The following is a 57,671-nucleotide window of genomic DNA, read 5'->3' as shown; positions in this document are numbered from 1 at the left end:
ATGATTATCAATGAATGTTAATAGAATAAGTCATAACTTGGAGAGGGAGATTGACTATGGTATCACTTCAGACCTCACATCTAAATATCGCTTATGAGGACCGCTTAATTGTAGAGGATTTGAACATTGCGATCCCTGATGGGCAGATCACGGCTCTGGTTGGAGCCAACGGATCAGGTAAATCAACGATTCTTAAGACGATGGCCCGGATCATGCAGCCCAAGGGTGGCAGCGTAATTCTGAATGGTAAATCCATTCATAAACAATCCACCCGTGAAGTGGCCAAACAGCTGGCCATTCTGCCACAGAACCCGACTGCACCTGATGGACTGACAGTTTATGAGCTGGTTTCTTACGGCCGCTTTCCTTATCAGAAGGGGTTCGGAAGCCTTAGAAACGAGGACAAGAGGGTCATTGAATGGGCCATTGAAGCAACAGGTATGGGCCAATTTGCTGACCGGGCGATTGAGCAGCTGTCCGGCGGACAACGTCAGCGGGCGTGGATTGCTATGGCACTGGCACAGGAGACTGATATCCTATTCCTCGACGAGCCAACGACCTTCCTGGATATGGCTCATCAACTGGAAGTGCTGCATCTGCTTGAGCATTTGAATGCAGAAGCGAACCGGACGATTGTCATGGTGGTCCATGATCTCAACCATGCAGCGCGTTATGCCCACCATGTCATTGCCATTAAGCAGGGTCGTGCTGTGGCGGCAGGCTCTCCGGAGGAAGTGGTTACTCAGGATGTGCTGCGTGAGGTATTCGGTATCGAAGCGGATATTGTTACCGATCCTCGCAGCGGTGTTCCGCTCTGTCTTCCGTATGATCTGGCTTCCCGTTCTTCAGCGGATAACCGCCGCATGAATCAGAAGGTGGCGGCTCAGCCTGAGAAGATGATGCTTGCCGCATCTTCCAGATAGAAGCCGTATTCCTTGTTGAAGAGAGGATGGAGTGACGTGAAGCTTGATGCTGATTGGCTTGAGCAGTATGTTCATATTGTGGGCGGGGAGCCGGACGGTGTTATCACGCGTGTATCCGCCTCCGCTTTTCTAGAGGACGACATGGCTGTATCTTTCCTGCGGGAATTTCAGAAGGAGATCACCGGGCATGATCTTCAGGTGGCCACCACCTACTTCATCTCCTCGTGGCGAGCGCTGTGTGCCTTGCAGCAGTATATCGTCACACTGTCGGATACCTGGCTGGACTTCTCCTTGTCCAATATGGAGTTGCTGCTGTGCCGGAAGAATGGGTATCCGGCCATCATGTTTAAGCTGAGCGAGCCTGCTGAGCAGCCTTGGCCTGACCCGCTGCCGCATGAGCGCTTTAGAGAGGATATGATCGCCCGGTTTTACAGCGAGACTCTAAGGCCGCTTGCCAAGGTGCTTGCGCGTGTCTCGGGCCTGCCCGCAGCCCAAATTTGGGGACAGCTGCCATTGGGAGTGTCTTACTATGTCAACCTGATCAGTGGCAGATTGGAACAGGAGCCGGATCGCGTTCGGCTCCAGGAAGAATATGAACGTTTGACAGGGGAGCTTCAGCCCTCTGTGTTTGGACTTAGCCTTAACCCTTACCGGATAAAGAAGAAAATGATCGATGACCCTTACCATCCTGGCGGGCAGATGACGATGAAGCCGACCTGCTGTCTGGCGTACCGGACAGATTCGGGCAGTGGTTATTGTTATTCCTGCCCAAAGCTAACCCGGCAGCAGCGGGAGGAGAAGGCAGCCGCCATCCTGGCTGCTTCCGCATCGAAATAGAAGATCGTTACAGCGCCTGTCGTGCTGTAACGGTCTTTTTTGTGCTGCGTTATCAATTGCACGTGTTGACTCTTTGTTTTATCATGGGGGGTGAGAGCGTAAAAACACAGCCCGGTTGGTAGTCCGGGCGTCCTGCGGATTAGATCGAGTCATCCGTATTCTGTCCGTAATGGATCAGTAACCTTCCCCCCCTCGGGATGTCCATCGCTTTCGTATCTTAGAGGGGGTAGTGAGTATGAAGTTAACTGTGTATTATGAAAGTCCGTATTGGGTCGGTGTGATTCAGGAAGAAGACAAAGGCAGGGTAAAGGCAGCCAGGTATATATTCGGCTCCGAGCCGGCCGATGCTGAAGTGCTTGAGTTTATAACCGGGCAGCTTGCCGCGCTGATGGACTCGATGACAGCCGAAGTGAAGGGCAAGGACTCCATACCGGGGAAAGTGAACCCCAAGCGGATGCAGAGAATGGCGGCTCGCGAGAGCAGGTCTCATGGCGTGTGTACCTATGCTGAGCAGGCCATTAAGCTTCAGATGGAAGAACGGAAGCGGACCCGGCGTATCGCCAGCAAGGCGGAGCGTGAGGAGCTGAAAGAACGGAAACGTGAAATCGCCAGGCAAAAGGCTAAAGACAAGCACAGGGGCCATTAATGGGCCCCCTGTGCATGCAGGCCGATCGGTGGGATGCGTTGAAGCAGGCATTTGTGGTTTCGGGATCATTGGATTCAATCCTAAGCCGAGCAGCAGCAGCTATCTATTCCACTCCATAAGTTGAACTTGAGAATTACCAATAGTCAAAAGCTGAAATAATTCTGGAGAGGCGAGGTGTTCTGTTCGCCTTTGTGACCGGACTTCAATCTTATAGATTGGGATAGTCCGGGGGAACAGCGGCCTTAAAGACTAGCTTACACGGCCGAATTTCTAGTAATCCATAGTTGTTCTAGAATATTGCGATAAGGCTTTATGTACAAAACAAGCCGTCTTCCCAGGGAAGATCGGCTTGTTTTTGTTATTTAGCAGCTGTGCGGAGAGACTGAAGCGCCTCCTCCAGAGGGGTCTCGCCCTCTACAAGCTCGAATTCACACCGCTCTGTCTGGGGGAGTGCCAGAGCAAGCACAGCCGCTTTAGCGACATCATCACGGGAGATTCGGCCTGATCCGGAAAACCCGACGGCTGCGGTCACCCGCCCTGTAGGCGGATCATTAGTAAGGCCGCCTGGCCGGATAATCGTATGGTTCAGCTTGCTTTCCTCCAGCACCCGCTCCGCCCGTCGTTTAGCCATAAGGTAAGGCTTCAGCAGACTTGGCATTTTGTGGGGAGCGAGCGTCCCAAGAGAGCTGATCAGAATGAACCGTTCAATTCCATCCAACATGGATTGCTCAATTAGCCGGACCGTGCCTAGATGATCAACCTCTTCAGGATTGCCTGATGCACCTGCTCCGACCGCACATATTACGGCATCCACGCCTTTCATGCCCTCCGAGAACACCCCGTTCAAATCCCCGATAAAAGGAACGGCTCCCAATTCCTCAATCGCAGCTGCCTGTTCCTCACTCCTCACCAGTCCATGCACCTTGTATCCAGCCTGTACAAGCTCACGCACGATCCGCCGCCCGGTTCCCCCGTGCGCTCCGGCAACAAAAATAGTGCTGTTCTTCATGCCCCGTCCTCCTATTAATGAGATTCACGCGCCCAGATTGATATCAGTATCTCCCTGTATGGTGTATGCAATCCATTACCCGTATAATCCTCCTTTTAAAAGAAATTCAGCCAGGCATAGAGCAGCGGCGGGCCGGGGATGATACAAGTACATCGCATCGAGCTGGTTTTATTCCGTACTAGAAGTGCCTATATAGAAGCCCGGTATGATCAGGGGTGTTTCAGGTGCTGCAGTGACTTTTTTTACAACCGGGCGAGTCGGAGAACTGCACATAAGAGGACTGCAAGTACCTGCGAGAACAGGGTTTATAGCTGCAAAGTGAAGATTTTTTTAAAAAAGCCAATGCATCATAATTGTGAACATTGTGAGAAAATGCACACAACCTATTGTAATGTGAAAAAAATCACACTATAATAGCGTCATAAGGTGATTTAATTCACAAACAGTATTGAATCAAAAGTGATTGTTTTCACAAGGTTGGAGAATTGGCTTTCTAGATTATAAATAAATGGAGACAAATGGAGGAGGAAGAAATCATGAAAGTTGTAGTTATTGGATGTACCCATGCAGGAACCGCTGCTATTGTTAACACTGCCAAGTTGTACCCAGAGGCTGAAATTACGGTGTACGAGCGCAATGATAATATTTCGTTCTTGTCTTGCGGCATTGCCTTATATGTTGGAGGCATGGTTAAAGATCCTCAAGGCCTGTTTTACTCGTCGCCACAACAGCTTGCTGAACTTGGGGTCCATACCAAGATGCTGCATGAAGTAGTGAGTGTGGATACAGAGAATGGTAAGCTTGTAGCACGCAATCTCCGCACCGGAGAGGAATTTGAAGACACATATGATAAGCTTATTATGACTACAGGTTCATGGCCGATCGTTCCTAAGTTTGAGGGCGGGGAGCTGAACAACATTGTTCTCTCGAAGAACTGGAACCATTCCAACGCAATCATTGAGAAAGCTGAGAAAGCCCGTAATATTGTAGTTGTCGGAGCAGGGTATATCGGGGTGGAGCTTGTTGAAGCGTTCCAGCTGAACGGGAAGCAGGTTACACTGATCGATGCGGAAGACCGCATCCTCAGCAAGTACCTTGATCCTGAGTTCACGGATGCTACTGAGAAGAATCTTCAGGATCACGGTATCCGGTTGGCTTTGAGTGAGAAGGTAACCCGGTTCGAAGGGGAAAATGGCAATGTAAGCCGGGTTGTTACGACCAAGGGTGAGTATGACGCTGATTTGGTTATCCTATGCATCGGCTTCCGTCCGAATACTGATCTGCTTAAAGATCAAGTGGATATGCTGGAGAACGGTGCGATCATTGTGGATGAGTACATGCGGACCAGCAAGGACAATGTCTACGCGGCCGGCGACAGCTGTGCGGTATTCTACAATCCGACAGGACAGCATGCCTACATTCCTCTGGCAACCAATGCCGTACGCATGGGTACCCTCGTTGCCCGCAACCTGGTTGAGCCAACCGTTAAATATATGGGAACCCAAGGAACCTCAGGCATCAAAATCTATGAGGATAACATCGCTGGAACCGGGTTGACTGAAATTGCCGCCAAGGAAGCTGGACTTGATGTAGAGGCCGTGGTAATCAATGAGAACTATCGCCCTGAGTTTATGCCAACCCACGAGCCGGTGAAGCTGAAGGTGGTTTATGAGAAGGAGACCCGCCGCATACTGGGTGCCCAGCTCATGTCTAAAGCGGATTTGACCCAGTCGATCAATACCATTTCGGTCTGCATTCAGAATCATATGAAGATGGAGGAGCTGGCGTTTATCGATTTCTTCTTCCAGCCTCATTACAACAAGCCGTGGAATTTCCTAAACACCGCAGGTCTTCAAGCGCTGCCGCCTGTACCGTCGAGACAGCCTGCACATGTGTAATCAGCACTGTATCTGAATTGTCAATACTAGTGTCATGTAGTATTATGGGTATAATAACAAGTGTCAAATAGAACGAAATAAGGGACCGGTGGCCGCCGATCCCCTGTACAACAGCTTGAGTGAGGATACTCCTCCGCTTAAAAAGTTACACAGAAGAAGTGACCTGCACGGTTTGCCGACCTAGAGCAGGTCACTTCTTTTTTCGTTCGATGTATGTCAGCAGCGCAATAACAAATGCAGCAAATCCGATAACATCCGCAAAAGAGAAGTTCATACGCCTCACCTCCCTTCTGGAGGAAGAGGCACCCACTCAAGGTGTGTTGTACAAGCCTATTATATCAAACCGTTCCTTAATATGGGACGGTCTTATTTCTATTCCAAGAACTTATGTGAAAAATTTCACTAAATGTGATTTACATTACATTTAGCCGGGAGACCCACACCCTACAATAGATTTAGAGAGAAAACTCACATAAGGATAAGGAGGCTGATCAATATGGCTTACAATAAACCTGATCAAATTGCGGCAGTTACGGTTCAGAATGGTACACACAAAGCAAACAATCCTCTGCTTACGATGATTATCCTCGGGTTCCTGGCGGGAGCCTTCATCGCAATTGGATTCCTGCTCGATATTCGGGTTATTGCCAGCATGCCCAAGGAATGGGGCAGCTTTGCGAACTTCATCGGCGCTTCGGTGTTCCCTGTTGGCTTGATTCTCGTGCTGCTCGCGGGTGGTGAACTGGTGACTGGGAACATGATGGCGGTATCTCTGGCGGGAATGGCCAGACGAATCACACCCCGGCAGTGGGTGGTGAATATCGCTGTAATTACAATCAGCAATTTCATAGGAGCCTTGTTCGTGGCGTATTTCTTCGGACATGTGGCTGGACTGACAGAGAGCGGGCCATACCTGGCTAAGACGGTGGAAATGGCAGGACATAAACTGGATGCAAGCTTTGTTCAAGCTTTTGTGTCCGGCATCGGATGCAACTGGCTGGTCGCTATTGCGGTATGGATGTGTTACGGGGCAGACAATATGAGCGGCAAAATAATCGGTATTTGGTTCCCAACCATGAGCTTTGTAGCAATTGGTTTTCAGCACATCGTGGCGAACATGTTCCTGATTCCGGCTGCCATCTTCGCAGGCCATTATAGCTGGGCGCAATACTTCGGCAATTTTGTACCTGTATGGCTTGGTAATCTGGTTGGCGGCGTAGTTTTTGTGGCTGGCGCTTACTATATGGCCTATCTGCGCAAACCCGGCGAGGCGGCTCCTGCCAAACAGGAGGGTGTCACCGGGGAGGTTCTGCACAAGAGTGCCGTGTGACCGGCCTAAAGTAAGCTGGTTGAACTGGGTGAGCGGGACACAAAAAAATTCAGCATACAGCGGGGTTAGGGGGAGTAACCTTGCTTTATGCTGAATTCAGGAGTGTTCTTGAAACAGAGAGATCTGATCAAGAACAGATGCACTTAAGTATCATTACCTCTCGCAGCCCGGGTTGAAACGGGCTGCTTATTATTTTTTTTGCAGTCTGCCGTCTCTCCTTATATGATAGAATGGACCAAGTTGCAATAGGGGAGAGATGAGCTTGATCGAACAGAAGAATGGAATATTCCCCGCTGTGTGTCCGCTGGATTGCCCGGACACCTGCGGGTTATTGTTACATAAAGAGGACGGACGGATTGTCAAAGTAACCGGAAACCCCGAGCATCCAATTACTCAAGGGGCTATTTGTAATAAGGTGCGGAATATGACGGAGAGGATTTATCATCCTGAGCGGGTTCTGTATCCCTTGAAGCGGGTTGGAGCCAAGGGCGAGGGCAAATTTAAGCGGATTAGCTGGGAGGAGGCTGTCAGCGAGATAGCTGCCAGGTATAAGCAGCTTATTGCGGACCATGGGTCGGAGTCTATCTTGCCTTACAGCTTCTATGGCAACATGGGGATTCTAAGCGTTGACGGTATGGACCGCCGATTCTTCAACCGGCTTGGTGCAGCCCAGCTGCAGCAGGGAATCTGCAACGCGGCGGGAAACACCGGATTCAAGTTCACCATGGGCTTTGGTGGAGGAACCGTTCCAGAGGATGCGGCTGAGGCTGATCTGTTCATCGTATGGGGCGGGAATATCGTCAGCACGAACATGCATATGGTGCCGATTATCGAGAAGGCCCGCAAGCGCGGGGCGAAGCTCGTGGTCATCGATGTCCACAAGAACCGTACAGGGGACTGCGCCGACTGGTTCCTTCCGCTGTATCCGGGAACCGATGCGGCGCTTGCGCTAGGCATGATGCATGTATTGTTTGACCGCGGTCTTGTGAATGAAGAGTTCATGATGAAATACACGCTGGGTCACGAGCAGCTTCGTGAGCACGTAAAGGAATATACTCCAAAGCTGGTATCGTCGATTACCGGTGTGCCCGAGGAGGATATTGTGAAGCTTGCCTTAATGTATGGGCAGACTCCCCGGGCTTATATCCACATCGGGAACGGGCTTCAGCATCATGATAACGGCGGCATGACCGTCCGAACCATCACTTGTCTTCCTGCTTTAACCGGGGGCTGGCTTGTTAAGGGAAGCGGCGCGTTCAAGACAAATGGCCCTTATGGCAAGGTGAACAGTGCTGCGCTGGAGAGACCGGATTTGCGGCCAAATCCGGATGCGAGAACCGTAAGCATGAACCAGCTTGGGGATGTGCTGCTTCGTCTGGACCCGCCGATTCATGCATTGTTCGTCTACTGCTCTAACCCAGCCGTGGTGGCACCCGAGACCGGGAAGGTGGAGCAGGGTCTGATGCGGGAGGATTTATTTACGGTGGTACATGACCTGTTCATGACGGATACGGCAAAATATGCCGATATCGTGCTGCCGGCAACGTCGTCTTTTGAGAATACAGATTTGTATACTTCTTATTGGCATACGTATGTGCAGCTCCAAGAGCCGGTGATCCCGGCCGTGGGCGAGAGCAAGAGCAATGTGGAGACCTTCCGGCTGCTCGCGGAAGCGATGGGCTTTGAAGAGGAGGCGTTCCGCGAGACCGAGGAGGATATGATCCGGGCCGCTCTGGATTTCGGCAGCAACCCATACCTTAAGGGAGTTACATATGAAGCCCTCCAGGACAAGCGGTTTGTCCAGCTGAATATGGAAGAGAGGGAGCATTATTTGGAGCGCCTAAGCACTCCATCTGGCAGGATTGAACTGTATTCGGGCAGGCTTGCCGAGGCAGGTCTCCCGCCGCTTCCAACTTATGTGCCTCTGCATGAGGGTTATGACGGGTTGAACAGACCTGGGGACACAGCGGCATATCCGCTTATGTTTATTTCTCCTCCGAACCACAGCTTCCTGAATTCGTCTTTTGGGAACGTGCAGAAGCTGGCTGCCCTGGAGAAGGGTCCTTCCCTGCAAATCCATCCTGTGGATGCCCAGTCCCGGGGGATTGAGGATGGAGATAAGGTAACTGTATGGAATGACCGCGGCAGCTACATTGTCCGGGCTGTCGTTACGGACCGGATGCTTCCGGGTACGGTAGTCAGTCAAGGCTTATGGTGGGAGGCCGAGGGCGGGCGCCAGCGGGCCAATGCCCTTACACCGGACAGACTTGCCGATATGGGGGGCGGGGCCACCTTCTTCTCGACGGTCGTGGAGGTAAGACGCAGCCAAGACTGATCTTCTAGATGTTTGGATCACCTCATTAAAGCGGCAATCGCCCTGCTTGCCAAGCCAGCGGAATATAGGGGATACTGGTATTCTGGGCGAAGAATGAGGCAGCTGATTTCATGCGCACTTTTAAACTAAGCTTAAGCTAGGGCCCTTCGGGGCTTTTTTTATATGAATAACCGGGAAGATAGGGGCAGCAGACATGATGAGATGGTTACAGAATTACCCGAAGGAAGTGAAAGTCTTCCTCTTGGCGAGTCTGGTGAACGCCGCTGGAAGTGCGCTTATGTGGCCTTTGATTACGATGTATATTTTCAAAGAGCTTGGAAGGAGCATGACGGACGCAGGGCTGGTAATCCTGGTGCAGTCCTTGGGAGGAATTGCCGGGCAGGTATTTGGTGGAGCACTGTATTACCGGGTCGGGGTTAAACAGCTAATCGTGGGTTCTCTTGTGCTGAATGCGGCGGCATTGGTTCTTCTGCCGTTCACAAGCCAGAACTTTACCTTGTTCATGTTTCTAATGCTCATGGTTGGTTTCTGCAACGCGCTGTCTATGCCAGCGATTCAGGCCTTTGTCGGCTTCAGGTTTGCGGACCGGCGGGGAGAGCTATTCAACATTATCTATGTGGCCAACAATATTGGTGTTGCCCTGGGCACATCGCTGAGCGGGGTGCTGGCACAAATCTCCTATAATCTGAGCTTTGTTATGAATGGGCTGACTTCGCTTGTTTTTGCCGGATTCTTCTATGCTTATTTAAGTAAGATTCAGAAGGCGCCGGGCGGGCTTCATCTGGAGAAACGCAGCACTTCCCACACGGATCAAGGGACGGGAGACCTGATCCGGCGCTATTCCGTGTACTTTTTCATGGGCATGGGCTCCCTGTTCATATGGCTTGGAAACAGCATCTGGAACAATGGAGTTGCCCCGTTTACGATTTCCAAGGGAATGCCAGAATGGAATTACAGTATTCTATGGACCCTTAACGGCATTCTAATCTTCGCGGGTCAACCGTTCATAAGTTGGCTGAAAAAGACACTAGCCGGCACACCGCAGGCCCAGATGACGGCAAGCGCCGTCTTTTACATGCTGGGTTATGCCAGCATTCTCAGCCTTCAGACTTATCCAGTACTGGTGCTGGCCATGGTGCTGACCACCTTTGGTGAAATGCTCATCTCCCCGGCTATTCCGGCCTTCATCTCGGATCATACCGGAAAGGCAGCACCCTTCTATCTAGGCTTGGTAGGTGGAATGGGCGTGGCTGGCAGGGTCATCGGCCCATACGCTATGGGGGTGCTTTACGATGAAGGAGGGCTTGGCCCGGTCGCCTGGCTGTCTGTGATCATAGCCGCACTTTCGGTAGGTTCCTTCGCTGTTCATGCCGCACTTAACCGGGAAGAGAGGCGCGGGGATATCCGGCCTGGGTTCTAGGTGGCAAAAGGCACAATTATACCAATGTCAGTCTAAAGTGGAGGCACATTATGATGAGTTTAAAGCAAACGGTGGTCCGTATCTCTGAACTGCGTGATGCGGCCCAGCTGATTGAAATCGACAAGCTGGTATGGAATCCTAAGACAACGCCAGCGGTCATTCATCCTGTGTCCAGGGAGGATTTCCTTCAGAATAATCCGCCAGGATCACAGCTTGTTGCAGTGATGGGAGATGCCATATGCGGATACCTGGGCTTCTCCTGCCCGACACCTTTGGAGAGTAACCGGCATGTGTACGAAATTAACATCGCGGTTCATCCTTCCTACCAACGGCTCGGGGTTGGCCGGGCACTGATGGAGGGGATGAAGAGATATGCAGCGGAGCAGGGCAAGCGCAAGCTTTGTCTGCGGGTTTTGGCAACCAATGAGAACGCGCTGGAGTTCTACCGGAGCTGCGGGTTTATAGAACAAGGGAGACTGGTGGAAGAGTTTTATTTAGACGGGCGTTATGTGGACGATATTTTGCTCTGGCTTCCGGTTCAAGGGGACAAGCAGTGAACGCGGAACTGGAAATAAGGGACATCCCAGCAGGTCATAATTGGCCTCAGGGGGTGTCCCTTTGTTGTAGTCGTTATATTCGTTTGTTGGTGGTTCAGCCGAGATTGTGCTGCTTTTTGATATGTTCGAGCAGAGATGCAAGCCCCTTGCTCAGCAGGTCATAGGTTTCCTCGAAGTCTCCGGTGTAATAAGGGTCCGGAACATCCTTCTTGGCCAGATCTTCTCTGAAGTCCAGCAGACGGAACGTCTTCTCGGCCCCTTGGCCGCCTGAGACAGCCAGAATATTGCTGATGTTGCTCTCATCCATCCCGATGATGTAGTCGAAGGACTCTATATCCCCGCTTGTTATTTGTCTGCCCAGGAGCCCATCGGAGCTAATCCGGTACTTGTCCAGAATACTCAAGGTGCCTTTATGCGGTGGCTTGCCAATGTGCCAATCTCCTGTTGCAGCACTATCAATCTCAAACTTCGCCTCCAAGCCTTCCTTCTTGACCAGATCCCTGAACATGGCTTCTGCCATGGGGGATCTGCAAATATTACCGAGGCACACGAAAAGAACCTTAATCATATTTCCCATCCTCTTTGTCTAAAGTAATCAATCTATTCGCACGGGATATCACCCACGGGCGGTATACACAACACTATACCAGAGTTCTAATTTAATGTGGAACATAGTGATGCGGCATTTTCTGCTCATGAGAAAGTCCGGGAGGGTAACTGTTAAAGCAATCAGAGGAAGTGGAGAAATCAACTGCTGCTACAGGTTTCCCTGCAGCGGCCTCTGCTGCTCCGGGATGAAGAGAATGCACGAAGCAGCGACAGTGGGCATGGCTTGCGATGTCCATGTCGCAAATCTCCTCCACGAAGGTATCCGTGAAGAATGCGGATGCCTTCTTTTGCCTATAAGGGGGTGTTTAAGCATTGATCTATTGTGAACTTATCGGTATATTTATAAGAAGAAAAAAATGGGGAACCTAATGAGTATCAAGGCTTTAGACAGAGATGAACCCAGACGGAAAGGTGGAGATACTGTGTCCCACAATGCGAGCACACCTCCGAATTTTATAAAGAACATTATCACCGAAGATTTGGAAAGCGGAAAGGTAAAAGAAGTGGTGACCCGCTTTCCTCCAGAGCCGAATGGCTACCTGCATATCGGACATGCGAAAGCGATCTGGATTAACTTCACCCTGGCAGACGAGTTCGGCGGACGGACAAATCTCCGCTTTGACGATACGAATCCGGCTAAGGAAGATGTCGAATACGTCAATTCCATCAAGGAAGATGTGAAGTGGCTCGGTTTTGACTGGGAGGAGCTCCGTTTCGCGTCGGATTATTTCGAAGAAATGTACGAGCGTGCGGTCCTTCTGATTAAGAAGGGCAAAGCCTATGTGGATGACCTTAGTGCAGACGAGATTCGCGAGAGACGGGGTACACTTACAGAACCTGGTACAGACAGCCCTTACCGCAACCGTACGGTAGAGGAGAATCTTGATCTCTTCACCCGCATGCGGGCAGGTGAATTTAAGAACGGGGAGAAGGTGCTCCGCGCCAAGATTGACATGGCCTCCCCGAACATTAATCTGCGTGATCCGGTCATCTACAGAATTGCCCATGCCACTCACCATAACACAGGTGACACTTGGTGCATCTATCCGATGTACGCTTATGCCCATCCACTTGAGGACGCGATTGAAGGGGTTACCCATTCCCTGTGTACGATCGAGTTCGAGGATCAGCGGCCGTTCTACGACTGGGTGATTGCGGAGACAGAGATGCCTCACACGCCGCATCAGTATGAGTTCGGGCGGCTTAATCTGGCAGGAGCGGTAACGAGCAAGCGGAAGCTCAAAATGCTTGTGGATGAAGGCATTGTGGATGGCTGGGACGATCCGCGTCTGCCGACCATATCGGGTCTGCGCCGGAGAGGATACACCCCGGACGCTATCAAGAGCTTTGTTTATGAAGCGGGAATTTCCAAGACTCAAGGTCTGGTCGACACAGCTATGCTTGATCACTTTATCCGGGAGGACCTGAAGCTTAAAGCACCCCGCTCGATGGCAGTGCTGCATCCTCTGAAGGTTGTGATCACCAACTATCCAGAAGATCAAACGGAAATGCTTGAAGCAGAGAACAATACGGAGAATCCGGAGATGGGCAATCGTCAGATTCCTTTTTCCCGGGAGCTGTATATCGAGCAGGACGACTTCATGGAGAACCCGCCGAGCAAATATTTCCGATTGTTCCCCGGCAATGAAGTCCGTCTGAAGCATGCTTATTTCATCAAGTGCAATGATGTGATCAAGGATGAAGCGGGTAATGTGGTGGAGATTCATTGCACCTATGATCCGGAGACCAAGAGCGGCAGCGGATTCACCGGACGTAAAGTGAAAGGAACCATCCATTGGGTAGATGCCAAGCATGCAGTGCCGGCCGAATTCCGTCTTTATGAATCTCTTATCCTGGATGCGGAGCAAGAGGAGACAGAGAACGGGGAGGCCCCGGAAGAGAAGACCTTCCTTGATCAAATCAATCCGAACTCGCTGACGGTAGTGCAGGGATTTGTGGAGCCCGGGCTAGCGGAAGCGAAGCCGCAGGACAAGTTCCAGTTCTTCCGCCACGGATACTTCAACGTGGACAGCAAGCATTCCAAACCAGGTGCGCCGGTGTTTAACCTGATTGTATCCCTTAAAAGCTCATTCCAACTCCCTAAGAAAGCTGAATAGGATTCAACCTCAAGAGCACATTTCACTAAGGTGGGATGTGCTCTTGGCTGTGGTATGAGACGAAATAATGGATGGAATGATGGCATAGAATCGGATAAATCGGGTAAATCTAGATTAGGCCCTATTGATGAATTAAACTTCGGAGATTTTTGGAAAAAATGAATTGCCATTCGTTAAAAATGTATGTTACAATTTAAAAGTAAATAACTAACCAAAAGAAGGTAGGTTGTTAAAAATGTCGAATGCTTTTTTTGATGCGGTGAAAAACAGACGTAGTATTTATGCGCTCAGTAAAGAATCCCCTGTCTCTGATGAAAGAATAGAAGAAATTGTGAAGGAAGCGGTTAAGCACACGCCATCCTCATTCAACTCCCAAAGTGCACGTGTGGTTGTGCTGTTTGGTGAACAGCATGACAAGCTGTGGAATCATACTGAGGAAATTTTGCGTAAGATCGTAAATAACGAAGAAAACTTCAAAGCGACTGCGGAGAAAATGGCTTCTTTCCGTGCAGGGCATGGTACAGTTCTTTTCTTCGAGGATACCAATGTAATCGCGGGCTTGCAGCAGCAGTTCGCCGCTTATGCGGATAACTTCCCGATTTGGTCAGAGCAATCCTCCGGTATGCTTCAATTTGTTGTATGGACCGCGCTTGAGCAAGAAGGACTTGGAGCTTCCCTGCAGCATTACAACCCAATCATTGACGAAGCTGTTGCAGCAGAGTGGGGAATTCCTGAGAATTGGAAACTTAGAGCTCAAATGCCTTTCGGTAAAATTGCCGCGCCTGCTGGTGAGAAGCAGTTCCAGCCGCTTGAAGATCGCGTGAAAGTGTTCAAATAAGAAGCCTGCGTGCTTCTTTTATATAGATGATCCTATAAAAAAGAACATCCTGTGCCCGCCTGCTGAAGATTCTGCTTCAGGGGAGGCTGCAGGATGTTCTTTTGTGTAGAGTAAGATATATGTTGGCGGAACGACCCAAGTCTAGCTTGGCCTTAACCGATCTCAGCAGAGAGGACGAATGATTCTGAAGAAGCGGAGCATCCGCCTTTGTCTCCGAAATACCCCACTGGATATCTAGTTCAAGGATTTCGGTAATGGCCCTAGGCCAATAGTCAAGCTGTTGACCGCTCTATTAATTTGAAAGAGATTTCCTTGGTCAAGGGACCGCTGGAGCGGCCGCTGATGAGCTCATCAGCGATCTGCAAGGCGCTTGCCCCCATGGTGTAGATTCCATTATCCATAGTCGTAATGTCCAGAACCTCGGCTATAGGCAGGTTGTCAAAGCTGATAAAGGCCAGGTCCTGCGGAACCCGGATTCCCTGTCTCCCGGCCTCAACCAGAATTCCGGCAGCAACCTGATCACAGGTGACGACCAGGGCGCTTGGCCGCTCGTGCTGCTCCAGCATCCTGCGCACTAGAAGCACTCCATCTTCAATATCCATACATTGATCGTAAATCCACTGCGGATTCACCGGGATGCCGAACTCCTTATGGATATCGCAGTAAGCTTCATACCGGCGGCTGCTGCTGGGACCCTCCAGACGGCCGATGGAGTAACCAATAGATTTGTAGCCTTTGTTCCACAGATAGCGGATGCCTTCCTGGAAGCAAAGATAATGATTCAGGAAGACTGAGGATAATGGACGGTCTCGAGTGTCTTCACACAGCACGATCGGACCATATTGTCCGTAAGCTTCGATATGATCAAGCGTTAGGGACCGGGAGCAGATAATGACCCCGTCGATCTGTTTGTTCCTCAGCATGTCCAGCATCCGCTGCTCTTCCTCCGGTTGATACCCGGTTTGGGAGACCATCAGTTGATAGCCTGATTTCAAAGCTTCCTCGGCAATTCCCTCCATCATCACACCGAAATAGGTATGATTGATCATGGGCAGCACAATACCTATGATTTGGGTCCGGCCTTTCAGCAGATGAACGGCATTGATATTACGGGAATAGTTCAGCCGTTCTATCGTTTCAAGCACAGCCCTGCGTTTGTCGTCCTTAACGTAAGGGTGATTGTTGAGAACCCGGGATACGGTAGCGACGGATACACCGGCTGTTTTGGCGATTTCCTTAATATTAGCCATGGGATCACCTCGGTATAAGCCAGAATATTTTTCAACAGGACATAGATAACCTCTTGCTCTGAAATGCGTTTCATACTTTACACTGGTTACGAGATGACCGATATTCATCTCTACGCGAAGACAATCCACAATAGACCGGCGTAACCTTGTTTGGGCGTGACGGTACAGTGGATTGTTTTGTTATTCTTTTCGAAAAATTACCGGAGTATATCCGTGCCTGTACAGCCGATAACCCATGATGCCGAATCCAAGCGAGCCGGCCAAGGTCATCATCATGCTGATCTTGTACATGGTTATGGCTCCGAAATATTGATACAGCCAGCCGCCGAATATTCCGGCTATCAGTCCGGAGACGCCGCCCAGCATCAGGGTGAATACAGCCTGGCCTGATGAGCGGTAGGGACGGGGCAGAAACAGATTGGTAAGCTGGATTCCGACATAGAAGAAACCTCCAAGGGTTACGGTATGCAGAGCCTGAATCCCCACAATCTCTACGGGGGTGGTAACTTCGGTCATCAGAAGCCAGCGCAGCGACAGCACGAGGCTGACGAGGAACAGGCAGACCATAAGATGGGTGATCTTTCGCTTCATATATCTGCGAAGCAGAATGAGCACACCCACTTCAAATATTGTTGATATGAACACAGCCAGTCCGACATAGAGCTTCGATCCGCCGAGGTCGGTCACGAAAAAGGGCATGAACAGCGCGTTCATGGAATTAGGCACGGCCACGAGCATGCATAAGAACACAAAGGACATAAAATACTTGTTGTGCATCGACCGGGTGAATTCCCAGTAGTTGAGCCAGGGTGTGTCTGGAGCCTTGTGAAGCGGCGGCAGCAGCAGGGTGGATATAATCGCAAGCAAAAGTATGGCCGTGAATAGAACGATCATGCTGATTGGCCCCGCCGCATCGAGAGACGCCCCTGTGAGAACAGCTATAAATGCCCATCCGATTGAACCCCAAGTCCGGAATGACTCGAATTTCCGTCCCGCATGCTCAGTATAACATAAGGTCAGCGTGTTGCTCTGGGACAAGAGGGGCGTCTGAAAGAAGAAGAATAGGAGCATAGCCAGGTACAGCATCTGATACGTTTCAACACGGTATATCAAATAAGCGATTAACACAAGTCCAGACATCATAAGCAGAAGGACAAATTTGGTGTTCTGCTGGCGGTCGTTGCAGTACTTCCAGAATGGATTCGCTGCAAGGGACACGAGCGGCCCGAAAGCAAGCAGTAATCCAATCTCAAGCTTGTTCATTCCCGCTTCCTGTAAATATAATTGGAAAAAGGCGGAGAATATGGCCATTGCACCAAAAACGAAAAAATTAATCAGCTCCAAAGGAAGCAATGAGGTCACATTTGTTATTGCCGGCTTACGCAAAGGCGCCATTCCTTTCTGGCATGCATCTACATGCAGCCTGAACTCGGGTAACTCAGACAAATGGTCGCTAAGTAAATTAATTCGGGTAAGTTCAATGTATCATGTGATGGAAAGGGATACAAACCATGTTTTTTCGGATTTACTTAATTATGGCACCAAGAGAGGGGAATCATTCATGGAAGTCACAGCGATTGTGATTGCCGGCGGTCTCTCCAGCCGGATGGGTCAGAATAAGGCACTGCTGCCTCTGGCAGGGATTCCGCTTATTGAAAGACTGGTTCGATCTTTGGAGCAAATTGCTCCAAGAGTTGTTATCGTGGCGAATGATGGAGCTCCGTACAGCTATCTTCATAAAGAGGTAGTTCCCGATGTCTATTCCCTGGCTGGACCCCTTGCCGGCCTACATGCAGGGCTGGCCGCTTCAGGAACTGAGTGGAATCTGGTTACAGCTTGTGATATGCCGTTTATTAACGCTGCTGTTGGTCAGCGTCTCATTGACGAGGCAGAAAGGCATTCTAGCGTCAGCAACGGCCGGGAAAAGGAACTGGAGGCGGTGATTCCCTTAACATCATCTGGCGTACTGCCGCTGCTGTCCATGTACAAGCGTACCGTACTGACAAGCCTGGAGACTGCGCTTCAGGAAAAGGAATTACGCTTGGTTCCGTGGACCAAATCTCTTCAAGCAGCCTATATCCCGGCCCAATTACTCTGCGAGGGTACGGGGACTGATGAGGAACTGCTGAGCTTTAATATGAACCGCCCTGGTGACTATGAAGAGGCCAGCCGCCGCTATACATCCTGGCTGGGGGAAGACTTTGAACGCCATTAAAAGTGTATAAGTTAACACAGGAATAGAATCAGGCAAGGCATTAAAATGCTTCCGAAGAAACTAAATTTTTCGTGAGAAATGGGTCTCATAGGTGTTCACGGTTATGTCAATTTTATATGTGAATGCGCTCACATATCCAGGAAAGACTTGGCTATAATAAAGGTGAAGAGACGTCGTCGGTCAGGGGGAGACGGTATCTCTACCTGGAATTATATAGGAGCTGACTGAAAATGATTACGACCGTGTTCGAGGATGGCGTGACTGCGAATGAGGAGCAGCTGCTCTGGCTTGAACGAAGGGGCTGGGTGTACCAGCTGCTGGTTGATTTTCTGGGGCGTGAACCGCGCCTGTCGCTGATTGCCCAATACCGGCGTGAAGCGGCGCTCAAGGGACCGGTGATTTCAAGTGAAGGCGGCCGGATGCTGAAGGATTATCTGGAGAGTATTGAAGAGGATAAGCTTCGGCAGGTATGCTATGACGAGGCGGAAGAATATACGCGATTGTTTGTGGGAAGTCCAGCGGTGCTGCCTTTCACAGAAGGCGGATTCCGGGCTAGGAAAGAAGGAATCCAGGTGATGTGGGAATCCTCTCAGCTGGGGACCGTCTATTGTGAGTGCGGCGTGGTGTTCAACAAGCTGCACAATGAACGGGATGACCACATGGCCATTGAGCTTGAGTTCATGTCGGTACTGGCCGACCGGATGCTGGTTGCAGGCTGTGTGAGAAATAAATGCACAGAGCTTGCCGACATGCAGCTGTGGTTCATGGAATCCCATCTTATGAAGTGGGCGCCGGCCTTCGCTGAAGCGCTGCAAAGAGAGGCCCGTACTCCCCTTTATAAGGGCCTGGGTGTGCTGCTGTCTGAGTTCCTGAGCAAGGATCTTGAAATGCTGCGTGTCTGGAGAAGTGAGCTTAGTTAATTTCATGTATTCGCCTGTCCCCCCAATAAGAAAGAGAGTCCCCTAATTAGGGAACTCTCTTTTTTGCTTTTGATTATTTGGCCTGGGCTGCAGCCTTGTTGGATCTTCCGCCTCTGCGGATTTTCATCAGGAATTCGTACACCACCGGCACAATCACAAGGGTCAGCAGCGTGGAGCTAATCAGACCCCCGATTACGGTAATTCCGAGACCGCGTGAGATAATCCCCGCACTGTTCTCGAGACCGAATACCAATGGGAGCAGGGCGCCAATCGTAGCCAGTGCTGTCATCAGAATCGGACGAAGACGGGTCGCACCGGCTTCCAGCAGCGCTTCGCGGGTGGAGAGGCCTTCGCGTTCTTTGTGAATCACCCGGTCGATCAAGACGATGGCATTGGTGACTACGATCCCGATCAGCATGAGCGCACCCATCAGCGAGGATACGTTCAGGGTCTCGCCGCCGATAAGCAGGGCGATTAAAGCGCCAATCACTATGAACGGCAGTGAGAACAAGATGGCAAATGGCGCAAGTCCACCGCCAAAGGTGACAACGAGCACGAAATATACGATGGCAATGGCCGCTGCCATAGCCAGACCAAGCTGGGTGAACGTATCGTTAATTTGGGCGGTAACTCCGCCGAATTCAACCGTTACCCCATCCGGCTTGTTGTAAGCCTTGATTTTGTCCTCCAGCTGTTTGGAAGCCTTGCTGACATCGGTCGAAATAATGTCGGCATTGATCTGGATAACCATCTTACCATCAATTCGCATAATGGAGTTCGGTGAGATGCCTTTCTCCACCTTGGCGACATCCTTAACGGCCACCTGCTTGCCGAGCGGGGATGTCAGCGTCTCATTTTCAATATCGGTCAAGCTCTTGTACGTCTTGGTGTCAGCGTCGATATAGACTTTATAGTCCTTGCCATCCACCTGAACTTCGGTTAAGACCGGACGTTCGCGCTGCGGGCTAAGCTTCATGGCGAGCTGCCCGGCAGTCAGCCCGAGGGAGCTAAGCTTCTCTTGGTCGGCTACCAGAGTGTACTGGTCATAGGCTTTGGAGAGACTGGAATCTCCTTTGTCAAAATTGGCCTTATCCTCGTTCACCCATTTCAGAATCTGGTCGGCTACCGGCTGAATTTGCTTGAGATTGTCTCCGTACACCTGAACAGCGAGCTTGCTTCCGCCCATACCGCCGCCGCTCATGCCGGACATTTCCTTCCAGGTGCCTTCAGGAACCTGGGTCTTTAAATCCTCAACCAGCTTCTTCTTCACATCCTCAAAATTGCTCGTGTCTTCCTTATAAATCACATAGAAGAGAGCTGAGTTGGAAGGCCCCGGGCTAAGCGGATTGGAGCCGCCGACGGAATACTGCATTTTGTCCAGATTCGGCTGTTTGAGAATAAATTTCTCTGCGGTCAGAGCGCGCTTCTCCACATCCTCACGGGTATCCCCAGGTGCTGGGGAATAGGTGACCATAGCATACTTCTCACTTTGTTCCGGCATAAAGCTGGTTCCGATGAATTTAGTCAGGAACAGACTGCCTACCAGCAGCAGCACCGCCAGACCGAAGGTAACAAATTTATGGTTCAGAGACCAGTTCAGCACCCGTTGATAACCGCGGGCCAGGCCACCCGGCTTCTCATCATGGTCGTGCGTCTTCTTGAGGCCGTTCTTGAACAGGGTATGGGCCAGTGCGGGTACCAGAGTTATGGCAACCAGCAGGGAGGCCAGCAGTGAGAAGACCATGGTGAGGGCGAACGGCATAAACAGTTCCCCAACCATACCGCTTACGAATGCCAGCGGCAGGAAGACAGCAATCGTCACGATGGTGGATGAAGCGATCGGTACGAACATTTCGCGTGTGGCTTCACGGATCAGCTCGCTGCCTTTAAGCTTCTCCCCAGTCAGGGACAGACGCCGGTATATATTCTCTATGACAACGATCGAGTCATCGACAACCCGGCCAATCGCCACCGTCATGGCCCCCAGGGTCATCATGTTTAGCGTAATATCCATCTGCCGCAAGGCAAGGACCGCAATCAGCAGTGACAGAGGAATAGAAATAATCGAAATAATGGTCGAACGGAGATTGCGCAGGAAGATCAGGATAATGATGACTGCAAACAAAGCTCCGAACACAGCCTTGCTCAGCATCGTGTTTACGGAATCTTCAATAGGTTTGCCTTGATCCATAAGCACGGTGAAATCAACATCTTTGAATTCTGTCTTCAGGGATTCAACCCGGTCCTTCACTTGATTCACGACGTCTACCGTATTGGCATCATTGGATTTAACGATCTGGATGCCGAGAGATTCTTTCCCGTTTGTGCGGGAGATGGATTCCGCTTTCCCGATTACTTGGATGGAAGCCACATCAGACAGCTTCACGGTAGGAATCGAGGCAGGTACGCCTGCAGCGCCTTGTCCGGCAGTGACCTGGCTAGAGCCTGGAGCTGTGCCTTGAGCGGCAGTCCCCGCCTGCTGGCCTGCTGGAGTCCCAGCAGCCCCGGACGCCGTGCCTTGGCCGCCTGCAGGAGCCCCTGCTCCGCCCTGGGTCATACCCGCAGCGTTAGCACTACCACCTGCGGCAGTCCCGGCAGCCCCTTGCTGACCTGCAGCGGCTCCCGCGGATTTGCCGGACGCTCCGCCTGGTACAAGCGGGATCGCTACATTCTTAAGATCCTGGACCGTGGTTACCGCACCGTCAACCACAACGGCTTTCTGGGATTTGTCCATTTCGAACAGACCGAGCGGCACGCGGACCGCGGAAGCCTGTACGACTCCTTTTACCGTATCTTCAGTAAGTCCAAGCTCCTTCAGCTTGTCCTGGTTGAATTTCAATTGGACTTCCTTCACATATTGACCGGCAACCTGTACAGAAGCTACCCCGTCCAGCTTCTCCAGAGCCGGCTTAATGTCAGACTCGGCGGTACGGGTCAGATTCTCCAGGCTGCCGCCGGATTTGGCGCTCATACTAAGTGAGATTACCGGCAGAGAGCTCAGACTGAATCTGGTGATCTGCGGCTTCTGGGCATCATCCGGCAGAGTTACGCGGTTCAGCGCCTCCCGGACGGCCGCAGAGGCATTATCCAGATTGGTGCCATAATCGAACTCCAGTGTGATGGAGGCTGCATTCTCCATTGAGGTGGAGGTGATGGTCTTAATGCCTTCAACATTTCTAAGTCCGGTCTCCAGCGGTTTGGTGATATCATTCACCACATTCTCTGGTGCGGCTCCCGGATACACTGCAGAAATATTTAAGTAGGGCACATTGATGTTGGGAATGGTCTCCTGCTTCATGGTCAGACCACTGTAAAGTCCAGCCGCCACGACGATAATCGTCAGCAGCCAAACGGCAAATTTGTTTCTGAGTGAGAAATTAATGATTCCTTTCATAATCTAAGTATGTGCTCCTCTCCATATGCTTCTCTCTTAACGTCACCCGTGATTAACAGGTATGGGTCTTGACTGTATATGTTGAAACAGAGCAGCCTCTAGTTCCTTGAACTGTTCTTCCATCTCAGAAATGTTTTTCAAATTGCGCATCATGCCGAGCAGGATGGCACGTCTAGGCTGAAGCTCAAGGAGCTCTTGTTCTAGGATCACCAGGGAATCCAGCGTTTCGTCCCTGCGGGGCTCCGGAAGATCCAGCCCTTTCAGTGTGATCTTCATCGCCTTGATGACTTGAAGGGGATGCGGGTTGGCCTGAATTGGACTAAATCCATCATGAACCCACTGTTCAAGCAGCTCGGAAGAGAACAGCGGGCCGGGGCGTTTGGCGAGCAGTCCCTCCGACAGCGCATCGAGCATAAACATAAAGTGCCCGGACATCTGCTGAATCGTAATGGACAGCCTCGGGTCAAACAGCAGACGGATATATGAGCCCAGGGAACCGTGTATGAACAGGGTCAAGTCAGCTGTATAGGGTTCAATCTCAGGCCCGTATATGTGAAGCAGCTTCGACTGAGCCCTCTTCAGCATGCGCATATTGTTATCCTTGACACACTGCGGTTCCATGTTCTTCTTGCCATGGGTAACCCATTCCTTAATCTGCATGAGCAGGAATTCGCGAAGCTCCAGAACCAAACTCAGCAGTGTCTCTATCTGCTTGCGCAGGCTTTCCTTGGGAGTCAGACCTTGCTCTTGATCTACCTGCACCAATTGCTCGTGCAGCATTTGGTAGCAGTAGGTGTAGATGCTCTGCTCAAGCTCTTCCTTGGATTTAAAATGCAGATACAGACTTCCCTTCGACATGCCGCAGTGTTCCGCAATTTCCTGCATGGAGGTGGCAGATGAGCCTTTGATGGAGAACAGCTCCATGGCTGTTCTGATGATGAACTTCTTCTTGTCAGCCGGCTTATCAGACAACGGCTTGTTCACTCCTTCCTGACCTCTTGGTTCTCTACGTGACCATTGGGTCAAAAAAATTATAATACATCTGGTAGAGGAGATACAAATTTCCTACTGGATCACCTTGAGACCTATGGCTGAACCTAGAATAAGGGCAATGCAGACCAGTCTGCGCCACTCCTTGGGCTCTTTGTACAACAGCATCCCGATCAAAGCGCTTCCCACGGTTCCGATCCCGGTCCATACTGCGTAAGCTGTGCCCATAGGCAGCGTCTCCATGGCCAGAGCCAGCAGGGAGAAGCTGCACAGAAAGCCTGCCGCCAGCAGCAGGTAAGCGCTCAGATTGGCTCTGAGCGTAACCTGTTTGATTCCGATGACGCCAAACACTTCGCAACAGCCTGCCAGAACAAGAATAAGCCATGCCATTATGATCTCGCCTCCTCATGTTGGGTATCTGTAATCAGCTTCAGACCGACAACGCCTGCAAGGAGCAGTGCAATCAGTATAGTCTTCACCCAGTTAAAGGGCTCCCCAAAGACAAGCATCTCGGTCAGAACCGTTCCCGCTGTGCCAATTCCGGTAAATACCGCATATACCGTACCGACCGGAAGCCGTCTTGAGGCCTCGATGATCAGCCAAAAGCTGGCGGCAATAGCCGCGGCCGTGCCGAGCCAGGCTTCCCAGGTATGCGCGTGTTTGAGTCCGGTGACCCAGACCACCTCAATAATTCCTCCCAATAGGACAAACAGCCAGTTTTTATTCATATATCATTTCTCCTTCGTATCCTATTCACATTGAATGCCTTTCCAATAGACCGGCCAGACCGCATCAAGCCGTTTACGCGATCTTTCGGGATTCTCGTACAGCAGTTCCACCATAATTCCGTCCGCAAAGGTCATGAAGGCCACAGCCGCCTGGCGGATATCCGCAGTCACAAAGTTGCCCCGAATGGATTCCTCCTTCAGCAGCCGGACCAGCCTGTTCTCAAGCGAGTCGAGAAACGGGTAAATCACAGCCATAACCTCTTCATAGACCGCATGAGGCGGGAAGAAGATCATTCGCAGGAGGAACTTTGTATCCCGGTTGCGCATGTACTCCTCTTGAAGCATCAGGAATAATCCGTGCAGCCTTTGTTCCAGCGGGGTGTCCATCTCCCGGAGGAAATAAGCTGTAATCCGGTGGCGGCCTTCTTTGAAGACCTGGCTGAGCACAGACATGAACAGTTCCTCTTTCCCTTTAAAATGGGCATAAATCGAGGGCTTTTTCATGCCTGCATCCTGTGCAATATGCTGAAGAGAAGCACCCTCATACCCATCCCTTGCAAAATGAAGCAGGGCCGCCTTCTGCAATTTTCGTTTGCCTTCCGTCATCTCTTTCACCTACCTAACGATCGTTAGGAGCCATTTTTTCACAGTTCCCCTTATAAGTCAAGATCCGATCGGTGCTGCCCTTTTTGAATCCGTTTACAGCTATTGGCGTAATATTGTTAGGAGGAATAGACAGGTTCATGTAAAATGGGGGTAGCATGTGAACATCGTGGAAAAGGAGAACTTACTTGCATGAGACGTGGGCTTCAAATCTTACTTATTGCGGCAATCTTATTTGCCTTTTATTTTTTGGGCTTCGGCTTCTTCGGCAGCTTCGGGGGAACGCTGGTCAGCATATTCCAGACCTTGACGGTGATTACCGTGGGGATGGCCATCTTCATGGAGAACCGCAATCCTTCCAGCACACTTGCGTGGATCCTGCTGCTGGTCCTGCTGCCGGTTGTCGGGCTTGTTCTTTATTTTCTGCTGGGACAGAACTACTTCAAACGGCGGAAGTTCGACAAGAAAGCAATGCAGGACCAGAAGGCTTACGAGCTCATTGACAACAATACCCTGCATGCGGCCTTTGACCTCTCTGAATTCAGTCCGGGGCAGCAGAAGCTGCTTCGGATGTCTCATAAAATCGCCCGCACGCCCTGCTCCATGGCTACACGCACCCGGGTGCTGACCAACGGCGAGGAGACATTCTCCTCGCTGCTTAAGGAACTGAAGATGGCGAAGCATCATATTCATATGGAGTATTACATCTACCGGGCTGATGAAATCGGCCGGGAGATCCAGGAGACCCTGATCGCAAAAGCTCGCGAGGGGGTCGAGGTCCGTTTTATGTTTGACGCGGTGGGCAGTCTTGGGCTGTCCAAGACGTTCTTGAACGAAATGAGGGAAGCTGGAATTAAGATCGGCATCTATGGACAGGTCCGGTTCCTGGCCTTGTCCAGCCGTGTCAATTACCGCAATCACCGCAAGATTGTGGTCATTGACGGCAATACCGCCTTTATGGGCGGGCTTAACGTCGGTGACGAATACCTCAGCCGGAGTAAGACGTACGGATTCTGGCGGGACACACACATGCTGGTTAAAGGGGAAGCGGTGCGCTCCCTTCAGATTATTTTCCTCCAGGACTGGCTTTATGTTACCGGTGAGAAAATTATCGGTCTGGAATACCTGTCCCCTCAGCTTGAGGTGGGCTGCAGCGGTGCGGTGCAGATCGTGCCGAGCGGCCCAGATAATGAAAGCCGGTCCCTTAAGGACATCTTCTTTTCGATCATTACATCTGCCAAGAAATCGGTATGGCTTGCGACTCCATACTTTATTCCGGACGAGGACATTCTCACAGCCCTTCGCGTGGCGGCCATATCGGGCCTCGATGTCCGCATTCTATTCCCGGCCAAGCCGGATAAGTGGCTCCCGTTTCTGGCTTCCCACTCATACTTCCCTTCCCTGCTGGAAGCCGGGGTGAAGATCTATGAGTATGAAAAGGGCTTCCTGCACGCCAAGCTGCTGATTGCCGACGGGGAAGTAGCCTCGGTCGGCACGGCGAATATGGACATGCGCAGCTTCCATTTGAACTTCGAGGTCAGTGCGCTGCTTGTCCAGAGTGACAGTGTCCGCAAAATCGTAGAGGACTTCGAGCGGGATCTGCATTCCACAAAGCTGATCGAACGGAAAGCGTTCATGCAAAAGCGCATCGTTGTCCGATTTATGGAATCGGCGGCCCGGCTGATGTCCCCTCTGCTCTAAAGTGAGGCCTGGCCCTTAAGACGCCCCTAGGCTTCGCCTAAATGTACACGTTGTTTGTAACTTATATAGAAAAAGCGGGTGCAAGGAGATATCCCCTTGCACCCGCCTCTTTGTGCGGGGGTCAGTAGGTTGTAAATCCGAGCGCCTTTTGCAGGCGGAACAGAACGTCCTTGAACCAGACGGCTTTCTCGTGATAAGCGCTATAGTCCAGGCTGTAATCGGCGCCTTGGTTGTACCAAATACGCTCGAAATATTGATCCAGGCTCCGGGTTAGTTGACTTCCGCGCGGAGCAGAGATCCAGAGATCGTTCTCCAGATTAAGATCATCCAAATTCCGGGAGGTGAAGTTGGCGGAGCCGCCCAGGATCACACTTGGCCCTTGCGCCTTGGCAATGTACAGCAGCTTGGTATGATACTGCTCCTGCGTTGTATTGTACCAGCGGATCTGCATGGCTGAACCCGAACGGGCCAGAAGCTCTTCTGTGACCGGGCGGTTGGGCAGACCGATCTTCTCCTGGCCGAACGCATTCTGGTTCGGGTCCAGAATCAGACGGAGCTGGACACCACGTTCTCCTGCAGCCACCAGCTCGTTCATGACTTTTGTATCCGCCAGATAGAACATACCCATCCAGAGTGTGTCGCCCTTTTGCGAATCTTGAATAGCCTTTAGCAAATAGGTGTAGATTTTGCCTTCCGTGAGATAGCGGATTTGCAGCTTACCGCTCTCCGATGCGGTTTTACCTGCGGTACTGCCGGTGCGGCTCTGCGGGTTGTCTGACTGTCCTCTGGCCTGGCTTCCTGTCCATTTGGGCAATCTTCCCCCGCCGGAGAAGTTAGCCACGGCCTGCTCACTGTTCAGTATGTCTTGGATTACCGGCCCGCTGACCTCAAAGGCTATATTGGAATGAAAGGCGCTTGCATTATGAACATTGCCGGAAGAGATCAAGGCGCTGTTCTCTGTCGCTAACACCTTCCGGTGATTGGCCTTGACGTTCAGCAGCTTTAGATAGGAGCGGGCCGTAATATCCGGACCGTTCGAGGCCATCAGATTGGGAATCCAACCGGTCCCGGATTGCCCAAACCATTGAAAGAAGGTTCTCCACACCGCTGAATAGGCGGGAGTGGAATCCCGCAGCGGGTTCACATCGGTGATGATTACCTGTGCGCCGGCCTGCTTCAGCTCTTCCAACAGGTGATTTGGAGCCGAGTCATAATTCGTATTGATCTCATCGGTAATAAACACAATGTCCAGCTTCGGATACTTCCGTTTTTGTTCAAGCAGCTTACGGGTGAGGCCTCCGCTTATATCGGGATAGGTCTGGCCTTTATGTACATAATCATTAAAAAGGAATAAATCCAGCACGATAAATTGGCGGGCTTCCCCAATCATCTGCAGCATCCGGTCATAAATATGCCGTTCCTGCTGGAATCCGCCGTGCCCATCCGGATATGTCAGATCATACAGGAAGTCCGTTGTATCAACGGAGTAGACGGGGCTTTCGTAAGAAACCCCTTGAGGAAGCCGCTTATGGGTCTGGTAAACCATAACGGCGGACAACCACATAATCAAGAGCAGCAGGATGAGAAGGACTCTTCGCAGCCACGGCTTTGGCTTGCGGTTTTTGGAAGCAGCCGTATTATTTTTAAACAAAGATGCCAATACTTACTCCTCCTCTTGTTGGCCTTAAAGCAGCCATGTGGGTCAGTTCTTATCATTACCATAATTGAGGTAAAGTTGAAGCACAGAAAGTTTTGGAAGAATACGGCTGCAGACAAACTGTAATCATGCCGGAGAACAACCAGCCTAGCCTTATCTCCTTTAGGCAATCGGATTCAAACAGCTGGCTGAATTTTATGTACTCGTTGTCATTTCTGTATGAATAACTGCAGACTTATATAAGGGATGATGAGTTAAAGCCGGATGAAATGAGGATGAGAGGTATACTTCTGGCCCTTAAAGTCTGGTATGCTGAACTACGTGCGGCCTAGATAGGGCTGAATAAAGGAACGAAGGCTGAGCTAAATAAGTTATATAAGATGAACTTTAGCCCCTACTTTGATATCTAGTTCAAGCATTTTGGAAACAACAGAGGTCGTAAGAACACTCGGCATCGCAGCGCCCCAAAAGGGTAACCTTCATAAGTTCATTTTATATAACGTGAATAAAATTTGCAGTCAGAACTGAACGCCGTTAAGTTGCCACAGGCTAAACTGGGTTAGGCTGTGCTAAGTTGGACTGGACGGCAGGGATTAGGAGGTATAGATGAAGGATCGTTTGAGTGTACGGAATAGACGGATGCGCAGAGGGAAGTTGAGTCCGGATGGCCGTAATACATTGGATAGTATGAGACTTAAGCCTGGCGAAGCGCATGATTCCGGTATAAGTTTGGTGGATACGGCCATTTCGGCAACCTCTGGGCGGAAAACGGAGCATATCCGCATTTGCCTGAATGAAGAGGTGAATGCGGTAGGTCTGACTGCTGGCTTCGAACGTTATGTATTCCGGCATAATGCGCTGCCGGAGATCGATTTTGACCGGATCAGCTTGCAGACTTCCTTCTTGGAGCGGCCGGTACGTACACCATTGTTAATCAGTTCCATGACAGGCGGAAGTGAAGCAGCGGGGCGGATCAACGAACGGCTTGCCGAAGCGGCGGAACGCAGGGGCTGGGCCATGGGCGTTGGTTCAGTCCGTGCGGCGGTGGAGCAGGAACGTCTTAAGGCGACGTTTGCTGTGCGCCGCAAGGCACCAACCATTCCGGTGATTGCCAACCTGGGCGCGGTGCAGCTGAATTACGGATTTGGCACAGAAGAGTGCCGAAGGGCAGTAGAGATCGCTGAGGCGGACTTGCTGGTTCTTCATCTGAACTCGCTTCAGGAGGTGTTTCAGCCGGAGGGGAATACCGCTTTTGGCGGTCTGCTTCAGCGGATTGAACAGCTGTGCCACAGCCTGCCTGTCCCGGTAGGCATTAAAGAGGTCGGCTGGGGGATTGACGACCAGACGGCGATAAGGCTCCGCGACGCAGGAGCTGCTTTCATCGATGTTGCCGGAGCGGGAGGCACCTCCTGGAGCCAGGTGGAGAAATTCCGCAGCAGTGACCCGGTTCGCAGACAGGCAGCCGAAGCCTTTGCAGGGTGGGGAATTCCGACAGCGGAATGCATCCGTCAAGTTCGCGCGGCGTTGCCCGGGTATGCCATTATTGGAAGCGGTGGCTTAAATACCGGGGTGGATGCGGCCAAGGCGCTGGCGTTGGGAGCCGATATGGCCGGTTTCGGAAAAGCCTTGCTTGGACCTGCTGTCCAGTCAGAACAGGAACTCGATGAGGTGCTGAGCCGCGTAGAGTTCGAGCTGCGGGCAGCGATGTTCGGGATAGGGGCGGCAGATGTGGGCGCGCTTAAGGACACGAAGCGCCTGGTTAGTCTGGATAAAGAATAGATGGGGAACGAGGCTGACTGACAGTGTTTTGCTTGATTATAGATTTTCTGATAAAACCTACTTGTTTACAATGATTTTAAGTTGATTTATTGGTCCGCAACCCTTATAGTGGAAATTGCAGACCTCGTTCGCTCTCTTGGAGTAAGTCCGGGAGGGCGGACGCCAGGTTATCTCAAATGGAATTAATAGGCAGACGGGAACCCAATCCGGCGGATGGGTTTTTTTGCGTTTATGGAAGTGAGAAGGTTTTTCTCCTACTCTCCTTGAAATATTGGCGGGGTATATGTACTATGGTTGAAGAAGATGAGCAATTACAATAATGAGGAGTTGTCATAGATATGGCTTTAAAAGCAGGAATCGTGGGTCTGCCGAACGTTGGCAAATCGACACTGTTCAATGCGATTACGCAGGCAGGGGCCGAGTCCGCGAACTATCCGTTCTGCACCATCGACCCAAACGTGGGTGTCGTGGAGGTGCCTGATGAGCGTCTCGACAAGCTGACTGAGCTGGTGGTGCCGAACCGTACGGTGCCTACAGCATTTGAATTTGTGGATATCGCCGGTCTGGTGCGCGGTGCAAGTAAAGGGGAAGGTCTCGGTAATAAGTTCCTTGCCCATATTCGTGAAGTGGACGCGATCGTGCATGTGGTCCGCTGCTTTGAGGACGAGAATATTACCCACGTGGACGGTAAAATCAATCCGATCAGCGATATCCAGACGATCAATCTGGAGCTTATTCTGGCGGATCTCGACAGTGTCGAGAAGAAGATTGAACGCTCCCGCAAGAATATGAAGGGCGGCAACAAGCAGTACGAGAAGGAAGTGGAAGTGCTTGAGCGTGTTAAGGAAGCACTTTATAACGATATGCCGGCACGCAGTGTTGAACTGTCCGATGATGAGAAGGCGATTGTGCGCGACCTGCACCTGCTTACGCTCAAGCCGGTGCTGTATGCGGCAAATGTTAGCGAGGATGGCGTGACAGAAGCCGACAGCAACCCGTTCGTACAGCAGGTTAGAGAGTTCGCTGCTGCCGAGAATGCGGAGGTTGTGCCGATCAGTGCCAAGGTGGAAGCTGAAATTGCCGAGCTTGAAGGGGAAGACAAAGCGATGTTCCTGGAAGAGCTGGGGCTTGAGGCATCAGGCCTTGACCGCCTGATCCAGGCAGCTTACCGTTTGCTTGGCTTGTATACATACTTCACAGCGGGTGTGCAAGAGGTTCGCGCCTGGACGATCCGCAAGGGGACTAAAGCTCCGGGGGCTGCGGGAGTCATTCACTCCGACTTCGAACGCGGCTTCATCCGTGCCGAAGTGGTGTCCTATGATGATCTGGTGGCTGCCGGATCTATGAACGCTGCCAAGGAACGCGGTCAACTGCGCTTGGAAGGCAAGGAATACGTTGTGCAGGACGGCGACGTCATGCATTTCCGCTTCAACGTTTAATTTAACGGATGTTGAAATCATATACGATCACAGGAAACCGTGCTTACCCCAGGGGAGCACGGTTTCTCTTTGTCTGATTAGAATAAGTGCAATGATGGAAAAATAAACAGAAAGCCCATCTTTGTCCGCAGGAGTTCTAAATAAATCGAACTTTGGAATTATCCTCTCTAAGCGGAGAGGCCGAGTGATTCTGAAGAAGCGTAGCGTACGCCTTTGTCTCCCGAATGCCCCTACTTGGATATCTAGTTCAAGCATTTCGGAGACAACAGCGGCCTTAAAGAACACTTGGCAGCGCAGCGCCCGATAAGGGTAACCTTCATAAGTTCATTTTATATAACGGATAAATTCTGCCGGAAAAAGGCGCATTTTTCACGCCGTCCATCTATTCAAAATCGAACAACCATGCTATAATAAAAAGTCGTTTACCCTAACAATATTGTGGGAAATATGTAACGAAAAGAGGTGCTTTCTTTGTTAGACCGACTTCAGTCCCTTGCAGACCGTTATGAGAAGCTGAGCGAGCTGCTCTGCGACCCTGACGTGGCCAATGATACGAAGAAACTGAGAGATTATTCCAAAGAACAATCGGACTTACAGCCTGCTTACGAGGCTTTTATCGAATATAAGAACGTAGTTGAAGAACTAGATGCGGCGAAAGCCATGCAGGCTGAGAAGCTGGATGACGAGATGCGTGAGATGGTGAAGATGGAGATTGAGGAGCTTACCGCCCGCCATCAGGAGTTGGAGGAGAAGATTCGTATTCTCTTGCTGCCGAAGGACCCGAATGATGATAAAAACGTTATCGTCGAAATTCGCGGTGCCGCGGGCGGTGATGAGGCGGCCCTTTTCGCGGCTGACTTGTACCGGATGTATACGCGCTACGCAGATTCCCAGGGCTGGCGTGTAGATGTGATGGACGTGAATGCGAGCGACCTCGGCGGGTTTAAGGAGGTCATCTTCATGATCAATGGACGCGGCGCCTACAGCAAAATGAAATTCGAAAGCGGCGCCCATCGGGTTCAGCGGATTCCTTCCACAGAGTCCGGCGGCCGGATTCATACCTCTACTTCTACGGTTGCGGTTATGCCGGAAGTTGAAGATTTTGATATCGAAATTCATGACAAGGATATCCGGGTAGACACGTTCTGCTCCAGCGGTGCCGGCGGCCAATCGGTTAACACAACGAAATCGGCTGTACGCGTGACCCATATTCCTACGGGTATTGTGGCGACGTGTCAGGACGGCAAATCCCAGAACTCGAATAAAGAGAAGGCCCTTCAAGTGCTTCGCGCGCGGATCTATGACGTAAAGCGCCAGGAAGAAGAAGCGAAATACGCGGGGGAACGCAAGAGCAAGGTAGGTACGGGCGACCGCAGTGAACGCATTCGTACGTACAACTTCCCGCAGAGCCGTGTAACAGACCATCGCATCGGTCTCACGGTCCACAAGCTGGATCAAGTGATGAACGGGGAGATTGAAGAATTCATCTCCGCCTTAACGCTTGCCGAGCAGGCGGACATGATGGACAAAGGAGAATAAGTCCTTGAATACAGAGAGTTATACCATGTCTTCGGGATTGCTGTTGATAGAAGCCTTTAAGGAGGCTTCTTCTTTTTTAGCGGCGGCTGGGGTTCAGGAGCCTGAATCCAATGCCGAGCTGCTGCTGCGGCATGTGCTGGGGCTGAGCGGGGCCGAATACTTGATGGCCCTGCGCGATCCGTTCCCGGCGCAGCATGCGCCCGCCTGGGAAGAAGCTATCCGCCGGAAGGCGGCGGGCGAGCCTGCGCAGTACATCACCGGGGAGCAGGAATTCTACGGCCTGACCTTCAAGGTCACCCCGGCCGTATTGATCCCGCGTCCCGAGACGGAGCTGCTTGTGGAAGCCATTGCCGCCGAAGGCGCCAAGCTGTGGCCGGGCGGCGCGCCGCGCACGGCCGATATCGGCACGGGCAGCGGCGCGATTGCCGCCGCCCTTAAGACGCTGCGTCCCGCGTGGCGGATCGCGGCTGGGGACCTGTCGCCGGATGCGCTGGCACTTGCGCGGGAGAATGCGTCCCGGCTCGGGCTGGAGATCACGTTCAAGCAAGGGAATCTGCTTGAACCGTTCGCGGGCGAGCCGCTGGACATTGTGGTGTCCAATCCGCCGTATATTCCTGCGGCAGATATTGAAGAGCTGCAGCCTGAGGTGCGAGATTATGAGCCGCGGCTGGCTCTGGACGGGGGGCCTGACGGATTGGCGCCCTACCGGGTGATGATGCAGCAGCTCCAGCTTCTGCCGGCCCCGCCGCGGTTGATCGGTTTTGAGCTGGGCATGGGCCAGGCTGGTGATGTGGCTGAACTCCTTAGAGAAGCCGGGCACTGGGAGGAAATTATGACTATTCCGGATTTGGCGGGGATCGACCGCCATGTGGTGGGAATCTCCCGGATTTCATGATGATGGTGGGAAGTTTATAAGGAAATCCCTGATCGATATCCCAGTATATTTGCGTTTCATAGAAGACTCGAACTATATTAGAATGAGACGGAATATGCAGCGCTTGTTCCCGCGAAGGGACCATAGGTCAGGATAGACATGATTTAACGTGGTTCTTACGCACATGCATAAGGAACTGTAGAGGTTGAACTAAAGAAAGATCGGGGAATGGATCTATTATTAGATCAGACAATCTGCAAAAAACTTTGACCTTAAAGAACACTTCACCTAAGATGCCTGCATCCATACGATCTTTTGTTCAACTTATATAGATCACCTGTATATAGATTAAATAGATGAACTTCTGGAAGAACAGTTGTAAATGCTGTACCTGGGGAACGTGAAGGGAGCCGCTTCATGCTTAACAAGTTTAAAAAAGTTGATTGGTCGATTGTGTTTATTGTATTTATACTCGGGATTTTAAGCATCGTGCTGATCCATAGTGGTGTAGCTGCTTGGCCGAAATTTAAAGGCTATGATACCCGGATGATTTTTTTCTATATCGCCGGATTTATCGCCTTTTTTGGAATGATGCTGATTGATTTCCGAATCTTAACCAAGTATTTCATGTATTTGTTCGGGGCCGGTATGATTCTGATGGTTATCGTTATTCTAAAAGGGGAGACGGTCAACGGGGCCCAAGGCTGGCTGAATCTCGGTCCCCTCAGTATCCAGCCAGCAGAGCTGTTCAAGCTGGTGCTGATTATCACGCTGGCAGCCCTTTTAAGGCGGAAATACCGGATGAGCCTGTCGTTCTGGAAGGATGTTGTTCCGCTGGGGCTTGTGACACTCATTCCTTTCGGAATGGCGATGGTTCAGAATGACATTGGGAACGGGCTCAGCTACCTAGTCATTCTTCTGGGCATGCTGTGGATCGGGAAAATGAAATATTCTCATGCTCTGATTATTCTGGTGATTACGGCCGTGGCGGTTGTTGGCGGAATCAAGGCCTATATAACTTTCCACGACGAGATTGCTACAACACTAAAGTCGACGAATAAGCAGCACTGGTTGGACCGGATTGACCCATGGCTGATGCCGGAGGAAGCCAGTCAGAAATCTGCCTACCATACCAAAAATGCAAGTGTGGCCATTGCAGCTGGTGGTATGTTCGGTAGGGGGTATATGCAGGGTCCGTATGTTCAATCCATGCGGGTACCTTATACGTATTCGGATTCGATCTTTGTTGTGGTGGCCGAGGAGTTTGGGTTTTTCGGATGTTCGGTGCTGCTTCTGCTGTATTTTATTCTGATACACCGTCTCATTCTGATCTCTCTAGAGTGCAGGGATAGGACCGGCCCGCTGCTTATTGTGGGGATAGTGTCGATGTGGCTGTATCAGATCTTCGAGAACGTCGGCATGTTCATGGGGCTGATGCCGCTCACCGGGATCACTTTGCCGTTCATCAGTTACGGGGGGACGTCGCTTCTCATCAATATGGCTAGCTTGGGCTTGGCGATGAGCGTACGGATTCATGGTCATGAGGTTGACGATGATATTCCGCAGACTACCCGCGCTTCTTTGAACCGGTCGACGTAATGGGTTTGGAACCGGATTTGCCATTGTTCTGGACTTCAACCAGAGTGAATCCAAGTATACTGACTCTAAATTAGGAAGCGGCTGTTCCCAGCACTTCTTGACCGAAATTAGAGACGATGGACCCGGGAGCAACCTTGAAATTTGAAGTTGGGTTCAGACCATTAGTGTCTTGCTAGTCTCTAAGCAGGTTAATCGGGGGGAGCACCAAGAACAGTGATGCCAGTACATCCAAGTGAGTTTAGGGGAGTTGTCTGATAGTCCCCTGGAAGCAGCTGTTTAGCGCGACCTCGTTCCGACTTTACGGAAAGGGTGCAGCTCCCACTCCGGGACCTAAAGCAAACAGCAGTTTAGCAAGTCGCCTGCCGGCCATTCGTGGCCATGGTAGGCGGCTTTTTGTTTTTATCTTTGTTTCTCTCATAAATTGCTAGATTCATAGGTTTAAGACTCCCGGCACCGGACATACTGATAGACATCAGGAGTTAACGGTAAAGGGGAGATTGGAAATGGCGGGAAGATACGGGGGAAAAAGAATCGGCAGGCTGCGCAGTGTGGTGCTGCTGGTCATCTGTATAGCAGTTCTAGTGATGTCCTGGGAAGAGCAGAAGACGGATGCGGCGGTCACCAGTACGGAGATTCCGAAGGACTCCATCCGGCTGCGGATTCTAGCGAATTCGGACCGGCCGGAGGACCAGGTGGTTAAACGGAGCGTCCGGGATGCGGTAGTTGAACAGATGAATGGCTGGGTGAAAACGCTGGAGAACCCGCAAAGCCTGGAAGAGGCCCGTGCGGTTGTCCGGGAGAAGCTGCCGGAAATCGAAGAGCAGGTAGGGCGCACACTGAAGGCGAAGGGTGAGACCTATGGCTATAAAGTGGAGCTGGGCGTTGTTCCCTTCCCTACGAAGATGTATGGTGGTGAAGTTTATCCTGCGGGTGACTATGAGGCGGTTCGGGTAACCCTTGGATCTGGGACGGGCCAGAACTGGTGGTGTGTGCTGTTTCCACCGCTATGTTTCATCGATGCGGGGACAGGAGATGCGGTCGCACAGAAGGCGGGCGACATCAAGACGGCATCGGCCGAAGGTAGCCAAAAGAGCGGGGCAGAACAAGGAGAGAAGGCTGAGCAGGCGCCAAAGGTCCGGTTCTTCCTCTGGGAACTGCTTAGCGGATTCTTCCACTGGGTGGGCAGTTTGTTTGGTTAAGCTGCGGGATAACTGCTTGAAGGTGTTGCCTGATTAGTAATCTGATTAGTATTCTGATTAGCAATTTGTTTTGTACAGCACTTATGGTAAAATTATTGTTATTCTAAATTCGATTCGCATTCTTACAAGTTTTACCGAAACCTTGAACCTTCCGTGTTTAATCTGGATTTAACGCTGCTATTTAGTAGTGATATGAGTATTTAACCGCCAAGGGTGGTATGGGCCGGTCGTTTCGGTCTTCAGGGAATTCATAATTGAACCGGAGAGTGCTTTCACTTGCCTGGAACTGGTGCAGTCTGCGCCTGCTGGGAGTGGGGCGCTTTTCTTATGTTATGAACCTACAGAAAACAATGGAATGGGGCTTCTATATGGAACACGATCATGAGCTGAAACAGAATAAAGGGAAGAGTCAGGATAATCAAACTGTCACCAAGTATTGGGATGTGAGGGGCCTGATCGTGGACCCTGAGGCAGGCGGCGAACCGGAAAAGGGTGGACTGGAACAGCAAGCGAATGGCCGCCTATCCAATCGGGAGCGGACGACTGAGAAGCCATCTGCTGAAGAGCAGTTGACTCAAGAGCAATACTCCAGGGAGCAGTCCGCTGAGCAGTCTATTCTTGAGGCCGCGGCGATGCTCAGAGCCGGAGAGACGGTGGCCTTTCCGACAGAAACGGTGTACGGCCTGGGAGCGGACGCACGCAGTACGGAGGCGGTTGAGCGGATCTTCGCAGCCAAGGGCCGACCTTCGGACAACCCTCTGATCGTTCATATTGCGGAGCTGTCCCAACTGGACGAGCTTGTGCTTGAAGTGAACGATACAGCCCGCAGGCTGATGAAGGCCTATTGGCCGGGCCNGCAGACAGCAGCCCGGCACCGCGGTCGCCGGGCATGAAATACACGCACTATGCGCCGCGCGGCAGTCTGCGCATAGTGCGTGGGGACGACCCGGCGGCTGTGACGCGCCGGGTCCAGGAGCTGCTCGCCGCGGCAGAGGCGCGCGGCGAGGTGACCGGGGTGCTCGCGTATGACGAGCACCTGCCGCAGTACCGGGCGAGCGTCGTAATCCCGCTCGGCCCGCTCGGTGCGCTGGAGAACGCGGCGCACCGGCTTTATGCGGGGCTGCGCCGCTTCGACGAAGAGGGCGCTACCTTTATGGTTGCCGAGGCCTGCCCGGAGGAGGGTCTCGGCCAAGCGGTGATGAACCGCCTGCTTAAAGCGGCGGGCAATGAGGTAATAGACGTATAGCGGTGATGGCCGCCGGAGATAACCGGCGGATAGATCTATTGGAAAGGCGGGATGGCGATGATCCAGATAGGATTGACCGGATGGGGAGATCATGATGATCTGTATCCTGCGCGTACCCCGGCCCGGGAGAAACTGCGTATTTACGGGCAGCATTTTCCGGTGGTTGAGGTGGACAGCTCCTTCTATGCCATACAGTCCCAGGATAATTTCCAGCGCTGGGTGGACAGCACGCCGGATCACTTCAGTTTTTTTGTGAAGGCTTATCAAGGCATGACAGGGCACTCGCGCGGCAAGAATCAGAAATTTGCCGGGCCTGGTGAAATGTTCGAGGCCTTCATTCGCTCCATTGATCCCGTGGTGAATGCGGGCAAACTGAATGCCATTCTGTTTCAATTTCCGCCCTGGTTCGATTGTACACCGGATAGTGTCCGAAGGCTTCGGGCCATCCGTAAATGGATGGGCGATCTGCCGCTGGCTGTTGAATTCAGGAACCCCAGCTGGTTCCAAGACGACACGCGGGAGAAGACGATTCAGTTCATGCGCGAAGAGGGCTGGTTCCACGTGGTCTGTGATGAACCCCAGATTGGTCCGGGGTCAGTGCCTACAGTGCTTGAGCCGGGAGCAGCAGGGAAGACATTCATCCGTCTTCACGGCAGGAACGCGGAAGGCTGGAAGATGAGCAGCGCGCCAAATTGGCGGGAGATCCGGACACTTTACCGGTATTCAACGGAAGAGCTTACCGAGTGGCGGGAGCATCTTAGACTGCTGGAAGAGAAAGACGCAGGGGATATTTATATGATTTTCAACAACAACTCCGGCGGGGACGCAGCGGATAATGCCAAGGAAATGATGAGTCTGCTCGGCATGAAGCCGGCGGCTCACGCCCCGCGCCAAATGGATTTGTTCGGGGAAGCCTGAGGTTGTCTGCGGGATTAACTGTTAACTGTGCCTGGCAGATGGAGTGCAGGGCCGGCCGATTTGGGGTCTGCCATGCTGAACGGCGGTGTGGTAGTTGTGGGAGTTTCAGCTTTTGAAACGTGGCCTATTTAATTTTTGAATTGTCGTACGTTTGGATTAAATCTCACAGTGGCAGCCTGAAGTTGGATCACAGCCCAAGAAATTCCCTTCGTTTAAGGCCGTATAACCATCAGGATGATAACCAGTACGGTTAGAACATGCACGGTTTTATTCAAGTAATTGAGCTTATGCGCAAAAGGTTCGTAGGCGGCGGGGATGTCCTCGCCGTTGTGCTGTGCAATGATCTGGCCCGCCTTCTTCATCGTGGGCTCAAGGAAAGCCAGAATAAGTATCTCAATGAGAACAAACAGAACGAGGCTGAGGTTAAGCCACATTTTGCTAAAGCCGGTCTGATCAACAATCATGAGGAGCACGCCCGTCACAAGCAGGGTGATTCCTCCAATCTTAGGGAACTTGCCCAGAGCGATGTTCATTTTATAAACGAACTTAAGCTGGCTGCTTGTCCGGGCGAAGCCGCTGATCATCGGAAGTACAAAAGCAGGTCCGATGCCAATGATGGCTGCAAGTACGTGTATAAGCACCAGCAGCTTTTCAAGTGCCTCCATAGGAGATACCCCTCCTTAATATTTTTGATATGAAACAGGGCGGGGGCTTGCCGCCTTGTTCGCCTGATTCATCTTACTCTTGTCCGTATGAATTCATGCCAAGTTCATAGTTTCTTGAGGTAGGAAGCGGGGCTTTCTATCCCCTTTCATTTTCTTGCAGTCCTCTTGAGCCAGCTTTTCCTTCTTCCTGTGGTCTTCGAGCTCTACCAGGTGGGCCGCTTACCACATGGGAAAGAAAGCATTGAGGCAGGGGTGGCGTTGGCCAGGTGCTTGGATGGGTGTAGGTGTGAACCATGTGTTCATATTCTGCTTTCTATGCACCGACGGGCCTTCATGGACCGGCGGACGGCATCGTATAGAAGGAACCTGCTGGATGGCAGGGGATAAGCTGTCATGAACCCTATCTTGTCCGCATACCTATTTCTGTAGGGAAAGCCAAACTTCTGATTTGCGGACATGGGGGAATGAGGAATGCATGAAGCAGCCGAGCGGCTGGGGGAACTGGCCACCATTGTCATGATGGCGGTCGCTCTGGGAATGGATGCTTTTTCTCTGGGCATAGGGATCGGCATGAGAGGGGTTCGTCTGCGTGAGGTGCTGCGGATCAGTTCGGTCATTGCCTTGTTTCATATTCTGATGCCCTTGCTGGGCATCTTCACTGGTGAATACTTAGGCATGCTGCTTGGACAGGTGGCCAGCTATGTCTCAGGCGGTTTGCTCATCCTGCTCGGCTTGCATATGATCATAAGCTCCATACGCGGCGGGGGAACCGAAGTAGTGAACATACGCAGTTTTTTGGGCATGCTGTTATTTGCGATGAGTGTCAGCGTGGACTCCTTTTCGGTTGGGGTTTCCCTTGGCCTATTTCACAGTGATCTCGTAATTACGGTGTTGGCTTTTGGCTTTTTTGGTGGAGTGATGTCTGTACTGGGTCTGCTGCTCGGCCGCAGGGTCAGCCACAGTCTGGGGGATTACGGGGAGGCGGCAGGCGGAGCGGTCCTGCTGGCATTTGGACTGATGTTTATCTTTTGATACAATAAAGGGACTATGGCGCATAAGCCAGTCAGTTTCCGGAGGTGAAGGCACAGATGCGGATTTTGTTTGTATGTACAGGGAATACGTGCCGCAGCCCCATGGCTGAAGGCATGCTTCGCAAGCTTGCGAAGGAGCGCGGGCTTGACGTGGAGGTAAGGTCAGCCGGAGTCGCTGCTGCGGAAGGTATTCAGATTTCTTATCATGCGGAAGGGGTTCTGCGTGATCATGAGATTCATGACCGGATTACCTCAACGCCGCTGCGGGCGGAGCTTACCGAATGGGCTGATCTGATTCTTACGCTTACCCAAGGGCATAAACGCCAGGTTATTCAGGTGTTCCCGGATGCTGCGGGCAAGACCTACACGCTTAAAGAATACGTGGAAGATGATGAACGGGTACTTGAAGATTTGAAGGAGCTGGACAGCCTGCTCGCGGCAAGGGAACTGAATATGTCGCTTGGACAGCCGTTTAGCGAAGCCGATGCCGAGCGAATTATTGAGCTTCGGCAGCGTATCCCGGTCTATGATATTTCTGATCCGTTCGGCGGATCACGGGAGGATTACGACCGGACGGCCGCAGAGATTCGCACGGCACTGGACAAGCTGCTGGACATGTTGAAGCGGGATGGATCGCAGTAATTTGGCTTGCAAATCAGGCCGGGTTGCTATATGATGAAAGTGAAAATTGCAGATCCGGTGTGACTGGCGACGAGAGTGGGCGATAAACCACGATGGAGCATCGGAGTATACGGCCGGTCGCCTGGGCAAAAGAGCACACGCATTCCTTGGGATGCGTACTGCTCTTTTTTTCGTTCCGTCTTTCGATTTCTTGTCGGATTTTAGGTATAATAAGTCTTTGTGGAGCGGTGATTCTTCAAGTTCCCGCTAGGTGAACGGTTTGTCTTCTGCCTGAAGCATGAGCTTCTTATGCCTGACTGAAATGGGAGGAATGTGAGAATGAATAAAGGCAATGGGGAATTGGAACTATCCATACGTGAGCAGGCCGCTGTTGTGTTGAAGGATCTGGCCGAAGCCGCGAAGCTCGGGCCGGGTAAAGTCGTGGTGCTTGGAGTCAGCACCAGTGAGGTTGCGGGCAGCCGGATTGGCACAAATGGTGCGGAATCCATCGCTGCCGAGCTTTATGAAGGTCTGGAGCAGGTCCGTTCTGCCTATGGTTTTAATCTTGTCTTTCAATGCTGTGAGCATCTCAACCGCGCCCTGGTGATGGAACGCGAGCTGCTGGAGCGTCTAAACCTCACGGAAGTCAGCGCTGTGCCTGTTCCCAAGGCAGGAGGCTCTATGGCTGCAGGAGCATACCGCCGTCTTAAGGCCCCTTGTCTCGCGGAGACGATCGAGGCTGATGCCGGCCTTGATATCGGTGAGACCTTGATCGGGATGCACCTGCGCAGGGTGGCTGTTCCATACCGGCCACAGGTCCGCTATATCGGGAAGGCCAGGGTGAACGCCGCTTGGAGCAGGCCGAAGCTGATCGGCGGGGAAAGAGCCGTCTATGTTCTGCCTCAGGTGCAGGACAATGGTTTATGTGATTGATTTGTGGTTCGTTGTGATTTGTTGTGATTGATGAAACAACCAAATAGATTGTGGGAGGATGAAGGAACATGGAATATTTGAAGAAGCAGGACCCGGCAGTACTGGAAGCTATGAATCTGGAGTTGAAACGTCAGCGCAACAACATTGAGCTGATCGCCTCCGAGAACATTGTGAGCGAAGCGGTTATGGAAGCTATGGGCTCCGTGCTGACAAACAAATATGCGGAAGGCTACCCAGGCAAACGCTATTACGGCGGCTGCGAGCACGTGGATATCGTAGAGGATATTGCCCGTGACCGCGCTAAGGAACTGTTTGGCGCTGAACATGCCAATGTACAGCCTCACTCTGGAGCTCAGGCGAACATGGCTGTCTATTTGGCCGCTTTGAAACCTGGGGATACCGTTCTTGGGATGAACCTGGCCCATGGTGGACACTTGACCCACGGCAGCCCGGTTAATGCTTCCGGTCTCATGTATAACTTTGTTGCTTATGGTGTTCAGGAAGATTCCTTCACGATTGATTACAATGAACTGCGTAAGCTAGCATTCAAGCACCGCCCTCGTATGATCGTTGCCGGTGCCAGCGCATATCCGCGCATCATTGACTTCGAAGCGATTGCGTCCATTGCGAATGATGTAGGAGCCCTGTTCTTCGTAGATATGGCGCATATCGCAGGCCTGGTTGCTGCCGGACTTCATCCAAGTCCAGTGCCTCACGCCCATTTTGTAACCACGACTACACATAAGACGCTTCGCGGTCCTCGCGGAGGGCTGATTCTATGTAAGAAGCCTTGGGCACAAGCGATTGACAAAGCGGTATTTCCTGGGATTCAGGGCGGGCCTCTAATGCATGTGATTGCTTCCAAAGCCGTGGCTCTTGGTGAAGCACTGCAGCCTTCCTTCAAGACCTATGCCGAGAATGTAATCAAGAATGCCAAGAGACTGGCTGAGACTTTGGTGGAAGAAGGCCTCAACCTTGTTTCCGGCGGAACGGACAACCACCTGATGCTGATCGACACCCGCAACTTGAACATTACCGGTAAAGATGCTGAGCATGTTCTGGACTCTATCGGAATTACGGTGAACAAGAATGCGATTCCGTTCGATCCAACCAGCCCGTTTGTGACCAGCGGCATCCGTCTGGGTACGCCTGCGGCGACCTCCCGTGGCATGGATGAGGAAGCAATGATTGAAATCGGACGCATTATTGCGATGACATTGAAGGCTCCTCAGGACAATGCGGTTCTGGATCAGGCCCGTACCCGCGTGGTGGCCCTGACTGACCGTTACCCTCTGTACCCGGAAATGAAATACGAATAAGAGCATTAGCGGACATAAGGCTCCTGTGCAGGATTGCACAGGGGCCTTTATTGTATGTCATGATTTAAATAGGGTGATGGTATCACCTGGGAGATGTTTGGCAATAATGCAATTGATTTTGGCTTAGGCTGGGTGGCATGTCTGGAATTAGGGGAATTGAAGGTGAAAATGGCTAAGGGGAGTGATATAATAAACAGGATTTGGCCGAGGTATGCAGGGATTGAACACATCTGCTGATCATTCTTTCTGCATGAATGGACAGGCCATAATGGATAACAAGAAGTAACCTGACCGGAGGGACCAACATGGGAAAATTGGTGATATGTGATCACCCCTTGATTCAACACAAATTGACATTTATCCGTGACATGAGAACGAACACGAAGGATTTCCGCGAATTGGTAGACGAAGTAGCCACTTTGATGGCTTATGAGATTACGAGAGAGGTGCCGCTTGAATCGATCACGGTTCAGACGCCGGTGGCCGAGACCGAAGCGAAAGTGATATCCGGGCGTATGCTGGGACTCATTCCCATTCTGCGTGCAGGACTTGGGATGCTGGATGGCGTACTCAAGCTGCTTCCCGCGGCTAAAGTGGGTCATGTAGGCTTGTTTCGGGACCCGGAGACGCTTCAGCCGGTGGAATACTACGTTAAGCTTCCTACAGATGTTCAGGAACGTGAGTTGATCGTGATTGATCCGATGCTGGCAACCGGGGGCTCCGCAATTGCTGCGATTGAATCGCTCAAGAACCGGGGCTGCACCCAGATCAAGATGATGAATTTGATTGCGGCACCGGAAGGCGTCAAGGCTGTTCAGGAAGCCCATCCCGATGTGGATATCTACGTGGCGGCTCTGGATGAGCGCTTGGACGACCATGGTTACATCATTCCGGGGCTTGGCGATGCGGGGGACCGCTTGTACGGAACCAAGTAGCCGGCTTTTAGACAGCCTGCACGCGGCTTCTGTGAAGCTAGCCATTTGGGTGGGGCGGGCGGTCCCTGAAGAAGGGGATTGGAATCGTGTCCCGAAAAATCAGACATTAGTTGGCCATTATACATCAAGATTTCGCCCTTTAGGGTCCGGGTACGAACGTTCCAGTTTATCCACGGATGAGCTTGGACTTCTTCGGATAGCCCGCGGTGCGGCTTTTGTTCAGGGAAATAGAAAGGGGTTACTGTTTTGACTAAAAAGATAAAAGTAATGACGATTTTTGGCGTGAGACCGGAGGCCATTAAGATGGCTCCTTTAATTCTGGAGCTTCAGAAGCATCCGGAGCAGATTGAATCTGTGGTATGCGTTACAGCACAGCACAGAGAGATGCTGGACCAAGTGCTTGAAGTATTCAAGATTGTGCCGGATTATGATCTAAACGTAATGAAAGAGCGTCAGACCTTGAACGAGGTGACGATCCGGGTGCTGCAGGGTCTGGAAGAGGTACTCAGCCAGGCTAAGCCGGATATAGTGCTGGTGCATGGGGATACTCTTACGACCTTCCTGGCCAGCTATGCGGCATTCCTGCAGCAAATCCAGGTGGGTCACGTGGAAGCCGGACTCCGCACTTGGAACAAATTGTCCCCTTACCCGGAAGAGATGAACCGACAGCTTACCGGAGTACTTGCGGATATGCATTTTGCGCCGACGGAATGGTCTGCGGATAATCTTCGCAAAGAGAATAAGAAGGAATCAACCATTTATGTCACAGGCAATACGGTGACAGATGTGTTTCAATATACCGTGAAGTCGGATTATACACATCCGGTTCTAGACTGGGCTGCAGGTAAGAGACTGATCCTCATGACTGCACACCGGAGGGAGTCCCAGGGTGAGCCGCACCGTAACATATTCCATGCTGTTCGGAGAATTGCAGATGAGTTCGAGGATATCGCGATCGTATATCCTGTGCATCCTAGCCCTGCGGTAAGGGAGCCTGCTTATGAAATTCTCGGGGGCCACCCGCGAATCAAGCTGATTGATCCGCTGGATGTGGTGGATTTCCATAACATCTATCCTCATACACACCTCATCTTAACCGACTCAGGTGGTATGCAGGAGGAGGCGCCATCCTTTGGTGTGCCGGTGCTTGTTCTTCGTGATACTACGGAGCGTCCAGAGGGAGTTGAGGCTGGAACTTTGGAACTCGTAGGTACGGATGAAGAGAAAGTTTACGAACGGACAAGAACACTTTTGACAGATACAGCTGTCTATGAATCCATGAGCCGGGCGGCCAACCCATACGGAGATGGGAAGGCTTCAGAGCGAATCGTCAATGCGATTTGTCACCATTTTGGACTAAATGAAGAACGGCCTGACAAATTTCACACAAAGTTCACAAATTAACATCTGAGCCAGAATGAGTGAGAAATAGACAGCATACAGTTATACTGTACGCTTTGGTGGTTGTCAGAGTCGAATTTTTTATACTTCGCGCTTTAAAGCACGAAAGATTTCTTCGTTGACAAAGGTTCACTGATTTCAGTAAAATAAACTGGGATTATAAGGTGGGTTGAAGTATGACTAAACCTCTGAAAAGCCCAAGGAAATCAAGCGATTCAGACTCTGACAAACCGGCTCGTACCGGGAGCGTCCTCAAAGCTGCAGGTCTTGTGTCCGCGATTGGAATTGACATTGCTGTATGCACGGTTGCCGGGTATTATCTGGGCAGTTGGTGGGATAGTTTTGGCAGCGGTTCCGCAACCGGTATCCGCACCGGAATTGGCGTGCTGGTTGGCGTCGTTATCGGCATGGTCAGTGTCATATTCCTCATCAAAAAGGTCATGGAGGACAGCGATGGATGAACTGCGGGTATACCGTAGAGTGCTGAAGGTGGCGACCTACTCTGTCCTTGCCCTCTGCTTCATAGCAGCGGCATTGGTAGGGTCATATAAGTCGATTCCGCTCGGAATTGCACTTGGAGTTGTCGTCAGCTATGTTAACGCCAACTATTTGGCATTCAAGGTTCGACGTTTTATGGATGGAATTACAGGCCAGGAGAAACGACGGCCGGGACTTGGATTCTTCACCCGTGCCGCCTTGGCTTTGGCAGCTGCCATGATAGCCTATAAAAAACCGGAGATGTTCAATATGTTTGCGGTTGTTGGCGGATTGGTCTTCTCACAGTTCCTTCTACTATTTGCAGGTCTTATTCAGTCTAGAAAGGAAGAAGATGACGCGTCTGAGAAAGGGGTGAAAAAACATGCATGAATCACCAATTATTAAGTTGGGCGGACTGCGCATTGACCTTTCTGTTGTTCTTATGCTAGTTGTCACCTGCGCTATTGTTTTTATCCTTGCTAAACTCGCAACACGCAAACTGTCCGTGGAGAACCCAAGCAAGATACAGAACTTCATGGAATGGGTGATAGAGTTTGTACAAGCTCAGATCTCTAGCGCCATGGACTTCAAGAAGGGTAAGCCTTTCCTTGCTCTCGGCGTCACGATGATCATGTTCATCTTTGTAGGGAACATGCTCGGACTGATCTTCGGGGTTGTGACCGAATACGATAATAAGGATGCAGCTACGGTCTTCGGCCAGCCTATCGTTTCGGTTACTGAGAAGCTGGATACACTTCACGCGAAAGGCGAAGCTCATCCGCACGCTGAAGTAGCGTGGTGGAAATCGCCAACAGCGGATATTGGGGTAACCATGGGTCTGGCACTCCTGGTATTTGTCATTGTACATTACCTGGGGGCTGTGAAGAATACGAAGGCTTATTTCAAACACTACTTCCAGCCTTATCCGGTTTTCTTCCCGATCAACCTGATTGAGCAGTTTTCCAAGCTGCTGACGCACGGGATCCGTCTATACGCCAACATTTTCGCCGGTGAGGTTCTGATCGGTGTCATTATGGGGCTGGCGTCATCCAGTGTTGTCGGAGCCGTCCTGTCGGTACCGCTTCTGATGGCTTGGCAGGGTTTCAGTATATTTATCGGTGCGATCCAGGCGTTTATCTTCGTCGTACTGATGATGGTGTATATCTCGCAAACTGTGGATATGCATCACGAGGAGCATTAACACACAAGTTTGAACTTCAAGCTTGAACGATATTACTAAACAATCACAAATTTTGAGGAGGATTCACACATGGAAGGAATGGCATTATTAGCAGCAGGTATCGTAGCAGGTCTGGGCGCACTTGGCGCAGGTATTGGTAACGGTCTTTTGATCAGTAAAACAGTTGAAGGTGTTGCTCGTCAGCCGGAATCTAAGTCCACTCTTCAAACTCTGATGTTCCTTGGAGTAGGTCTGATCGAGGTTATGCCGATCATCGGCGTGGTACTTGCGTTTATGTTCTACGGTAAAGCTTCATAATTAATGTACGACCCAAAGCTTGGCGGGGAAGGCGAAGTCCATCTGCCGCCTTCTTTATTCTTGAATAGCCCTGTGAAATGGGTCTGCCCGAGATGATCGACGCTTTTGGAAAGGAGTGACGAGGTTGAATTTCGTATGGGAATCTACAGTAATTACATTAATCGCTTTTTTAATCCTGTACTGGCTGCTTAGCAAATATGCATTTGGTCCCTTGTTCTCCATTATGGAGAAGCGCCGTGAGCTGGTACGTCAGCAGTTGGACGAAGCCAAAGCCACACGCGAACAAGCAACAGCTTATGTTGAGGAACAAAAGCAAGCTCTTCAGCAAGCGCGTCAGGATGCTTACGATATCATCGAACAATCCAAGCAAACCAGCAGCAAGCAAGCCGCTCAAATTGTGGAGCTTGCCAAGAACGAAGCTACTCGTCTGAAAGAAGACGCTGTGCGTGAAATTCAGAACGAGAAGAACAATGCGGTTGAACAGCTTCGCAGTGAAGTGGGTGTCGCTTCTGTCAAGATTGCTTCCAAGCTGATTGGCAAAGAAGTGAAAGAAGACAGCGTACAAGGCGAGCTGGTTGATCAGTACCTTAAAGAAGTCGGTGGCAGATCATGAGCCGCGAAACAGTTGTAGCCAGACGGTATGCTAAGGCGCTCTACGAAGCTGCCGCACAGGATGGCCGCACGCTCGAGACGGAACAAGAGCTGACCGCAGCAGTAACAGCTCTTACTTCTGACAAGGATGTTATGAATTTTATTGCCTCTCCTAATATTTCAGAAGAAGTTAAGTGGAATATTATCAGCGGCAGTCTTGAGGGCAAAATGTCCCAAACGGTTATTTCCGCTCTGAAGCTGGTGATTGAACGCGGCAGAGTAGATATCCTGCAGGATATGCTGAATAGCTATACGAAGATTTCCAGCGATGCGCTGGGCATTGCCAATGCGGTAGTATACACTACTTACCCTCTGAATGAGCAGGAGCAGCAGCAGGTTGCCCAGGAGTTTGGAGATTTGGTTCATAAGAAGATTCGTGTGAATAACGTGATTGATAAAGATTTGCTCGGCGGTATGAAGGTGGTCATTGGCGATACGCTGTATGACGGCAGTCTAGCGGGTAAATTGGAACGCCTTGAAAAGTCTTTTCGAAGATAAGCACTGAAGATAGGGGTGAAATTCTTGAGTATCAGACCTGAAGAGATCAGTACGCTGATCAAAAGTCAAATCGAACAATATAAAACGGATATCGAAGTAGCTGAAGTCGGAACCGTAATTCAAGTTGGTGACGGGATCGCCCGCGTTCACGGACTCGAGAATGTTATGGCTAACGAGCTGCTCGAATTTGAGAACGGCATCTTCGGCCTTGCCCTCAACCTTGAGGAAAGCAATGTGGGTGTCGTTATTTTGGGACCATACAGCGAAATTCGCGAAGGTAACCAGGTTAAACGCACAGGACAAATTATGCAGGTTCCTGCAGGCGACGCCCTGCTTGGACGCGTAGTAAATCCGCTCGGACAACCGCTCGACGGCAAAGGTCCAATTAATACTACAGAATTCCGTCCGGTAGAGAACAACGCTCCAGGCGTTATCGAGCGTAAATCGGTACATGAGCCGATGCAGACCGGGATCAAGGCGATTGATGCCATGGTACCTATCGGCCGCGGACAGCGGGAATTGATCATTGGTGACCGTCAGACAGGTAAGACTGCCGTTGCTATCGATACAATTCTTAACCAAAAGGGCAATGGCGTAAAATGTATTTACGTCGCTATCGGCCAGAAGCAATCCACGGTAGTTAACGTGGTTGAAACTCTTCGCCGCCACGGTGCCCTGGATTACACGATCGTTGTGACGGCATCTGCTTCGGATCCTTCACCGCTTCTGTATATCGCACCATATGCCGGCGTGGCTATGGCCGAGTACTTCATGTACAAAGGCGAGCACGTCCTGATCGTCTATGATGACTTGTCGAAGCAAGCTGCGGCTTATCGTGAATTGTCCCTGCTTCTTCGCCGTCCACCGGGCCGTGAGGCATTCCCTGGTGACGTATTCTATCTGCATTCCCGTCTGCTTGAGCGTGCTGCGAAGCTTAGCGATGAGCTTGGCGGCGGTTCGATTACGGCGCTGCCGTTCATCGAGACCCAAGCCTCCGACGTATCGGCATACATTCCAACCAACGTAATCTCCATCACAGATGGACAGATCTTCCTGGAGTCCGACTTGTTCTACGCAGGTCAACGCCCGGCGATCAACGTAGGTATCTCCGTATCCCGTGTCGGTGGTTCCGCTCAGATCAAAGCGATGAAGAAGGTTGCCGGATCTCTCCGTCTGGATTTGGCTCAATACCGTGAGCTTCAAGCGTTCTCCCAGTTCGGTTCGGATCTGGACAAATCCACTCAGGCGCGTCTAAACCGTGGTGCCCGCTTGATGGAAATCCTGAAGCAGGGTGTCAACCAGCCGCTTTCTGTTGAGAAACAGGTTGTCAGCTTGTACACAGCGGTAAGAGGATACCTCGATGATATCCCTGTGGCGGATGTCCGCCGCTTTGAATCCGAATTCCTGGGCTTCATTGAGAGCAATCATGCTGAAATTCTGCAATCGATCCGCGATACTAAGGATTTGACTACGGATAATGAAGCGGCTCTGAAAGAAGCTATCGAGAAGTTCAAGAAGGGCTTTGCTGTCTCTGCTTAATGTAACGAACGCCTAAGCTTTGAACACCGTGTCAAGGCTTAGGCTGCCATAATCGGTGAAATAGATTGTAATTCGGGATTTGGCCCGGGCCAAATCAAGTTAAAGCTTTCAAAGTAACTTTGGCTATGCCGAAGTTAAGCTTATGCTTACGAAGTAACTTTGGCTTCGCCAAAGTTTTAAGGTGGTGAAATCATGGCAAAAGGGATTCGCGAAATAAAACGTCAGATCAAGAGTATCCAAAGTTCTCGTCAGATCACGAAAGCGATGGAGATGGTAGCTGCATCCAAGCTTCGCAGAGCACAGGAGAAAGCCCAGGCTTCCCGTCCTTATGCGGAGAAGCTTCGCGAAGTGGTCAACGGTATAGCCGCAGGCACCAAAGGAATCTCGCATCCTATGCTGGTAACCCGCCCGGTCAAGAAAACAGCGTATATCGTTATTACCTCCGATGCTGGTCTTGCCGGCGGTTACAATGCTAACATGCTCCGTGCGGTGATGGATAAGATCAAAGCTTCTCACTCGTCCAAAGATGAGTATGGTCTGTTCGTAGTAGGCCGTAAAGGGCGCGATTACTTCAGACGGCGTGAACTTCCTGTTGTTGGCGAAGTAACCGAGCTTTCTGATTTCCCTTCATTTGCAGATATTAAGAGCTTAGCGTACGCGGCGGTTCGCAGCTTTGAAGAGGAGCAGTTTGACGAGGTCTACATCTGCTACAACAAATTCATTAACCCGCTTACCCAGATACCTACCATTAATCGCCTGCTTCCGTTTGAACAGCCTGAGGCTGCTGCATCAAGCGGAGTCAAAGCAAGTTATGAGTATGAGCCTACCCCTGAAGATGTGCTTAAGGTGCTTCTGCCGAAGTATGCGGAAACCATCATTTATGGTGCTCTTCTGGAGGGCAAGGCGAGTGAACTTGGCGCGAAAATGACAGCGATGGGTAATGCTACGAAGAATGCCAGCAAATTAATCGGTGAATTGACACTGACTTATAACCGTGCTCGTCAGGCGGCAATTACTCAGGAAATTACGGAGATTGTTGCCGGGGCGAACGCTTTGTCTTAAATCTAGTTAGGTTATAATGACCGTTTGCGAGGATGACACTGCACCCTAAGCTGCAGTTCTGGCAAACGTTGAGGAGGGAAACAAGAAAGATGAGTAAAGGACGCGTTGTCAGCATTACGGGTCCGGTTGTCGACGTTGAATTTGAACGTGGTCACCTTCCCGAGATTTTTAATGCTATTAAAATTGATAAAAAGGATCAAAACGGAAACGTAGAAAGACTGATCCTTGAAGTATCCAACCATCTTGGTGATAACCAGGTTCGTTGTATCGCGATGTCCTCCACGGATGGTCTTGTACGCGGAACCGAGGCTGAAGACCTGGGCGCGCCAATCTCCGTACCTGTAGGAGAAGCTACTCTTGGACGTGTATTTAACGTGCTTGGAGAAACAATCGACAACAGAGGCGAAGCCGCAGCAGCGTTGAAGAATCCAATTCACCGCCGCCCGCCAGCTTATGATGAATTGTCTACTCAATCTGAAGTCCTAGAGACCGGGATTAAAGTTATCGACTTGCTTGCACCGTACGCAAAAGGCGGTAAAGTCGGCCTGTTCGGTGGTGCCGGTGTAGGTAAGACCGTTATGATTCAGGAACTTATCAATAACATTGCCCAAGAGCATGGCGGTATCTCCGTATTTGCCGGGGTAGGCGAGCGTACCCGTGAGGGTAATGACTTGTACCATGAAATGACCGATTCCGGCGTTATCGGCAAGACGGCCATGGTGTTCGGACAGATGAACGAGCCGCCAGGCGCACGTCTTCGCGTAGCGTTGACGGGTTTGACCATGGCTGAGTACTTCCGCGATGAAGAAGGCAAGGACGTACTTCTGTTCGTCGATAACATCTTCCGTTTCACGCAAGCTGGATCTGAGGTATCCGCCCTTCTTGGACGTATGCCATCCGCGGTTGGTTACCAGCCGACACTTGCTACAGAAATGGGTCAGCTTCAGGAGCGTATTACTTCCACGAAGAAGGGTTCCGTTACATCCATTCAGGCGATCTACGTTCCTGCGGATGATTATACTGACCCGGCTCCGGCAACTACGTTTGCGCACTTGGATGCAACAACGAACTTGGAGCGTAAAATCTCCGAGATGGGTATCTACCCAGCGGTAGACCCGCTGGCTTCCAGTTCCCGTATTCTAGCCCCTGAAATTGTAGGGGAAGAGCACTACAATGTAGCTCAAGAAGTTAAACGAATTCTTGCCCGTTATAAAGAGTTGCAGGATATTATCGCGATCCTTGGTATGGATGAGCTGAGTGAGGATGACAAGCTGATCGTAGCTCGTGCCCGCAGAATTCAGCGCTTCCTGTCCCAGCCGTTCCACGTTGCCGAGGCATTCAACGGTATTCCTGGTAAATACGTGCCTGTAGCTGATACTGTGCGCAGCTTCAGAGAAATTCTGGACGGCAAGCACGATGATCTTCCAGAAGCAGCCTTCTTGTTCGTAGGAACTATTGAGGAAGCTGTGGAGAAAGCGAAGACTCTGTAAGACATCAGCCATCCTGCCGAAAGGCTAGGGTTGTGAGCCAGGTTCCCCGAGCAGGGGAACCTGGCAGTGTAATAGGTAGATGGCTCTCCTTTGGATAGCTGGCTTATGTTTACGAAGCAAGCTATCCTACTTAAGGAAAACATGGGAATTGTTTCGAAGATAGCTACCCTTTGGGTAGCTAAAGCCTATGCTTACGAAGTAGTTTTCCTATTCAGGGAAAACTAAGCAGTGCTTACGAAGATAGCTATCCTTTGGATAGCTTTTAGGAGGGTTGCAAGTGAGCACCTTTTTATTGGAAATCGTTACGCCTGAGCGCGTTGTGTTCTCGGAACAGGTGGAGAGCCTTAGTGTACGCGGGGAAGAAGGGGAGCTCGGAATCCTTCCAGGGCACATTCCTTTTGTTACACCGCTTAAGGTAGCTCCGATCAAGGTAAAAACCGGGAAGAAGTCTTCAATCCTAGCCGTACACGGCGGGTTTGTTGAGGTGCAGAAGGATAAAGTCATCCTTCTGGCGGAGAGCGCAGAAGCACCGAATGACATTGATGTTGAACGTGCGAAAGCTGCGAAGGAGCGTGCTGAACGGCGTCTGAACGCGCATGGCAACCAGGATATGGTCGACCATCGTCGGGCAGAGCTTGCCTTGCAAAGAGCAATTACGCGGATCAATGTCTCCTCTCGGAGCAAAGAATAGCATTGAAGTAAGAAGGGGCAATCCCAGGGAAGAACTCCCTGGGATTGCCCCTTTTTTTCTTGTTTAAACTGATAGTAATAGAATGATCACTGTCAATCGTTTATTTTACGGCGGTTAAGAGGAGACTATTCAGGGGGGAATAAGCTCACGGACATTATTATATAAGATAAGTAAGAAAATGATTGAGTGAGTAACAGATAAGTTTCTAAAGCCAGGAAGTTGAAAAAATGGTCTACTGAGGATTCAGTTTACGATTTTGTAAGTAACAACTGACATAATCATTGATCATTTAGCAAGTAATACAGTTCATAAGGTGATAGAGAAAGCAAACAGGCAAGGAAGCAAGGGAATAGGAATGCCTGCAAGACTGTAAGACTGTATAATGTAAGACTGTAAGGCTGGTAAGCCTCCCGGTCTTACCAAGAAACTCTGCTGTGGATAAGAGCCTTGGCTTGGGAGATAAGACTCGAATCCAGGGTGCTGAGAATTTGATTGTCCATTCGTACACCAGATCCTATATGAATCTCAGACAGCCCGGTAGACTGAAGAAACTGGGGGAGTGCCTCCAATCCAATACCCGCCCCGGCAATAATAGTTAAAGTCCCGAGCTCGGCCGCCAACTGATTCAGCTCGCGCAAAGTGTCCTGGGCCAAGAGAGCCGAAGGTTTCCCGCCAGAGGTTAAGACATGAGTTACCTGTGGGTATTTGCTCAAAGTGCGAAGGGCTTCCTGCTGGTCACGGACTTCATCAATAGCTCTATGGAAAGTCACCGGCAGACCGTCTGCTGCGTCAATAAACCGGGCAAGAAGGTCTTCATCCACTTTTTTATCTGGAGTAAGGGCACCAAATACAAGACCATCAATTCCTTTGCGCCTGAACGTTCTTGCATCCTTTAGAATAGTGTGAATGTCGTCAGCATCATAATGAAAATGACGGCTGTGCGGGCGTACCATAACCCGCATATCTATACTGCTGTGTTCTCTAATTTCTTCAACCAGCCCCAGGCTTGGTGTTAATCCTCCTTCTGCAGGAGCTGTAATCACCTCAATCCGGTCCGCTCCAGCGGCTTGGGCGATTTTAGAATCAGCAAGCGTATATGTAATCACTTCGAGTTTCATGTGTATTCCTCCATCAGGTAATATCCGGGGTCAATGATGCCCTGTTTATATAGCGTAATGATAAAGAAAAAATGTTTCAAGCTGATCTTATCTAATTGAATCGCTTACATATGGAAAAATAAGAAATTGTATATAAAAAGCTGGATTATTAGCGGCTTGGCAAGTATGATATAGAAGGTCTTTATTTTTGTAAAATAATCGATCTATAGTTTATTCTATGTATTACCGATATAATTTATTGGGTGATTAACCGATTGACATGAACCCGCATAAATTATAAGCATGCCCAAGGAGGAGTCCTGTTGTGGATTCAAGCACAGTGAGCCAATTGCCCTCAACAATTGCAGTAAGCGGTCTGGCCGCGATCATTGTATCTTTGGTTTGTATTGCCGTTGCCTGGTGGGCTCTGCAGAACCTCAAGCTTGACTTGATCGTTCGCAATCCCAAGGGACCTCAAGGCAAGCTGCTACAGCTCTTGTTAGCTGTGGTTTTGGGACATTTTGTATCCTCGTTCATCCTTGATTATTGGGGATATACACGGATGCTCAAGTACATGTTTTAATGTTTAAACGAATGGTTATATCTCTGTTAGGTAACTCGAACGCCTTGGTAATGTCGAATAACATCGAATCATTGTGTCAACACTGGAAATAAGGATTTTATGCTCCGTTAATATTTATCCCCGCATGGTAATCGGCCTTGCCTCGTACTATGCCCTTCTCGAAAAGGATCGGGTACTGACCCGAGGATAAATTTCCTTGGTCCAAGACAAAACTTCCTTCGGCAGGCACTCAGCTTGGTGGAAGTATAGAATTCGACACAAACTTATGTAAACAAATCTTGAGCCATGTAAATAAACCATGTTATTATGAAACTTAGTGAATTAGCGGGATGCTTTTTTTCAGATGTTGAGAAAAAGAGAAAATGAACGCGCGGAGGGAACCAAGATGAGCAAATTTATCGTCCGCGGTGGCAATGTGCTGACGGGGACCGTCAAAGTCAGCGGAGCTAAGAACTCAGTGCTGCCCATAATCGCAGCTTCTCTGTTGGGAGAAGAAGGGGTTAGCATTATTCGGGATGCACCACCACTTGATGATGTGATGACGATTAATAAAGTATTGGAATATCTAGGAGCCGGTGTTACATACGAGCAGGAAGTGATCACGGTAGATGCACAAAATCTCGTATCCTGTGAAGCTCCCTATGAGTGGGTACGCAAAATGCGGGCATCATTCCTGGTCATGGGACCCCTGCTTACACGCATGGGACATACACGGATCTCTCTCCCAGGCGGTTGCGCCATTGGGACTAGACCGATCGATCAACACCTTAAAGGGTTTGAAGCTATGGGGGCCGAAATTAATCTGGGCCAGGGCTACATCGAGGCGAGATCCGAAGGCAGACTCCGCGGCGCGAAAATTTATTTGGATGTGGCCAGTGTAGGTGCAACTGAGAATATAATGATGGCGGCAACTCTTGCCGAAGGTACAACCATTATCGAAAATGCGGCGAAAGAGCCGGAAATTGTCGATTTGGCGAATTACCTGACAAGTATGGGGGCGGTGATCCGCGGTGCGGGAACCGGTATCATTCGTATTGAAGGTGTTGAGAAGCTGCGCGGCGTAGAACATACTGTAATTCCTGACCGTGTTGAGGCTGGAACGTATATGATCGCTGCGGCTATCACAGGTGGGGATGTTTTTGTAGAGGGTGCGATCGCAGATCATCTTGGCCCCGTCATCTCCAAGCTTGAGGAAATGGGAGTTGTGGTGGACGTACAAGAGAACGGGGTACGTGTTACCGCGAATAAATCTTTGCGTTCTGTAGATGTAAAGACTCTGCCTTATCCAGGCTTCCCGACTGACATGCAGTCTCAAATGATGGCTCTTCTGCTTAAAGCAGAGGGAACGAGTGTGGTGGCTGAAACCGTATTTGAGAACCGCTTCATGCATGTGGAGCAATTCGCTCTGATGAATGCGGAGATTAAAGTGGAAGGCCGCAGCGCGATCGTAACTGGGGGTGCCAACCTGAAAGGTGCCAAAGTGTGTGCAACTGACCTTCGTGCAGGAGCCGCACTGATCATTGCTGGGTTGGTCGCCGAAGGTACAACAGAAGTAAGCGGCACGCATCATATTGACCGCGGTTATGTGAATCTGGCTGAGAAGCTGCAGGGACTCGGCGCCAATATCTGGCGTGTCTCGGAAGCTGCGGAAAGCGAGAAGGCACAAGTTGTTCAGGAAGATCTGAGCGTGTTCAAGATTCAACCAAGTTTGGCCTAATTATTTATGATGATTTAAAGACAAGGGCTCCTGCCGTAAGGTGGGGGTCCTTTTTTTGTAAGCATGCCACACCGCGTGCTGGTAGCTTTTCAATGGGAGGGGGATAAATGACTCTGGTCAAAATGATAAGTTTACCGGGTTGTTATAGACAATCGATAGACTTAAAGCAGCCACCATTTTCAGTTTTGGCTTGTTTAAGGGTTCTACCCCATCATCAAAACTCATATCTATAAGTATAGTGACAAAAAGATATAACGAGGAAAAGCTAGAGTGCTCTGAACATGAACAGAGCAAACGGCGGATGATGGAGGTAACCGAAAAGATGAGAGACAACAGAGCATCGATTAAAGTGATCCTAACTCCGGAGGATTCTACAGCAGGTAGGACTCCGTCCGAAATAAAGCCACCACGTGAGACCATCCCGCTGTCGTTGAAGGCTCCTGTTGCTGAGGGACAGATTGCTGAAAAAACCGGGCATTCGGGGAACTCGCAAGTCAGTGGGTCTACAAAGGTTCAGAAGGGCAGGTCTGCACAGTCCCGCTCTTCCCTATCCTTAGTGCCTGGCCCAGCGGAGAAAAGCCGGCAGACAGTAAGTGATGCTGCAGTAAAGTCCTCCCCGCAGAGCGGTTATGGCACCGAGAGAAGTGAATCAGTCAGTGGCAATGAAACAGGTGTATCCATACAAAAGCAAGTCCAGGCGGATTGGGCTCACAGAGCAATTACTGACCCTAGAGTAGGCGCTAGCGAACCACAGCCCGCCTATCAGGCGGATGAAGAGGGGGCGTCCGAGGCCGGCGGTCCTACGGTAAGCGCCCGAACGCCGCACGGTGCCACGTCCACGGCGCCGCTTGCGTCAGCTTGGCGCAAGCCTGCGAGCGCGCCAACCGTGGGCC

General features: G+C 50.9%; 54 protein-coding genes and 1 riboswitch. Of the genes, 41 read left to right on the top strand and 13 right to left on the bottom strand.

Annotation, left to right across the window (positions count from 1 at the left end; translation table 11 throughout):
- The first annotated feature begins 56 nt into the window (after positions 1-56).
- The 3 genes from BN6628_RS22475 (at position 57) to BN6628_RS22465 (ending at position 2,406) form a co-directional block, all read left to right on the top strand.
- Positions 57-923 carry an ABC transporter ATP-binding protein gene (locus tag BN6628_RS22475; RefSeq protein ID WP_068620754.1) on the top strand — a complete coding sequence of 289 codons (867 nt, stop codon included), beginning with the start codon at positions 57-59 and terminating at the stop codon, positions 921-923.
- 36 nt (positions 924-959) lie between these two features.
- Complete coding sequence (locus BN6628_RS22470) at positions 960-1,760, top strand: (2Fe-2S)-binding protein (RefSeq protein ID WP_068620752.1); 801 nt, start codon at positions 960-962, stop codon at positions 1,758-1,760.
- A 235-nt stretch (positions 1,761-1,995) separates the two neighbouring features.
- Complete coding sequence (locus tag BN6628_RS22465; protein ID WP_068620750.1) at positions 1,996-2,406, top strand: YjdF family protein; 411 nt, start codon at positions 1,996-1,998, stop codon at positions 2,404-2,406.
- 358 nt (positions 2,407-2,764) lie between these two features.
- Here the strand turns inward: BN6628_RS22465 and BN6628_RS22460 are convergent, their stop codons facing one another.
- A complete protein-coding gene (locus BN6628_RS22460; protein WP_068620748.1) occupies positions 2,765-3,415 on the bottom strand; it encodes an SDR family oxidoreductase in 651 nt (216 codons plus the stop codon).
- Between the two features lie 536 nt (positions 3,416-3,951).
- On the opposite strand from BN6628_RS22460, the gene BN6628_RS22455 reads away from it, so the two are divergent.
- The 5 genes from BN6628_RS22455 to BN6628_RS22435 all read left to right on the top strand — a co-directional run bounded on the left by BN6628_RS22455 (position 3,952) and on the right by BN6628_RS22435 (position 10,955).
- Positions 3,952-5,313, top strand: coding sequence for an FAD-dependent oxidoreductase (locus BN6628_RS22455; RefSeq protein WP_068620746.1), 1,362 nt, complete (start codon positions 3,952-3,954; stop codon positions 5,311-5,313).
- A 496-nt stretch (positions 5,314-5,809) separates the two neighbouring features.
- The gene (locus tag BN6628_RS22450; protein ID WP_068620744.1) at positions 5,810-6,643 is read left to right on the top strand and encodes a formate/nitrite transporter family protein; all 834 of its coding nucleotides are present in this window, start codon (positions 5,810-5,812) and stop codon (positions 6,641-6,643) included.
- A gap of 256 nt (positions 6,644-6,899) precedes the next feature.
- On the top strand, positions 6,900-8,978 hold the full coding sequence (locus BN6628_RS22445; RefSeq protein ID WP_082927021.1) for a molybdopterin-containing oxidoreductase family protein: 2,079 nt from the start codon (positions 6,900-6,902) through the stop codon (positions 8,976-8,978).
- Positions 8,979-9,174: 196 nt separating this feature from the next.
- Positions 9,175-10,398, top strand: coding sequence for an MFS transporter (locus BN6628_RS22440; protein ID WP_068622556.1), 1,224 nt, complete (start codon positions 9,175-9,177; stop codon positions 10,396-10,398).
- A gap of 50 nt (positions 10,399-10,448) precedes the next feature.
- Positions 10,449-10,955 (top strand): GNAT family N-acetyltransferase, encoded by a 507-nt coding sequence (locus BN6628_RS22435; protein WP_068620739.1) that lies wholly within the window; start codon positions 10,449-10,451, stop codon positions 10,953-10,955.
- Positions 10,956-11,049: 94 nt separating this feature from the next.
- Here the strand turns inward: BN6628_RS22435 and BN6628_RS22430 are convergent, their stop codons facing one another.
- Together BN6628_RS22430 and BN6628_RS26225 are read right to left on the bottom strand one after the other, a co-directional pair.
- Positions 11,050-11,523 carry a low molecular weight protein-tyrosine-phosphatase gene (locus BN6628_RS22430; RefSeq protein ID WP_068620737.1) on the bottom strand — a complete coding sequence of 158 codons (474 nt, stop codon included), beginning with the start codon at positions 11,521-11,523 and terminating at the stop codon, positions 11,050-11,052.
- Positions 11,524-11,614: 91 nt separating this feature from the next.
- A complete protein-coding gene (locus BN6628_RS26225; protein WP_148449308.1) occupies positions 11,615-11,800 on the bottom strand; it encodes a hypothetical protein in 186 nt (61 codons plus the stop codon).
- A gap of 186 nt (positions 11,801-11,986) precedes the next feature.
- Here BN6628_RS26225 and BN6628_RS22425 point away from each other — a divergent pair, with 186 nt between their 5' ends.
- Together BN6628_RS22425 and BN6628_RS22420 are read left to right on the top strand one after the other, a co-directional pair.
- Positions 11,987-13,681, top strand: coding sequence for a glutamine--tRNA ligase/YqeY domain fusion protein (locus tag BN6628_RS22425; RefSeq protein ID WP_068622554.1), 1,695 nt, complete (start codon positions 11,987-11,989; stop codon positions 13,679-13,681).
- A 235-nt stretch (positions 13,682-13,916) separates the two neighbouring features.
- Complete coding sequence (locus BN6628_RS22420) at positions 13,917-14,519, top strand: nitroreductase family protein (protein WP_068620735.1); 603 nt, start codon at positions 13,917-13,919, stop codon at positions 14,517-14,519.
- A gap of 272 nt (positions 14,520-14,791) precedes the next feature.
- On the opposite strand, the gene BN6628_RS22415 is transcribed toward BN6628_RS22420, so the two are convergent.
- Together BN6628_RS22415 and BN6628_RS22410 are read right to left on the bottom strand one after the other, a co-directional pair.
- Complete coding sequence (locus tag BN6628_RS22415) at positions 14,792-15,769, bottom strand: LacI family DNA-binding transcriptional regulator (RefSeq protein WP_068620733.1); 978 nt, start codon at positions 15,767-15,769, stop codon at positions 14,792-14,794.
- 180 nt (positions 15,770-15,949) lie between these two features.
- The gene (locus BN6628_RS22410; RefSeq protein ID WP_089153573.1) at positions 15,950-17,164 is read right to left on the bottom strand and encodes an MFS transporter; all 1,215 of its coding nucleotides are present in this window, start codon (positions 17,162-17,164) and stop codon (positions 15,950-15,952) included.
- A 166-nt stretch (positions 17,165-17,330) separates the two neighbouring features.
- Between BN6628_RS22410 and mobA the strand changes: the two genes are divergently transcribed.
- Together mobA and BN6628_RS22400 are read left to right on the top strand one after the other, a co-directional pair.
- On the top strand, positions 17,331-17,984 hold the full coding sequence (mobA, locus tag BN6628_RS22405) for a molybdenum cofactor guanylyltransferase (protein WP_068620729.1): 654 nt from the start codon (positions 17,331-17,333) through the stop codon (positions 17,982-17,984).
- Between the two features lie 230 nt (positions 17,985-18,214).
- Positions 18,215-18,904: a TorD/DmsD family molecular chaperone gene (locus BN6628_RS22400; protein WP_068620727.1), complete on the top strand. Its 690-nt coding sequence runs from the start codon at positions 18,215-18,217 to the stop codon at positions 18,902-18,904.
- A 73-nt stretch (positions 18,905-18,977) separates the two neighbouring features.
- Here BN6628_RS22400 and BN6628_RS22395 read toward each other — a convergent pair whose 3' ends face one another.
- The 5 genes from BN6628_RS22395 to BN6628_RS22375 form a co-directional block, all read right to left on the bottom strand.
- Positions 18,978-22,298: an efflux RND transporter permease subunit gene (locus tag BN6628_RS22395; protein ID WP_068620725.1), complete on the bottom strand. Its 3,321-nt coding sequence runs from the start codon at positions 22,296-22,298 to the stop codon at positions 18,978-18,980.
- Positions 22,299-22,340: 42 nt separating this feature from the next.
- A complete protein-coding gene (locus BN6628_RS22390) occupies positions 22,341-23,282 on the bottom strand; it encodes a TetR/AcrR family transcriptional regulator (protein ID WP_082927018.1) in 942 nt (313 codons plus the stop codon).
- Between the two features lie 81 nt (positions 23,283-23,363).
- Complete coding sequence (locus BN6628_RS22385; RefSeq protein ID WP_068620723.1) at positions 23,364-23,678, bottom strand: DMT family transporter; 315 nt, start codon at positions 23,676-23,678, stop codon at positions 23,364-23,366.
- Positions 23,678-24,016 (bottom strand): DMT family transporter, encoded by a 339-nt coding sequence (locus BN6628_RS22380; protein WP_068620721.1) that lies wholly within the window; start codon positions 24,014-24,016, stop codon positions 23,678-23,680. The genes BN6628_RS22385 and BN6628_RS22380 overlap by 1 nt, the downstream gene beginning before the upstream one ends.
- Positions 24,017-24,037: 21 nt before the next feature.
- Entirely contained in the window at positions 24,038-24,622 is a 585-nt protein-coding gene (locus BN6628_RS22375; RefSeq protein ID WP_068620719.1) for a TetR/AcrR family transcriptional regulator, read from the bottom strand.
- Between the two features lie 189 nt (positions 24,623-24,811).
- Here BN6628_RS22375 and cls point away from each other — a divergent pair, with 189 nt between their 5' ends.
- Positions 24,812-26,320 carry a cardiolipin synthase gene (gene cls, locus BN6628_RS22370; protein WP_068620717.1) on the top strand — a complete coding sequence of 503 codons (1,509 nt, stop codon included), beginning with the start codon at positions 24,812-24,814 and terminating at the stop codon, positions 26,318-26,320.
- Between the two features lie 121 nt (positions 26,321-26,441).
- On the opposite strand, the gene BN6628_RS22365 is transcribed toward cls, so the two are convergent.
- Positions 26,442-27,980: a phospholipase D family protein gene (locus BN6628_RS22365; protein ID WP_235847685.1), complete on the bottom strand. Its 1,539-nt coding sequence runs from the start codon at positions 27,978-27,980 to the stop codon at positions 26,442-26,444.
- Between the two features lie 741 nt (positions 27,981-28,721).
- Here BN6628_RS22365 and fni point away from each other — a divergent pair.
- From fni to BN6628_RS22315, 9 genes are all read left to right on the top strand, one after another.
- Positions 28,722-29,756 carry a type 2 isopentenyl-diphosphate Delta-isomerase gene (fni, locus tag BN6628_RS22360; RefSeq protein ID WP_235847746.1) on the top strand — a complete coding sequence of 345 codons (1,035 nt, stop codon included), beginning with the start codon at positions 28,722-28,724 and terminating at the stop codon, positions 29,754-29,756.
- 338 nt (positions 29,757-30,094) lie between these two features.
- Positions 30,095-31,195 (top strand): redox-regulated ATPase YchF, encoded by a 1,101-nt coding sequence (gene ychF / locus BN6628_RS22355; protein ID WP_068620715.1) that lies wholly within the window; start codon positions 30,095-30,097, stop codon positions 31,193-31,195.
- Positions 31,196-31,666: 471 nt separating this feature from the next.
- Positions 31,667-32,734, top strand: coding sequence for a peptide chain release factor 1 (gene prfA, locus BN6628_RS22345; RefSeq protein WP_068620711.1), 1,068 nt, complete (start codon positions 31,667-31,669; stop codon positions 32,732-32,734).
- A 25-nt stretch (positions 32,735-32,759) separates the two neighbouring features.
- Positions 32,760-33,629 (top strand): peptide chain release factor N(5)-glutamine methyltransferase, encoded by an 870-nt coding sequence (gene prmC / locus BN6628_RS22340; protein ID WP_068622546.1) that lies wholly within the window; start codon positions 32,760-32,762, stop codon positions 33,627-33,629.
- Between the two features lie 396 nt (positions 33,630-34,025).
- Positions 34,026-35,207 (top strand): FtsW/RodA/SpoVE family cell cycle protein, encoded by a 1,182-nt coding sequence (locus tag BN6628_RS22335; protein WP_068620709.1) that lies wholly within the window; start codon positions 34,026-34,028, stop codon positions 35,205-35,207.
- 503 nt (positions 35,208-35,710) lie between these two features.
- Positions 35,711-36,406, top strand: a complete 696-nt coding sequence (gene spoIIR, locus BN6628_RS22330; protein WP_068620707.1) for a stage II sporulation protein R — start codon at positions 35,711-35,713, stop codon at positions 36,404-36,406.
- Positions 36,407-36,738: 332 nt separating this feature from the next.
- Entirely contained in the window at positions 36,739-37,299 is a 561-nt protein-coding gene (locus BN6628_RS26990; RefSeq protein WP_454188894.1) for an L-threonylcarbamoyladenylate synthase, read from the top strand.
- Positions 37,296-37,652 carry a Sua5 family C-terminal domain-containing protein gene (locus tag BN6628_RS26985; protein ID WP_068620703.1) on the top strand — a complete coding sequence of 119 codons (357 nt, stop codon included), beginning with the start codon at positions 37,296-37,298 and terminating at the stop codon, positions 37,650-37,652. The genes BN6628_RS26990 and BN6628_RS26985 overlap by 4 nt, the downstream gene beginning before the upstream one ends.
- A 57-nt stretch (positions 37,653-37,709) precedes the next feature.
- Complete coding sequence (locus BN6628_RS22315; RefSeq protein WP_068620701.1) at positions 37,710-38,570, top strand: DUF72 domain-containing protein; 861 nt, start codon at positions 37,710-37,712, stop codon at positions 38,568-38,570.
- 212 nt (positions 38,571-38,782) lie between these two features.
- Here BN6628_RS22315 and BN6628_RS22310 read toward each other — a convergent pair whose 3' ends face one another.
- Positions 38,783-39,235: a DUF2269 family protein gene (locus BN6628_RS22310; protein ID WP_068620699.1), complete on the bottom strand. Its 453-nt coding sequence runs from the start codon at positions 39,233-39,235 to the stop codon at positions 38,783-38,785.
- Between the two features lie 471 nt (positions 39,236-39,706).
- Here BN6628_RS22310 and BN6628_RS22305 point away from each other — a divergent pair, with 471 nt between their 5' ends.
- From BN6628_RS22305 to BN6628_RS22230, 16 genes are all read left to right on the top strand, one after another.
- Positions 39,707-40,267, top strand: coding sequence for a manganese efflux pump MntP (locus BN6628_RS22305; protein ID WP_068620697.1), 561 nt, complete (start codon positions 39,707-39,709; stop codon positions 40,265-40,267).
- Between the two features lie 56 nt (positions 40,268-40,323).
- Entirely contained in the window at positions 40,324-40,908 is a 585-nt protein-coding gene (locus tag BN6628_RS22300; protein ID WP_068620695.1) for a low molecular weight protein arginine phosphatase, read from the top strand.
- A 49-nt stretch (positions 40,909-40,957) separates the two neighbouring features.
- Positions 40,958-41,042, top strand: a riboswitch (ZMP/ZTP riboswitch).
- A gap of 184 nt (positions 41,043-41,226) precedes the next feature.
- Complete coding sequence (locus BN6628_RS22295; protein ID WP_068620693.1) at positions 41,227-41,820, top strand: TIGR01440 family protein; 594 nt, start codon at positions 41,227-41,229, stop codon at positions 41,818-41,820.
- A 68-nt stretch (positions 41,821-41,888) separates the two neighbouring features.
- On the top strand, positions 41,889-43,139 hold the full coding sequence (gene glyA, locus BN6628_RS22290; RefSeq protein WP_068620691.1) for a serine hydroxymethyltransferase: 1,251 nt from the start codon (positions 41,889-41,891) through the stop codon (positions 43,137-43,139).
- Between the two features lie 305 nt (positions 43,140-43,444).
- Positions 43,445-44,074: a uracil phosphoribosyltransferase gene (gene upp, locus BN6628_RS22285; RefSeq protein ID WP_068620689.1), complete on the top strand. Its 630-nt coding sequence runs from the start codon at positions 43,445-43,447 to the stop codon at positions 44,072-44,074.
- 267 nt (positions 44,075-44,341) lie between these two features.
- Positions 44,342-45,478, top strand: coding sequence for a non-hydrolyzing UDP-N-acetylglucosamine 2-epimerase (gene wecB, locus BN6628_RS22280; protein WP_068622544.1), 1,137 nt, complete (start codon positions 44,342-44,344; stop codon positions 45,476-45,478).
- A gap of 173 nt (positions 45,479-45,651) precedes the next feature.
- Positions 45,652-45,936 carry an AtpZ/AtpI family protein gene (locus tag BN6628_RS22275; protein ID WP_068620687.1) on the top strand — a complete coding sequence of 95 codons (285 nt, stop codon included), beginning with the start codon at positions 45,652-45,654 and terminating at the stop codon, positions 45,934-45,936.
- Positions 45,929-46,342 carry an ATP synthase subunit I gene (locus BN6628_RS22270; protein ID WP_068620685.1) on the top strand — a complete coding sequence of 138 codons (414 nt, stop codon included), beginning with the start codon at positions 45,929-45,931 and terminating at the stop codon, positions 46,340-46,342. The genes BN6628_RS22275 and BN6628_RS22270 overlap by 8 nt, the downstream gene beginning before the upstream one ends.
- Positions 46,335-47,153, top strand: coding sequence for a F0F1 ATP synthase subunit A (atpB, locus tag BN6628_RS22265; protein ID WP_068620683.1), 819 nt, complete (start codon positions 46,335-46,337; stop codon positions 47,151-47,153). The genes BN6628_RS22270 and atpB overlap by 8 nt, the downstream gene beginning before the upstream one ends.
- A 69-nt stretch (positions 47,154-47,222) precedes the next feature.
- Positions 47,223-47,450 carry a F0F1 ATP synthase subunit C gene (gene atpE, locus BN6628_RS22260; RefSeq protein ID WP_068620681.1) on the top strand — a complete coding sequence of 76 codons (228 nt, stop codon included), beginning with the start codon at positions 47,223-47,225 and terminating at the stop codon, positions 47,448-47,450.
- A 124-nt stretch (positions 47,451-47,574) separates the two neighbouring features.
- Positions 47,575-48,063, top strand: a complete 489-nt coding sequence (atpF, locus tag BN6628_RS22255) for a F0F1 ATP synthase subunit B (RefSeq protein WP_068620679.1) — start codon at positions 47,575-47,577, stop codon at positions 48,061-48,063.
- The gene (locus BN6628_RS22250) at positions 48,060-48,599 is read left to right on the top strand and encodes a F0F1 ATP synthase subunit delta (protein WP_068620677.1); all 540 of its coding nucleotides are present in this window, start codon (positions 48,060-48,062) and stop codon (positions 48,597-48,599) included. The genes atpF and BN6628_RS22250 overlap by 4 nt, the downstream gene beginning before the upstream one ends.
- 24 nt (positions 48,600-48,623) lie before the next feature.
- Positions 48,624-50,138, top strand: a complete 1,515-nt coding sequence (atpA, locus tag BN6628_RS22245; RefSeq protein ID WP_068620675.1) for a F0F1 ATP synthase subunit alpha — start codon at positions 48,624-48,626, stop codon at positions 50,136-50,138.
- 192 nt (positions 50,139-50,330) lie between these two features.
- Positions 50,331-51,200, top strand: coding sequence for an ATP synthase F1 subunit gamma (atpG, locus tag BN6628_RS22240; protein WP_068620673.1), 870 nt, complete (start codon positions 50,331-50,333; stop codon positions 51,198-51,200).
- Between the two features lie 89 nt (positions 51,201-51,289).
- Positions 51,290-52,690 (top strand): F0F1 ATP synthase subunit beta, encoded by a 1,401-nt coding sequence (gene atpD, locus BN6628_RS22235; RefSeq protein WP_068620671.1) that lies wholly within the window; start codon positions 51,290-51,292, stop codon positions 52,688-52,690.
- A gap of 277 nt (positions 52,691-52,967) precedes the next feature.
- A complete protein-coding gene (locus BN6628_RS22230) occupies positions 52,968-53,381 on the top strand; it encodes a F0F1 ATP synthase subunit epsilon (protein WP_068620669.1) in 414 nt (137 codons plus the stop codon).
- Between the two features lie 416 nt (positions 53,382-53,797).
- Here the strand turns inward: BN6628_RS22230 and BN6628_RS22225 are convergent, their stop codons facing one another.
- On the bottom strand, positions 53,798-54,499 hold the full coding sequence (locus tag BN6628_RS22225; RefSeq protein WP_082927017.1) for a copper homeostasis protein CutC: 702 nt from the start codon (positions 54,497-54,499) through the stop codon (positions 53,798-53,800).
- A 304-nt stretch (positions 54,500-54,803) separates the two neighbouring features.
- Between BN6628_RS22225 and BN6628_RS22220 the strand changes: the two genes are divergently transcribed.
- The 3 genes from BN6628_RS22220 to BN6628_RS26335 form a co-directional block, all read left to right on the top strand.
- On the top strand, positions 54,804-55,061 hold the full coding sequence (locus tag BN6628_RS22220; protein ID WP_082927016.1) for a DUF1146 family protein: 258 nt from the start codon (positions 54,804-54,806) through the stop codon (positions 55,059-55,061).
- 385 nt (positions 55,062-55,446) lie between these two features.
- Complete coding sequence (gene murA / locus BN6628_RS22215; RefSeq protein ID WP_068620665.1) at positions 55,447-56,778, top strand: UDP-N-acetylglucosamine 1-carboxyvinyltransferase; 1,332 nt, start codon at positions 55,447-55,449, stop codon at positions 56,776-56,778.
- Between the two features lie 322 nt (positions 56,779-57,100).
- On the top strand, positions 57,101-57,671 hold a 571-nt coding region (locus BN6628_RS26335; protein ID WP_162272665.1), incomplete at its 3' end, for a hypothetical protein.

The sequence above is a fragment of the Paenibacillus tuaregi genome (genome assembly GCF_900086655.1).
GTDB lineage: Bacteria > Bacillota > Bacilli > Paenibacillales > Paenibacillaceae > Fontibacillus > Fontibacillus tuaregi.
Note: the sequence above shows the minus strand (reverse complement) of the source record. Positions and strands in the feature narration are given on the sequence as shown.

Bases quoted from the DNA above. Each gene is read 5' to 3' on its own strand.
- upp (WP_068620689.1), top strand. From the start codon at position 43,445: ATGGGAAAATTGGTGATATGTGATCACCCCTTGATTCAACACAAATTG.
- BN6628_RS22375 (WP_068620719.1), bottom strand. From the start codon at position 24,622: ATGACGGAAGGCAAACGAAAATTGCAGAAGGCGGCCCTGCTTCATTTT.
- BN6628_RS22250 (WP_068620677.1), top strand. From the start codon at position 48,060: ATGAGCCGCGAAACAGTTGTAGCCAGACGGTATGCTAAGGCGCTCTAC.
- BN6628_RS22475 (WP_068620754.1), top strand. From the start codon at position 57: ATGGTATCACTTCAGACCTCACATCTAAATATCGCTTATGAGGACCGC.
- atpD (WP_068620671.1), top strand. From the start codon at position 51,290: ATGAGTAAAGGACGCGTTGTCAGCATTACGGGTCCGGTTGTCGACGTT.
- wecB (WP_068622544.1), top strand. From the start codon at position 44,342: ATGACGATTTTTGGCGTGAGACCGGAGGCCATTAAGATGGCTCCTTTA.
- BN6628_RS22430 (WP_068620737.1), bottom strand. From the start codon at position 11,523: ATGATTAAGGTTCTTTTCGTGTGCCTCGGTAATATTTGCAGATCCCCC.
- prmC (WP_068622546.1), top strand. From the start codon at position 32,760: ATGTCTTCGGGATTGCTGTTGATAGAAGCCTTTAAGGAGGCTTCTTCT.
- BN6628_RS22415 (WP_068620733.1), bottom strand. From the start codon at position 15,769: ATGGCTAATATTAAGGAAATCGCCAAAACAGCCGGTGTATCCGTCGCT.
- BN6628_RS22310 (WP_068620699.1), bottom strand. From the start codon at position 39,235: ATGGAGGCACTTGAAAAGCTGCTGGTGCTTATACACGTACTTGCAGCC.
- BN6628_RS22420 (WP_068620735.1), top strand. From the start codon at position 13,917: ATGTCGAATGCTTTTTTTGATGCGGTGAAAAACAGACGTAGTATTTAT.
- BN6628_RS22300 (WP_068620695.1), top strand. From the start codon at position 40,324: ATGCGGATTTTGTTTGTATGTACAGGGAATACGTGCCGCAGCCCCATG.
- murA (WP_068620665.1), top strand. From the start codon at position 55,447: ATGAGCAAATTTATCGTCCGCGGTGGCAATGTGCTGACGGGGACCGTC.
- BN6628_RS22440 (WP_068622556.1), top strand. From the start codon at position 9,175: ATGAGATGGTTACAGAATTACCCGAAGGAAGTGAAAGTCTTCCTCTTG.
- BN6628_RS22445 (WP_082927021.1), top strand. From the start codon at position 6,900: ATGAGCTTGATCGAACAGAAGAATGGAATATTCCCCGCTGTGTGTCCG.
- BN6628_RS22400 (WP_068620727.1), top strand. From the start codon at position 18,215: ATGATTACGACCGTGTTCGAGGATGGCGTGACTGCGAATGAGGAGCAG.
- atpB (WP_068620683.1), top strand. From the start codon at position 46,335: ATGCATGAATCACCAATTATTAAGTTGGGCGGACTGCGCATTGACCTT.
- glyA (WP_068620691.1), top strand. From the start codon at position 41,889: ATGGAATATTTGAAGAAGCAGGACCCGGCAGTACTGGAAGCTATGAAT.
- BN6628_RS22450 (WP_068620744.1), top strand. From the start codon at position 5,810: ATGGCTTACAATAAACCTGATCAAATTGCGGCAGTTACGGTTCAGAAT.
- BN6628_RS22465 (WP_068620750.1), top strand. From the start codon at position 1,996: ATGAAGTTAACTGTGTATTATGAAAGTCCGTATTGGGTCGGTGTGATT.
- BN6628_RS22380 (WP_068620721.1), bottom strand. From the start codon at position 24,016: ATGAATAAAAACTGGCTGTTTGTCCTATTGGGAGGAATTATTGAGGTG.
- BN6628_RS22385 (WP_068620723.1), bottom strand. From the start codon at position 23,678: ATGGCATGGCTTATTCTTGTTCTGGCAGGCTGTTGCGAAGTGTTTGGC.
- BN6628_RS22455 (WP_068620746.1), top strand. From the start codon at position 3,952: ATGAAAGTTGTAGTTATTGGATGTACCCATGCAGGAACCGCTGCTATT.
- ychF (WP_068620715.1), top strand. From the start codon at position 30,095: ATGGCTTTAAAAGCAGGAATCGTGGGTCTGCCGAACGTTGGCAAATCG.
- atpG (WP_068620673.1), top strand. From the start codon at position 50,331: ATGGCAAAAGGGATTCGCGAAATAAAACGTCAGATCAAGAGTATCCAA.
- BN6628_RS22395 (WP_068620725.1), bottom strand. From the start codon at position 22,298: ATGAAAGGAATCATTAATTTCTCACTCAGAAACAAATTTGCCGTTTGG.
- BN6628_RS26225 (WP_148449308.1), bottom strand. From the start codon at position 11,800: ATGGACATCGCAAGCCATGCCCACTGTCGCTGCTTCGTGCATTCTCTT.
- BN6628_RS22305 (WP_068620697.1), top strand. From the start codon at position 39,707: ATGCATGAAGCAGCCGAGCGGCTGGGGGAACTGGCCACCATTGTCATG.
- spoIIR (WP_068620707.1), top strand. From the start codon at position 35,711: ATGGCGGGAAGATACGGGGGAAAAAGAATCGGCAGGCTGCGCAGTGTG.
- BN6628_RS22225 (WP_082927017.1), bottom strand. From the start codon at position 54,499: ATGAAACTCGAAGTGATTACATATACGCTTGCTGATTCTAAAATCGCC.
- BN6628_RS22270 (WP_068620685.1), top strand. From the start codon at position 45,929: ATGGATGAACTGCGGGTATACCGTAGAGTGCTGAAGGTGGCGACCTAC.
- BN6628_RS22435 (WP_068620739.1), top strand. From the start codon at position 10,449: ATGATGAGTTTAAAGCAAACGGTGGTCCGTATCTCTGAACTGCGTGAT.
- cls (WP_068620717.1), top strand. From the start codon at position 24,812: ATGAGACGTGGGCTTCAAATCTTACTTATTGCGGCAATCTTATTTGCC.
- BN6628_RS22295 (WP_068620693.1), top strand. From the start codon at position 41,227: ATGAATAAAGGCAATGGGGAATTGGAACTATCCATACGTGAGCAGGCC.
- BN6628_RS22315 (WP_068620701.1), top strand. From the start codon at position 37,710: ATGATCCAGATAGGATTGACCGGATGGGGAGATCATGATGATCTGTAT.
- BN6628_RS26985 (WP_068620703.1), top strand. From the start codon at position 37,296: ATGAAATACACGCACTATGCGCCGCGCGGCAGTCTGCGCATAGTGCGT.
- BN6628_RS22335 (WP_068620709.1), top strand. From the start codon at position 34,026: ATGCTTAACAAGTTTAAAAAAGTTGATTGGTCGATTGTGTTTATTGTA.
- mobA (WP_068620729.1), top strand. From the start codon at position 17,331: ATGGAAGTCACAGCGATTGTGATTGCCGGCGGTCTCTCCAGCCGGATG.
- atpE (WP_068620681.1), top strand. From the start codon at position 47,223: ATGGAAGGAATGGCATTATTAGCAGCAGGTATCGTAGCAGGTCTGGGC.
- BN6628_RS22275 (WP_068620687.1), top strand. From the start codon at position 45,652: ATGACTAAACCTCTGAAAAGCCCAAGGAAATCAAGCGATTCAGACTCT.
- BN6628_RS22410 (WP_089153573.1), bottom strand. From the start codon at position 17,164: ATGGCGCCTTTGCGTAAGCCGGCAATAACAAATGTGACCTCATTGCTT.
- BN6628_RS22460 (WP_068620748.1), bottom strand. From the start codon at position 3,415: ATGAAGAACAGCACTATTTTTGTTGCCGGAGCGCACGGGGGAACCGGG.